50 protein-coding genes (1 of these 50 running past the window's edge) are annotated in these 57,671 nt (G+C 31.3%); 6 read left to right on the top strand and 44 right to left on the bottom strand.

Going from position 1 to position 57,671, the window contains the following annotated elements:
* From K292_RS0106810 to trhA, 7 genes are all read right to left on the bottom strand, one after another.
* Positions 1-2,339 carry the 5' portion of a hypothetical protein gene (locus K292_RS0106810; protein ID WP_027399211.1) on the bottom strand. It extends 268 nt beyond the left edge of the window, so 2,339 of the gene's 2,607 nt are visible here — the first part of the coding sequence; it begins with the start codon at positions 2,337-2,339; its stop codon lies beyond the left edge, outside the window.
* Positions 2,332-4,008: an S-layer homology domain-containing protein gene (locus K292_RS0106805; RefSeq protein WP_027399210.1), complete on the bottom strand. Its 1,677-nt coding sequence runs from the start codon at positions 4,006-4,008 to the stop codon at positions 2,332-2,334. The genes K292_RS0106810 and K292_RS0106805 overlap by 8 nt, the downstream gene beginning before the upstream one ends.
* A gap of 9 nt (positions 4,009-4,017) precedes the next feature.
* The gene (locus tag K292_RS0106800) at positions 4,018-5,130 is read right to left on the bottom strand and encodes an ABC transporter substrate-binding protein (RefSeq protein ID WP_037372730.1); all 1,113 of its coding nucleotides are present in this window, start codon (positions 5,128-5,130) and stop codon (positions 4,018-4,020) included.
* 115 nt (positions 5,131-5,245) lie between these two features.
* The gene (locus K292_RS17800; protein WP_169515439.1) at positions 5,246-10,597 is read right to left on the bottom strand and encodes an S-layer homology domain-containing protein; all 5,352 of its coding nucleotides are present in this window, start codon (positions 10,595-10,597) and stop codon (positions 5,246-5,248) included.
* Between the two features lie 104 nt (positions 10,598-10,701).
* The gene (locus tag K292_RS0106790; RefSeq protein ID WP_027399207.1) at positions 10,702-11,412 is read right to left on the bottom strand and encodes a hypothetical protein; all 711 of its coding nucleotides are present in this window, start codon (positions 11,410-11,412) and stop codon (positions 10,702-10,704) included.
* A 691-nt stretch (positions 11,413-12,103) separates the two neighbouring features.
* The gene (locus K292_RS0106785; protein WP_027399206.1) at positions 12,104-12,451 is read right to left on the bottom strand and encodes a four-helix bundle copper-binding protein; all 348 of its coding nucleotides are present in this window, start codon (positions 12,449-12,451) and stop codon (positions 12,104-12,106) included.
* A gap of 240 nt (positions 12,452-12,691) precedes the next feature.
* Complete coding sequence (trhA, locus tag K292_RS0106780) at positions 12,692-13,342, bottom strand: PAQR family membrane homeostasis protein TrhA (RefSeq protein ID WP_027399205.1); 651 nt, start codon at positions 13,340-13,342, stop codon at positions 12,692-12,694.
* A gap of 259 nt (positions 13,343-13,601) precedes the next feature.
* Between trhA and gltX the strand changes: the two genes are divergently transcribed.
* Entirely contained in the window at positions 13,602-15,245 is a 1,644-nt protein-coding gene (gene gltX / locus K292_RS0106775) for a glutamate--tRNA ligase (protein ID WP_027399204.1), read from the top strand.
* A 329-nt stretch (positions 15,246-15,574) separates the two neighbouring features.
* Here gltX and K292_RS0106770 read toward each other — a convergent pair whose 3' ends face one another.
* The 14 genes from K292_RS0106770 to K292_RS18555 form a co-directional block, all read right to left on the bottom strand.
* Positions 15,575-16,825: an adenosylhomocysteinase gene (locus tag K292_RS0106770; protein WP_330364934.1), complete on the bottom strand. Its 1,251-nt coding sequence runs from the start codon at positions 16,823-16,825 to the stop codon at positions 15,575-15,577.
* Positions 16,826-16,867: 42 nt separating this feature from the next.
* Positions 16,868-17,830, bottom strand: coding sequence for an ADP-ribosylglycohydrolase family protein (locus tag K292_RS0106765; RefSeq protein WP_027399202.1), 963 nt, complete (start codon positions 17,828-17,830; stop codon positions 16,868-16,870).
* Positions 17,830-18,384 carry a M48 family metallopeptidase gene (locus K292_RS0106760; protein WP_027399201.1) on the bottom strand — a complete coding sequence of 185 codons (555 nt, stop codon included), beginning with the start codon at positions 18,382-18,384 and terminating at the stop codon, positions 17,830-17,832. Before K292_RS0106760 ends, K292_RS0106765 begins: the two co-directional genes overlap by 1 nt.
* A gap of 11 nt (positions 18,385-18,395) precedes the next feature.
* Positions 18,396-18,929, bottom strand: coding sequence for a GerMN domain-containing protein (locus K292_RS17795; protein ID WP_027399200.1), 534 nt, complete (start codon positions 18,927-18,929; stop codon positions 18,396-18,398).
* 18 nt (positions 18,930-18,947) lie between these two features.
* The gene (locus K292_RS16280) at positions 18,948-20,258 is read right to left on the bottom strand and encodes a polysaccharide deacetylase family protein (RefSeq protein WP_051280452.1); all 1,311 of its coding nucleotides are present in this window, start codon (positions 20,256-20,258) and stop codon (positions 18,948-18,950) included.
* A 33-nt stretch (positions 20,259-20,291) separates the two neighbouring features.
* Complete coding sequence (gene glmS, locus K292_RS0106745; RefSeq protein ID WP_027399199.1) at positions 20,292-22,121, bottom strand: glutamine--fructose-6-phosphate transaminase (isomerizing); 1,830 nt, start codon at positions 22,119-22,121, stop codon at positions 20,292-20,294.
* A 37-nt stretch (positions 22,122-22,158) separates the two neighbouring features.
* Complete coding sequence (glmM, locus tag K292_RS0106740) at positions 22,159-23,508, bottom strand: phosphoglucosamine mutase (protein ID WP_027399198.1); 1,350 nt, start codon at positions 23,506-23,508, stop codon at positions 22,159-22,161.
* The gene (locus K292_RS0106735) at positions 23,508-24,719 is read right to left on the bottom strand and encodes a CdaR family protein (protein WP_084145922.1); all 1,212 of its coding nucleotides are present in this window, start codon (positions 24,717-24,719) and stop codon (positions 23,508-23,510) included. The genes glmM and K292_RS0106735 overlap by 1 nt, the downstream gene beginning before the upstream one ends.
* A complete protein-coding gene (gene cdaA / locus K292_RS0106730) occupies positions 24,700-25,548 on the bottom strand; it encodes a diadenylate cyclase CdaA (protein ID WP_027399196.1) in 849 nt (282 codons plus the stop codon). The genes K292_RS0106735 and cdaA overlap by 20 nt, the downstream gene beginning before the upstream one ends.
* 295 nt (positions 25,549-25,843) lie before the next feature.
* Positions 25,844-26,371 (bottom strand): ribosome hibernation-promoting factor, HPF/YfiA family, encoded by a 528-nt coding sequence (gene hpf / locus K292_RS0106725; RefSeq protein ID WP_027399195.1) that lies wholly within the window; start codon positions 26,369-26,371, stop codon positions 25,844-25,846.
* Between the two features lie 478 nt (positions 26,372-26,849).
* Positions 26,850-27,596 (bottom strand): ComF family protein, encoded by a 747-nt coding sequence (locus tag K292_RS0106720; protein WP_027399194.1) that lies wholly within the window; start codon positions 27,594-27,596, stop codon positions 26,850-26,852.
* Positions 27,577-29,799, bottom strand: coding sequence for an SF1B family DNA helicase RecD2 (gene recD2 / locus K292_RS0106715; RefSeq protein WP_027399193.1), 2,223 nt, complete (start codon positions 29,797-29,799; stop codon positions 27,577-27,579). The genes K292_RS0106720 and recD2 overlap by 20 nt, the downstream gene beginning before the upstream one ends.
* A gap of 17 nt (positions 29,800-29,816) precedes the next feature.
* The gene (locus tag K292_RS0106710) at positions 29,817-30,776 is read right to left on the bottom strand and encodes a 3'-5' exoribonuclease YhaM family protein (RefSeq protein WP_027399192.1); all 960 of its coding nucleotides are present in this window, start codon (positions 30,774-30,776) and stop codon (positions 29,817-29,819) included.
* Between the two features lie 447 nt (positions 30,777-31,223).
* Positions 31,224-31,388 carry a hypothetical protein gene (locus K292_RS18555; RefSeq protein WP_156900491.1) on the bottom strand — a complete coding sequence of 55 codons (165 nt, stop codon included), beginning with the start codon at positions 31,386-31,388 and terminating at the stop codon, positions 31,224-31,226.
* 554 nt (positions 31,389-31,942) lie between these two features.
* Here K292_RS18555 and K292_RS0106700 point away from each other — a divergent pair.
* Positions 31,943-33,925 (top strand): NAD(+) synthase, encoded by a 1,983-nt coding sequence (locus tag K292_RS0106700; protein ID WP_037372728.1) that lies wholly within the window; start codon positions 31,943-31,945, stop codon positions 33,923-33,925.
* Here the strand turns inward: K292_RS0106700 and K292_RS16275 are convergent.
* From K292_RS16275 to K292_RS16270, 5 genes are all read right to left on the bottom strand, one after another.
* Entirely contained in the window at positions 33,908-34,588 is a 681-nt protein-coding gene (locus K292_RS16275) for an alpha/beta hydrolase (protein ID WP_051280450.1), read from the bottom strand. The genes K292_RS0106700 and K292_RS16275 overlap by 18 nt on opposite strands.
* 191 nt (positions 34,589-34,779) lie before the next feature.
* Positions 34,780-35,220, bottom strand: a complete 441-nt coding sequence (locus K292_RS0106690) for a helix-turn-helix transcriptional regulator (RefSeq protein WP_027399190.1) — start codon at positions 35,218-35,220, stop codon at positions 34,780-34,782.
* Positions 35,221-35,382: 162 nt separating this feature from the next.
* Positions 35,383-35,868 (bottom strand): hypothetical protein, encoded by a 486-nt coding sequence (locus tag K292_RS0106685; RefSeq protein WP_027399189.1) that lies wholly within the window; start codon positions 35,866-35,868, stop codon positions 35,383-35,385.
* Positions 35,869-36,251: 383 nt separating this feature from the next.
* On the bottom strand, positions 36,252-37,214 hold the full coding sequence (locus K292_RS0106675; RefSeq protein WP_027399188.1) for a DUF1848 domain-containing protein: 963 nt from the start codon (positions 37,212-37,214) through the stop codon (positions 36,252-36,254).
* Positions 37,215-37,266: 52 nt separating this feature from the next.
* The gene (locus tag K292_RS16270) at positions 37,267-37,908 is read right to left on the bottom strand and encodes a DUF4143 domain-containing protein (RefSeq protein ID WP_330364930.1); all 642 of its coding nucleotides are present in this window, start codon (positions 37,906-37,908) and stop codon (positions 37,267-37,269) included.
* Between the two features lie 249 nt (positions 37,909-38,157).
* On the opposite strand from K292_RS16270, the gene K292_RS0106665 reads away from it, so the two are divergent.
* Positions 38,158-39,345, top strand: coding sequence for an SAM-dependent methyltransferase (locus K292_RS0106665; protein WP_037372727.1), 1,188 nt, complete (start codon positions 38,158-38,160; stop codon positions 39,343-39,345).
* 77 nt (positions 39,346-39,422) lie between these two features.
* Here the strand turns inward: K292_RS0106665 and K292_RS17790 are convergent, their stop codons facing one another.
* The 15 genes from K292_RS17790 to K292_RS0106590 form a co-directional block, all read right to left on the bottom strand.
* Positions 39,423-41,690, bottom strand: coding sequence for a HAMP domain-containing sensor histidine kinase (locus K292_RS17790; protein ID WP_027399186.1), 2,268 nt, complete (start codon positions 41,688-41,690; stop codon positions 39,423-39,425).
* Entirely contained in the window at positions 41,665-42,351 is a 687-nt protein-coding gene (locus tag K292_RS0106655) for a response regulator transcription factor (protein WP_027399185.1), read from the bottom strand. The genes K292_RS17790 and K292_RS0106655 overlap by 26 nt, the downstream gene beginning before the upstream one ends.
* Before the next feature lie 173 nt (positions 42,352-42,524).
* A complete protein-coding gene (locus tag K292_RS17785; RefSeq protein ID WP_051280446.1) occupies positions 42,525-42,956 on the bottom strand; it encodes a hypothetical protein in 432 nt (143 codons plus the stop codon).
* Positions 42,957-42,958: 2 nt separating this feature from the next.
* Positions 42,959-43,156: a helix-turn-helix transcriptional regulator gene (locus K292_RS0106645; RefSeq protein ID WP_027399184.1), complete on the bottom strand. Its 198-nt coding sequence runs from the start codon at positions 43,154-43,156 to the stop codon at positions 42,959-42,961.
* Positions 43,157-43,330: 174 nt separating this feature from the next.
* Complete coding sequence (locus tag K292_RS0106640; RefSeq protein WP_027399183.1) at positions 43,331-43,651, bottom strand: putative heavy metal-binding protein; 321 nt, start codon at positions 43,649-43,651, stop codon at positions 43,331-43,333.
* Positions 43,652-43,948: 297 nt separating this feature from the next.
* Positions 43,949-45,304: an MATE family efflux transporter gene (locus K292_RS0106635; protein ID WP_027399182.1), complete on the bottom strand. Its 1,356-nt coding sequence runs from the start codon at positions 45,302-45,304 to the stop codon at positions 43,949-43,951.
* A 174-nt stretch (positions 45,305-45,478) separates the two neighbouring features.
* Complete coding sequence (locus tag K292_RS0106630) at positions 45,479-46,063, bottom strand: TetR/AcrR family transcriptional regulator (RefSeq protein WP_027399181.1); 585 nt, start codon at positions 46,061-46,063, stop codon at positions 45,479-45,481.
* Positions 46,064-46,218: 155 nt separating this feature from the next.
* Positions 46,219-46,821: a thiamine phosphate synthase gene (locus K292_RS0106625; RefSeq protein WP_027399180.1), complete on the bottom strand. Its 603-nt coding sequence runs from the start codon at positions 46,819-46,821 to the stop codon at positions 46,219-46,221.
* Positions 46,814-47,974, bottom strand: coding sequence for a 2-iminoacetate synthase ThiH (gene thiH / locus K292_RS0106620; RefSeq protein WP_027399179.1), 1,161 nt, complete (start codon positions 47,972-47,974; stop codon positions 46,814-46,816). The genes K292_RS0106625 and thiH overlap by 8 nt, the downstream gene beginning before the upstream one ends.
* Positions 47,975-47,986: 12 nt before the next feature.
* The gene (locus K292_RS0106615) at positions 47,987-48,763 is read right to left on the bottom strand and encodes a thiazole synthase (protein ID WP_027399178.1); all 777 of its coding nucleotides are present in this window, start codon (positions 48,761-48,763) and stop codon (positions 47,987-47,989) included.
* A gap of 20 nt (positions 48,764-48,783) precedes the next feature.
* Positions 48,784-49,593 (bottom strand): sulfur carrier protein ThiS adenylyltransferase ThiF, encoded by an 810-nt coding sequence (gene thiF / locus K292_RS0106610; RefSeq protein ID WP_027399177.1) that lies wholly within the window; start codon positions 49,591-49,593, stop codon positions 48,784-48,786.
* 1 nt (position 49,594) lies between these two features.
* Positions 49,595-49,792 carry a sulfur carrier protein ThiS gene (gene thiS / locus K292_RS0106605; RefSeq protein ID WP_027399176.1) on the bottom strand — a complete coding sequence of 66 codons (198 nt, stop codon included), beginning with the start codon at positions 49,790-49,792 and terminating at the stop codon, positions 49,595-49,597.
* A 326-nt stretch (positions 49,793-50,118) separates the two neighbouring features.
* Positions 50,119-50,445, bottom strand: a complete 327-nt coding sequence (locus K292_RS0106600; RefSeq protein WP_027399175.1) for a helix-turn-helix domain-containing protein — start codon at positions 50,443-50,445, stop codon at positions 50,119-50,121.
* A 261-nt stretch (positions 50,446-50,706) separates the two neighbouring features.
* The gene (locus K292_RS18550) at positions 50,707-51,447 is read right to left on the bottom strand and encodes a hypothetical protein (protein WP_027399174.1); all 741 of its coding nucleotides are present in this window, start codon (positions 51,445-51,447) and stop codon (positions 50,707-50,709) included.
* Positions 51,448-51,612: 165 nt separating this feature from the next.
* Positions 51,613-52,158, bottom strand: coding sequence for a hypothetical protein (locus tag K292_RS0106590; RefSeq protein ID WP_027399173.1), 546 nt, complete (start codon positions 52,156-52,158; stop codon positions 51,613-51,615).
* Positions 52,159-52,978: 820 nt separating this feature from the next.
* Between K292_RS0106590 and K292_RS0106580 the strand changes: the two genes are divergently transcribed.
* Positions 52,979-53,635: a metal-dependent transcriptional regulator gene (locus tag K292_RS0106580; protein ID WP_027399172.1), complete on the top strand. Its 657-nt coding sequence runs from the start codon at positions 52,979-52,981 to the stop codon at positions 53,633-53,635.
* A 124-nt stretch (positions 53,636-53,759) separates the two neighbouring features.
* On the opposite strand, the gene K292_RS0106575 is transcribed toward K292_RS0106580, so the two are convergent.
* Positions 53,760-54,641 carry a patatin-like phospholipase family protein gene (locus K292_RS0106575; RefSeq protein WP_027399171.1) on the bottom strand — a complete coding sequence of 294 codons (882 nt, stop codon included), beginning with the start codon at positions 54,639-54,641 and terminating at the stop codon, positions 53,760-53,762.
* Between the two features lie 578 nt (positions 54,642-55,219).
* Here K292_RS0106575 and K292_RS0106570 point away from each other — a divergent pair.
* Positions 55,220-55,510 (top strand): DUF6809 family protein, encoded by a 291-nt coding sequence (locus K292_RS0106570; protein WP_027399170.1) that lies wholly within the window; start codon positions 55,220-55,222, stop codon positions 55,508-55,510.
* Between the two features lie 495 nt (positions 55,511-56,005).
* On the opposite strand, the gene K292_RS16255 is transcribed toward K292_RS0106570, so the two are convergent.
* Both K292_RS16255 and K292_RS16250 read right to left on the bottom strand, forming a co-directional pair.
* The gene (locus K292_RS16255; protein WP_037372726.1) at positions 56,006-56,302 is read right to left on the bottom strand and encodes a hypothetical protein; all 297 of its coding nucleotides are present in this window, start codon (positions 56,300-56,302) and stop codon (positions 56,006-56,008) included.
* Positions 56,303-56,447: 145 nt separating this feature from the next.
* A complete protein-coding gene (locus K292_RS16250; RefSeq protein WP_051280444.1) occupies positions 56,448-56,927 on the bottom strand; it encodes an SLOG family protein in 480 nt (159 codons plus the stop codon).
* Positions 56,928-57,043: 116 nt separating this feature from the next.
* Here K292_RS16250 and K292_RS0106555 point away from each other — a divergent pair, with 116 nt between their 5' ends.
* On the top strand, positions 57,044-57,232 hold the full coding sequence (locus tag K292_RS0106555; RefSeq protein ID WP_027399169.1) for an Arc family DNA-binding protein: 189 nt from the start codon (positions 57,044-57,046) through the stop codon (positions 57,230-57,232).
* Positions 57,233-57,671 lie beyond the last annotated feature (439 nt).

The following is a 57,671-nucleotide window of genomic DNA, read 5'->3' as shown; positions in this document are numbered from 1 at the left end:
TTACTGTCAGCAGCAAAAACTTCGGCTGTAATTTCTGCATTTTTTATCTCTTTCACATATAACAAGTCTTCATCATAAATAGAATATCCACTTCCTAAATCACAAGTTACCTTTAAATATTCTCCATCTTCCATTTTATATGAAAACCCGGATTCTTTGATTAGCTGTATTTTATAATAAGCTTTTTGACCTTCTGACTTTAAAAGCTCTTCTGCATTTAAATCAACATTGGGATTATTCAAATATCCTTCCACTGTAAGATTTCCCAATTCTTTCTTATAATTTGCTTCTTTTAGCTGTTCTTTTACCCTCATATCTGTAAGGACGCCTGTTTCAGTTTCTTTTTTATCATTTACTTCTTCGTCCATATATATTTTTTCCTCTTTAACTACAGGAGCAGAAGCCTTATTTCCATTTCCCGATGAGCCGTTACCATTTCCCGGAGCCCATCCGTCAGCAATTTCCTGAGTTTCTCCCGTCTTTGTAAAGACAAAAAATCCCCCTGTATATAAAGGAAATGTTATATATCCTTGAGAATCAACAACATAATCAGCATCATATCGTGAATAAGTGCTTTCTTGCGTGAGCAGCTCTGCATTACTTTGAGCCTTGCCATGATATAAGTCGCCATTGCACGAGCCTAGCAGATATTTGAAATGCAATATGTCTCCGGATTTATAATAATTTGACATATCAATCTTGTAATTTATTGCCCCTGCAAATTCTCTTGTTCTGCTCATAAGAAATAATACTGAATTAGGATTTTCAGAAATAGCAGTTAAAGTTTCTGCTGCTTCTTTTCTTCTGTCTGCATATTTTCCAATATACAGAGAGTGAGATTTTAAGGTTTTCTCTATTACTTCTTTTGAAGGGTTTAATTTGTAATCCAGATAATATGGTCCTTTCATATTTTCAGGGGTCATTCGCCATTGTGATCCGTCAATTGTTATTGACGCAATTAATTTCCCTGTTGAAGGGCTTCTATATTCAATGGATACATTCATTATCTTTGCAGGATCATAAGACGCCTCCGTTGCATTCATATCAGATGAATAACCTGCAACAGTATTTATAGAACGCCATGATGCCCAGAAAAAGTCATCCAGTTTTCCTAATATGGTTAAAGGTTCATCTTTAGTTCCATATGGTTTTTCCCCTTTATAATTTTGAGTGGTATACATGTTATCTCTTGAAGTGGATGAAACTAATTTTGCATCATCCACAGTTCTTCCTGACACCGTTTCTCCTGTAGGAGTGGTTTTATACGTTCCTCCCTTTTCTATGTAAAAATAAATATATCCTCTGTCCACAATGGAAGAAGTGTCTATTCCATTACCTTTAATATTTATAATCTGTGCATTATGGTATTTATCTCCCACATAAATACAAGCTTTCATCTTGCAGGGGAAATCATCTTTTTCGGCTATTTTAATATTTCCATTGTCAAATTCAGTGTCGAAATCAAACATCTTTTTATTGCTTACTTTTGAGATTCTCTTGCTTTCAACTAAATATGACCATAATATTTTGTTACTTTTATCCTTGTACAAAAATAATCTGGATTGACCATTATTCTTCAGTTCATTAAATGAAGCACCATCAACAACCGTTTCTCCTGATTTGGAAAAATCGTAGTAAAAAGGTAATATATCTGATCCGGCATGAATGTACTCATCACTTATTGCTTCACCCTGTTCATTTGGCTTATCCCAATATCCGCTGCTTTCTGTTTCCTGCGAATTGCTGTCTTCTTGGATTTGTAAAGGCTCATAGCCGTCCGCTGTAATATAATAATCGCCGCCATGTTCTAAAGGCAATTCCAATTTGCCCTCTTTAACAGGAACTCTCATACGCATACTGCCTGATACACTGACAACATTTCCGTTCTCAAAGCCTTTATATCCTGACAGTTCTAGAGTCAATGTAACAGGGACATATTCTGAATCGTTTTCCTTTATTTGAACCTGTAAAGTTCCCTCTCTGTCCTGCCATGTATTCACATCTAATGAGAATGGCGGGTTTACAGTTTGTACATTATTTGAAGAAAAACGCATTGTATAATCTAATACTCCACCCTTTTCATGCTTTACGAGCCAGATTGCCTCAGGAGCCTTTTCAAGCATTTTATTTATATCCTCTTCACGCAGCAGATTATTTTCGCCGCTTATTGTTATTATATAAGGATCTATAGCTGTTCCCGCCCCCGTTATGTTATAATCTGACAGTTTTATGTCTTGTGCTGCATATGATTTTTCTGCAGCACAAGGTACAATTGAAGATAAAGTAAAAAAAACAATGCCAATCAAAACAAATATATGTTTTAATTTTTCTTTACTCATTTAAAGTTTCCTTTACCGTATTTTTATACACTTTTTCCATTAATACAGCAGTTTCTGCTCTAGTAAGCATTTTTTTCGGTCCAAAACTTCCATCACTGTAACCTGTAAGATAGCCTTTCTCCATACATGCCTCTGCATATCCCTTAGACCATTTTGAAAAATCCGCAGTATCAGTAAAGTTATCATTTTCCTTTGGGTTAATATCTAGGGCACGAGAAATAAGCACTACAGCCATCTCTCTTGTCAATCCTTTTTCTGCTCCAAAAACCGTATCAGATATCCCTGAAGTAATTCCGTTGCTGTAAGCTGTATAAACATAGTCACGATATGGGCTTCCTTTTGGCACATCTTCAAAATTTAAATCTTTATTAGATTGAACAACTGTACCTGAAGACAAAATCAAAGTCTTAATAAAATCCGCCCTGTTGATAGTTTCATTTGGAGAAAAAATTCCTCCTTCTGCCGACATGTAATTTTTCTTCAGCTGCTCATAAATACTGCTGTATGCCCAATTATCTTCCTTTACATCCGTTAAGTTCACTATATTATAAATTTTTTCAGTAATCTTTACATCTCTGTTTTCTTTTATTGAAGTTTCGTTTCTTAATTCAAAATATCCTCCGTTATATAAATCAAAAGTTAAATAACCCTCTTCATCTACAATGCTGTAAACTCCTTTATCCTGATAGTATTTAGTATATGTAGGTTCTAATTTAACAAGGCTTTCAGGAAGAGGCTTTTCTTGATGATATAAATTACGATCACCTGCTCCTAGCAAATAACTTATACTTATTTTATCTCCTGCTTTAAATTTCCCATTGTCACCTACATAAACAGTAAAAGTAATAGGACCTGAATAATCTCTCATTCTGTAATTAAAAAATAAAGCAGACGTTTTGGAATCTCTTACGCTTTTGATTACTTTAACAGCATCAGCTTTTCTCTGCTCTACATTTTCAACGTTGTCATTATTGTACAAATAATGATTATCCAGCGCATAACCTGATGTAATAAATTCGTCAGTAGGATCTATTAAATAATTCATATAATACGGTCCTTTATATTTTCCGTTAACAAAAGTCCACAAATTTCCATTTACTACAAAAGCTCCTTTTAATCTTCCTGTATCTAAATCCCTGTCTTCACATCTTAAAACATATACCTTGCTTTTATCGTATGCATCAATATAATCAGAATCATTATAATATTCCATGCCGGGATATCCTGCCAATACATTGTAACCTTTCCAAGCTGCTTGAAGTTTAAATTTAGACATTGGAGTATCAGCAAACTTACTTAGTACAACATATGGGTCTTCCACAGTTCCTTTCCCTTTGTATGCATATTCATACATTGTTTCTGACTGTAAATTTTCTGCAAAGCAGTCCTTAATAGTTTCACCTGTTGACGTTATTTGAAAATCACCTGACTTTGGAGTATAAAATTCTACTTTTCCATTGTCCACAACGCCTTTAGTATCAACTTCTTCTCCTTTTATTGTTACAATTGAACCTCCGCTGAAATCCTCACCAAGTTCCGCGGAAACAATACCAGGTATATCTCCGTTAGATTTGTCTATAGTCACAGATACATTTTCTGCAAATACAAAAACAGTAAAAGATGCGATTAACGCACATGTAAGGGTAAATATTTTTATTATCTTTCTCATAATAACTCCTTATTTTTTCTTTGCTCCTGATAAAAGTTCAGAAAGCTGTTTCTCTGTTAAGTCGACTCTATAAAATAACTTGTAAAATTCTCTTGTTGTCTTTTCTATGTCCAACTCATAATAATCGGAATAAAGTAAATTCCCTAGCCAAGGAATTCCAATAATTCTATTGGCTGACGGAGGAATATCAAGCCAGTTATAAGGCAGACAGGGGGTTACGTAAATATCCTTATTTTTTACCGCTCTAACATTTTGCCATGCTTCTTGCCCTTTAGACATCATCTGGAAAATTTCTTCCCCCTGCATGTCCGTATGACCCATGCTGTAAGAAACAATTATGACTTCCGGATCACTTGTTAATACTTGTTCCATATTGACGCTGACTTTCCCGTAAAGGGTTTCTTTTGTATCTATTACACTTTCACCTCCCACAAGTTCAATTACTTCCATATGCGCAGATCCTTTGGCCGCTGTCTGCAATCCGTTACTTCCTTGCGCGTAATATATTTTTTTACGTTGATTTTGTGGTATTTTCTCTTTTATTTTTTTTGCTTCAGTTATAGTTTTTGTACAATAATCGCTTAATGTCTTTGCCCTATTAATCTCTCCTGTCAGCTTTCCTGTCAGCTCATAACAGTTTGGCAGGTTTTCTAATTTAATATCTCCCATAACCACAGGAATACCTAAAAGCTCTTGCAGTTCATCCGCTTGTTTGATCGTTGTTTTGTCTACGGTTGTAACTGTAAATATTACATCTGGATTTCTTTTTATTATTTCTTCTCTGCTGGCGCTGTCGTTACTTCCCTGCATGAGTCCTAAAACGGGAAGTCCTATATACTTAGGTTCAATATATTCTGCTTCAGCATCTGTAAGCTCAAGACACCATCCCAGTAACTTATCAGGAGCAGTAGTATAAAGCATAATTGCTCCCGGTTGTCCTGTGGAATAAATTTTATCTGCATTGACAGGAATAGTTACTTTTCTGCCTGCCATGTCAGTTATTTCTCTATATTGCTTATTTACTGATACTGAATTATCATTTTTACTTTTATTTTCGTTGTTACATCCCGTTAAACTAAGACAGGCTAAAGAAAATATTAAAATTATCAACAAATTTTTCATCAATACACCTATTTATCTATTAATTAATTAAAACATGGCATTAGTAGAGACATTAAATGCCTCTACTAATACTTTTATTATTTATTTTGTTTTCAATTTATTCTTTACTCTCTTTTTATATCCTTTCTATTAAAGCTGCAACTTCTGCTCTTGTAGCATTGCCCTTTGGATCTAAATTTCCATTGCCTTTACCGGTTAAAACTTCTGCTCCTAAAGCCCACTTTATACTGTCAGAAGCCCATGATGAAATTAAAGATGCATCTTTAAAATCTTTCGTATTCCCATTTGCTGACATATCTGCATTTTTCATTTTTTTATAACGATATAATACAGAAACCAACTGTTCACGAGTTATGGGGTCATTAGGTGCAAATGTACGTTGGCTGTAACCGTTAACAATATTATTTTTTACCGCCCAGCTTACTGAATCTGCATACCAAGATGAATTTGATATATCTTTAAACGCAGCATTATTATCAATATCCGGAGAATTTTCCATACGATATAAAATTGTTACAAGCATAGCTCTTGTAGTATTGTCATTTGGCTTAAATTGAGTCTTTGATACTCCGCTCATCAAGCCTTTTCTATTTATATTAGCTACAGCTTTAAAGAACCAATCCGTTTCCTTAACATCAGTAAATGGGTTATTCCATTCTAAGCTCTTATCATATCCTACTGCATAATAAGAAAAATGGTTTGTAGTAAAGGTTGCTTCTTTATTTTTAATGTCATAATCACAAGGCATATCAACTATTTCGCCCGAATCATTTATATACCATATAACAACACCTAAAGTTTGTTCTTTGTCCTTTAGTTCATATGGAAGAGTAACCGTTACTTCTCCTTCTCCAAAATTTGTAATATTTTCATTGCCTGTTTTTACTGTTAAACTGTAAATAGGTCTGTCTGATACTTTATCTCCTACAAGTTTTTTCTGTTTTTCGGAAAGATTTTCAGATTTTACTAAATCTATATTGATTTCTATATCTCCCTTATTTTTTTCTTTTAATACTTTTAATGCTTTTGTATCAAATAACACGGTTCCATTATCTGACTCAATTAACAAGGCTTTACCTTCATCAAGAATTTTTTTAATCTTATCTGTGTCTATTTTTTCTCCTGCTTTTATAATTTCCTTTTTTAAAGTTTTGCTGTCATTAGATGCTGTTGAATTCTCATCATCTTTCAACTGGTCACTTTTTATTATATATGTGCCTCCATGAGTAATATCAAATGTAAGGTAGCCATCTTCTACAGTTGCTGTAGTATTTGTAAAGTATGACTTTGGTTTATGGTGGCTTTGTACCCAGTCACCTGATTCCACATTGCTGTGCACAACTTTACCATCGCAAGAACCTGATTTATATTCAATTTCCACCTCTCCTTTTTCTATATAGCTTGATATATCTACAGAAATTTTGACTTTACCTTCAATAGCTGTACGGTTTACAAATTCAAGCTCAATAGTATCTCCATCTTTTTCTGTATCAATATATATATAATAAGGCTGTGCTACATCGCAAGAATTGAAATCATTACTATTAAAAGTCCATGAGAATAGCTCATCCCCATCATTATTCTTTTCAACATATACTTTATAGTATCCTTTAAAAGCTCCGCTTGCTAACTTATTGAAAAATTTCCATGCAATCTTTGATTGCTTTGTATCTCCCAGTTTTACTTTATATGGATTACTTTCACTGCCGCTTCCGCCGTCGGTTTTTCCATCATCTTTTAATATATATCTTTGATATTCAGGATAAAGTTTGGTACTTTTTGTAATAGGATCAGAAAATCTGAATTTATTTTTTAAATCTTCGTCTGTGTACCAATCTAAAACTAAATATCCATCTCCTCTATCATAAAATCCAAAAGGACAAATGTTAGTGTCTTCTGCAGGGTCTGTTGCTCTCTCTCCTTCCTTGACAGTTTGTGACGGTATCTTTGCAGAATCATATCCACTTTCAGTCTTTCCTGTGATAAATTCCACTGTATAAGTTCCTTCAATTGGTTTATCTGAACCACCGCCTGACGGATCATCTTCAGAAGAACCTCCCCCATTACTCCATTTTGCATAGAGAATAACGTCATCTGTGATTGGAGTATCAAAATCAAATGCTTCAGTTCGTTCTTCGTCGGTATACCAACCATCAAAAGTATTTCCTTCTTCTGTAGGATCATCAGGTTTGGTAACTATATATCCAGTTTCAGAGTCTAATATTTGAGGATAAATTGTACTTGGATAAATCTCCCCATCTTTATCCGAATTTGTTATAAATTCTACTGCATACTTTGTTCTTGGAGTATCATTTTCTGCTTTCACAAGCTCAAAATAACCGCCATTTTTTAAATCAAAGGTTATGTATCCGTCCTTTACCTCTGCTGATGTATTGTTTTTAATATATGTTGATTCAAGAGCCATCATATACTCGTCAGTAGGTTTAGGTGATAGTCCGTGATACAGATTAACATTGCCTGCACCAAGTAAGTAGTTAACATTTACTGTATCACCATTATTAAAATATTTGCTTACATCTAGTTTAAAGGTTACAGGCCCCGGAAAATCTCGCGTTTGTGTATGCATCATCAAAACTTTGTTTCCATCATCTCTTACAGCTTTTAACGTTTCAAGTGCAGCTTCATATCTTTCTGGATAGGTATCTGAAACATACAGAGTATGATAGGTTGTGTTAAGTATATCGCTAGGGGTGTCAAGGTAACCCTTTATCAGTGTATCTGATGGGTTAAGTAGTATTCCGTAGGTTCTCGGCGATCTAAACCAGCCTGCATGATAGCATGGCTTCAATCTACTGCCGTCGATAGTAAAAGAAGCTTCCAGTTTCCCTGTGGACTCATTTCTGTCTTCAACAACCATATAATAAGGTGTATGGTTGTTTGTAACCCCTTCTGTATCATATCCTGCAATTAAGCTTAACAAACGGAAGGTTAAGCTTACAGATTTAGGTTCTTCAGCGAGATTTAAAGCATCTTCTGTAAAAAATCTTGACATAATGGTAAGAGGTTCTTCTTCTGTCCCTCGGTTACTGCCTTTATACCTTAGCTCTTGTGGGGTCTGTCCAAATCCTGTAAGCTGATCTATTTTATATCCTTTGTCTGCAAGTGAAGATACCGTCTCGCCGCTGTCTGTAATAACATATTCTCCCTTAGGAATATAAAAATTAATTTTTTGACTCACTACAACAGCATATGTTGTATAACCGACAGCACTAGAAATTTTTACAACAGAAGCATTGGTAAATCCCATTTCAGATACTTCTGAAGTTTGGTTTCCTGATTCTGATGCTATATAATCAGGAGTTCCAACAATAGACCACTTTGCGTAAAGAGTTATTGTTGATGTTACCTTATCGTTTTCAAAATCCCAAGGAACGCTGCATTCTTCGTCCTTATACCACCCTTCAAAGTTAAAGCCTTCGCGTATAGGATCGCTCGGTTTATTTATCGTACTATTATTATCCGCTGCCAAATCTTCAATTTCATCTGCTCCATTAGTATCAAAGTTAACAGTATATTTAAGCACTACATTTACTTTTATAGTAGGTAAGTCTGTATTTGCTTTATAGCCCAGGGGAAGAACTGCCGTAAAGGTATATTCACCTACTTTATTTCCGTTATATTCATCTGATTTCCATGTAACATCAGGTATAGATACTGCTGTCGTTCCATCCTTTGTAGCAAACAATTTCTTGGGAAGTAGGTCAGCTACATAATTTGCCTGAGTTCCGATTGTTACTTCAGGTGTTTCTAAAATAACTTTGTCAAATGCAGTAAGCTCCCAATCTTTTTCAGAATCTGCACTTATGTAATTTGGAATGTTACCTATCTGTGTAATTTTATCAGAAAGATTTTTCAAAGTAGGAAGCTTTCCCTTTTCAAAATTCCAAACAGATTCATCCCAGTCCTTAACAGGCCAGTCTTCTGCCAAATCGTTTGCAGCTATGTCTTCTCCCTGTTTATCGCTTGCCATACATTCAGTATCAAGCAAGCCCATAAGATAAAGCGTATCTTCTCCATCATCATCTTTAGAGTATACTTTCATCCCTGTATAAGCGAAATTCTTTTTAAGTTCTCCTGTTACAAAAGTTGATTTGTCGGCAACTATACGTCCTACGTAAGTTCCATCTTCTGCCGTTACGGTGTCATTTAGCGCCACGCAGCCTCGTATATTGGTACCAGAAGCTACAGTTCCTGCAATGCCTCCAACGTGGTTCTTTCCTTTAACAGTCATTGTGGAGTAGCAATTTTCTATAGTTCCTTCGCTTTTCAGTTCACCGCAAATACCTCCAATGTTATTTTCTGTAGAATCTAAGGATCCTTCGGTATAGCAATTAGAAACCGTCCCTTTGGAAACAAGCCCACAAATTCCATATGAAGTTTCGCCAGATATTGTAGCACTCACATAGCATTGGTCTATTGTGTCACCACATTGGTCTGTTATTCCATAAGCACTATGATCAGCGGATAGATTTCCTTTAAACGAACATTTTAAAATGTTGCTTTCTTTGTCCAATATATTGGCAATTCCAGATATTTTCGGGGCCTTAAGATTTCCTCTTACATTGCAGCTTTCTACTATTGAAGATTCCATTGCTCCTACTAAAGCAGCTGCATATCTATTTGTGCCACTCTTTTTTTCTATTTCTAAATCTACATCTTTAAGATATAGGTTTTTAATGCTACCATCTCTTACCAGAGAAAACAATCCATAATACGTATATTCTGTAGGGAGATCAGCCAGCTTTAAACCAGAAATAGTACGATTGTTACCATCAAAATTGCCTTTAAAAGGAGTACTATTATCCTGATACACTGGAGGGAATGGAGGGGCTATAGTCTTTATTTCGTAACGACCAATTGGTGTCCAAAGTTTCCCTGATAAATCAACGTCTTCTGTCAATGTGACGTTTTTCCCTTCAAAGTCATCAATTTCTTGCCCATTTAGTCCTAGCACCAACACCGCCAGCCATGCCAGCCCTTCTGCTGAGCTTATTGAAACATTTCCTTCGTCGCCAACTGTAAAGCCATCTGGTTTTTCTGTTAAATTATCAGTCCAATATACAGCAGTTTCTGTAGAAGGTTCCGTCTCTTCTGCAGTTGTTTCAAGAAGTTTTATCTGCGTTTCTGTTGCTGCAGGTTTTATGGCAGAATCTGTAGTTGTTTCCTTGTCATTTGAAGAGATCTCGTTGTCATCTGCTGTTGCTGCAGCAGAATCCGTCTGTTCTTTGCCATCTGATTCCGAGCTCTCCGTTTCTATGGCAGAATCTGTAGCTGTCTGCTCGTTATCTACAATTTTATCAAGGGATTCTGTTTGTTCTTGTATATTTGTTTCTGCTGACCCAGTTTCATCTGCGTATGAAGCCGGCATCATCACACTGAACATCATAGCAAATATGAGCATAGCCGAAAGTACTCTTCGTATACTTTTACTTTTTTTGCTTTTCAAAATTTTACTCCTTTCAACATTCCATAAAACAGGGCAGAACATATAGTTCTGCCCCTTAAAATTTTATCTGGGGTTGTACTTTTTATACTACATCTATATGGTTATTACTTATAGATGTAGTATTCTCCTCCATGGTATGTTGTAAATGTAACATTGCCATCTGCATCAACAGTAGCATTGCTAGTTGTAAAAGTATTTGCAAATCCATCTAGGTAGTCAGGATCGCCGTAGTTGTTGTCTTGTACTTGGCTCCAGCTTGTTGCCTTATGTTTTGTATAACCATCACAACTACCATCTGCATATGCGATGGTAACATTTTCGCCATTTGTAAAGTTAGTGTGAACAGTTACATCCATAGCAACTGGGAATTTAGTTCTGCAACCCATATCAATAAGATCTGTAGTATTTGATAACTGATCTACTTTAATACCTAAATAATAAGGCTGGGTATTCACTAAGCTTTGATCAATATTACCAGCATCAAAGTTATAAGCATATTCCAATCTGTTAGAATCATCATTATTCACATACTGTTGTATGCTGCAATTTCCCGCAGTGGTAATATCAGGATTTTCTACATCATCAAAAAACTTCCAAGCGATCTTTTCCAAATGGTCACCACTTGTAGTCCAATCACTTGTATCGTCATAATCCATATATACTTTATTAGGATTTGAAGATTGGTAAGGTGTATCCGGTTGTAAAATTTCCACTGTAGTAAGCGATGCTGCAAAAGCCTGAGAACCCATGCACACTACTAGTGCCCCCGCTGCAAATAAAGTTGTAAGTTTTTTAGAAAAAAGTGTTTTTTTCATTTTAAATCAATCCTCTCTTTTTAAAATTCTTTCTTTTTAAAATTTATTATATTTTCATCAATATTCCTAAGCATACTGTAATAAGTTTTCAAAAACTACTTTCTCTAACCCCCCAGATAATATGCAGTTTTTGCTTTCTTGTATGACCTGTGTAATCCCACTAACCCAAGTTTTTAAGTACACCAAAAATTAATGATGAAAAAATAAGCGAAAAGTTTTATGAAAAGGAGTACAAACTTGAACGGCTCCTTTTTTAGACACACACAAAGTTTTATGAAATAAGATGGATTATAAGAAAACATCCCTCCCTTTTTTACCTTATATAATCTATTATTTTTTAATTAGTCCTTTATAAATACTTTTTACTGTTTTAGAGGTTAGTTTTCCTAACCTATTTTTTTATTTATGGTTAGCATTGGCTAACCATTGTCCATTTTTTTAAGTTAGCTTTCGCTAACCTTTGCATATTTTTTATGGGTTAGCTTTGACTAACCCGTTGACAAATTTATTATATATACATTAGCAATTATTGTCAATAATAAAAGTTAATTTTTTAAAAAATTTTTCATTTAACTTTCACCAGTTTTTCACAATAGCAAAAATATAACAGAGAAAGACATATAACATTTTTATATATCAATCTCTGCTATTGTAATCTTTAACTGTTTATTTTTAATTCATCTTAATTATGCTACATCATTGACATTTTTCTACATTCTTGTGCGCATCCATTACATATTTCCGAACACTTTTTACAGTGATTTTCACTAAACATTGCACATTCTTGTGCGCACTTTTCACAAACATTAGCACATAAAGCACAATATTCTTTTGAAAATTGCCCACTCATCGACATATTTTCTATTGAAAGTTGACAAAGGCTTGCACATTCAATTAAAGTCTTGATGCAATTTATCCTTACCTTAACATCTTCTTCATTTAAACAAGCATCAAAACATTCATAGCATGCTTGTGCGCATATTACACATACATCTATACATGACTGCATATTATCTGTTTTATTTGTTACTCTACCCATAAATAATAACCTCCTGTTTTATAAAAAATAAACTAGTATAAATATTATTTACAAGTTATTATTTTTTATACTTTAATAAGCTACAGCATAAAAATAAATAATCTATCCTTATTAAAGATTCCTCTTCACGAAAGCAAATGCAAATTCTGTTATTTTATACTTATTAAAATGTTTAGTTTTATGCTGCCACTCATTTTATATATTTTTAAATGATTTTGGAGTAAGGTAAAATAGTTTAGATTATAAAATAAAAAAGTAAATAAAGAAATAATGAAATATGCTTCCTGCAAGTACAAATAAATGCCATACCCCATGCATATATGGTGGTTTTGCAGCTCTGTAAAAAAGAACTCCTATAGAATATAAAATTCCTCCTAAAAGTAATAGCATAAAACCTTGGAAATTAATCACACTCAGAAGTGGTTTAATTGCAGCAATAATAGACCATCCCATAGCTAAATAACATATGAGCGAAAGTTTATGCCATTTACTTACACTAATAGCGTTAAGAGTAATTCCAAGTATAGTAAAAAAAGCATTTACCAAAAATAATATCCATCCGATTTTTCCACCTAGCAAAGACAGACATATAGGCGTATAAGTACCTAATATTAAAATAAAAACAGAACAGTGATCCATTACCTGCATTACTTTCTTGGCTCTTATATTTGTTATAGCATGATAGACGCATGACATGGTATAAAGTTCAATTAAACTGAATCCATATATGGAAAAGCTTACTATATCAATTGCGCTACCCATGTAACAAGCCCTTATAATAAGTAAAACCGTACCTGCAACTGCAAATAGTACCCCTAAGCCGTGGCTAATAGAATTAAAAATTTCTTCCCCTTTACTTTGATCATTAAAGGTCTCAATCTTTAAAGTCATTTTTTATCCCCCCTAATTTTAAAAAATCATTAATTACAGCAACGCTGTTTCAATCATAGAAACCATTATAACATGACACAAGCTTCCAAGCATGTTTCAATAGTTTCCACTTTACAGCAACGCTGTCTCAATCATAGAAACTATTATAACATTTTTTTCATAAGAATCATCATTTTTCATTTATAATTAGTAAACAATATATTGAACCAATACAAATGACGTTATATAATAAAAAGAATGAAAACAAATGGAGGATAATATGGACTATAATAAATTGGCAGATATGCTTTTTCCTAATATAAATAAACAACCTGAGGAATACGAAGAAAGGTACCCTGAAAGAAACCTTCCCGATGGTGCAAAAGTTACAAGACTAGGACCAAGTCCTACAGGGTTTATACACCTTGGTAATCTTTATGGTGCTTTTGTAGATGAAAGGCTTGCACATCTAAGCGATGGCATCTTTTATCTTAGAATTGAAGATACTGATGACAAAAGAGAAGTGGAAGGCGCTGTGGAAGCTGTAATTTCTTCATTAGATTACTTTGGTTTGAAATTTGATGAAGGTGCTACTATATCTGGCGAAAAGGGCTCTTATGGTCCTTATCATCAAAGTAAGCGTGGTGAAATCTATCAATGTTTTGTAAAGCTAATGATACAAAAGGGACAAGCTTACCCATGTTTTCTTACAGAAGATGAAATCACAAAGATACGTGAAGAACAAGAAAGCCAAAAACTAACTCCCGGAATTTACGGTAAATGGGCAAAACACAGAAATCTTTCCTTAGAAGAAGTGGAAAAAAGAATTAATGCTAAAGAACAATACGTAATACGTTTTCGCTCTGAAGGAAGCTTAGAAAATTATTTTTCAATAGAGGACGGTGTAAGAGGTACTCTTTCTATGCCTGAAAATAATTTAGATGTTGTTATTTTAAAGAAAACAGGTATACCAACCTACCACTTTGCCCATGTTGTTGATGATCACCTTATGAGAACAACTCATGTAATTCGCGGAGAAGAATGGCTTTCATCTCTGCCGATACATGTTGCATTGTTTAACGCAATGAATTGGGAATTACCTACTTATTGTCATAGTACAGTATTAATGAAAATGGAAGGCGAAACAAAACGCAAGCTTTCAAAAAGAAAAGATCCTGAATTATCTTTAAATTACTATAAAAGCGAAGGATATCATCCAGCGGCAGTTAGAGAATATCTTTTGACTATTTTAAATTCTAACTTTGAAGAATGGAGAATCGAAAATCCAGAAAGCTCAATTGATGAATTTAATTTTACAACTGATAAAATGAGTAATTCAGGTACATTATTTGATCTTGACAAGTTAAATGATATAAGTAAAGAAGTTTTAGTAAAAATTCCTGCCTCTGAGCTTTGCCAATTTTTAATCAAGTGGGCTTCAGAACATGAACCAGAATTAGAAAACTTATTTAAAGGGAACGAAGATTATTTAACTAAAATTTTGGATTTAGGCAGATCAGGCAAAAAACCTAGAAAAGATTTAATTTATGCAAAACAAATCTTTGAATTTATCAGCTACTTCTATGATGATTATTTTAAAAGAGAAGATAAAGATCCTGAGAACATTACTTTAGAAGATCATAATGCAATACTCTCTGCATATTTAGAGAGTTACGACCATAATGATGATCAAAATGAATGGTTTAATAAAATCAGAGAAATAGCAAAATCTAACGGATATGCGGAAAAGCCTAAAGATTTTAAGAAAAATCCTGATATGTATAAAGGTCATGTCGGTGATGTAAGTACGGTAATACGTATTGCACTTATGGGAAGATCCATGTCTCCTGACATTTGGGAAATTCAGCAGATTCTTGGAGAAGAACGTACAAGAGAAAGAATTAAAAGCTGTATAAATAACTAATATTTTAAAATTATGCTTGCTTTCTTATATTTAATTTAAAATTTATTTTTATATTAATAGCACCTTTTTAGCTCTAACTTCATACTTTATAATACAAACAAAATTTTTAAGAAGCAGGTGATTAATAATGTCAGACAGATGTGGACTCCTTTCCGGAGGTTGTGGAGGAATTGATACCAGCTTATTATTCTTCTTTCTACTACTGGTTATCATTTTCTGTAACTGCAACAGCTATTCATGTTGCTAAAACTACTACACAATGTAAAAACCTAAAAAGCCCCTCTGGCATTTGCCAGCGGGGACTTTTTTTATAATATTTTTTTATTCTTTTATAAATTCCAACTGTTTAAATATTTTACTTGCTCTTCTGTAAGTTTATCTATGTCTATTCCCCATGCAGCTAATTTTCTTGTTGCTACAATTTCATCAATTTCTTCCGAAACATCTATAACTTTGTTTTCTAATTTATCTTTATTATTCTTAATATATAAAGCTGATAAGCATTGTACCGCAAAACTCATATCCATAATTTCTGCCGGATGACCATCTGCTGCTGCAATGTTAACAAGCTTCCCTTCAGCTATAATATTTATCCACTTACCGTTTGACAATTTATAGCCCATTATATTTTTACGTGTTTCTTTCTTCTCGATTGCTTCTTTTTCTACTGATTCCATATCAATTTCAACATTGAAGTGTCCTGCATTTGTTAATATAGCTCTTTCCTTCATAGTAAGCATATGCTCCATAGTAATAACTTTATTACAACCTGTGGCAGCTACGAATATATCTCCATGAGGTGCTGCTTCTTTCATTGTCATAACAGCATAGCCATCCATCCTTGCTTCAATAGCCCTAACAGGATTGATTTCAGTTACAATAACACTTGCACCTAAAGCAGCCGCTCTCATTGCAATACCTCTACTGCACCAGCCATATCCTGCAACAACTACAGTTTTTCCTGCAACAATTAAATTTGTATTTCTCATTATACTGTCCCAAACAGATTGACCTGTTCCATACCTATTATCAAACATATGCTTGCACTGCGCATCATTTACAGCTACCATTGGGAATTTTAAAATCCCTTCATTTTCCATGGCTTTTAATCTGATTACTCCTGTTGTGGTTTCCTCACAGCCACCCCAAACTTCTTCTCCTAAGTCAGGTCTTTTATTATGAATCAGCCCTACTAGATCTCCGCCATCGTCTATTATTATATTTGGTTTATGCTCAAGTGTCATTTCAATGTGTCTGTCATATTCTTCCTGAGTTGCGCCATGATAAGCATATACCTTCATGCCTTCTTTTGCTAAAGCTGCCGCAACATCATCTTGTGTGGAAAGAACATTGCTTCCTGTAACTGACATATCAGCTCCACCGGATGCAAGAACTTCACATAAATAAGCCGTCTTCGCCTCAAGATGTACAGATAAAGAGATTTTTATTCCCTCAAAAGGCTTTGTCTTTAAAAATTCATCTTCTAAACCTCTTAAAATAGGCATATTATTTCTAACCCACTCAATCTTTTGTCTCCCAGAAGGTGCTAAATTAATATCTCTGATTTCATTTTGTATCATAATTTTTTCTCCTTTTCTGTGAAATAATAAAATAGTTTTTGTTTATTTTACTGTATTTAGTAATTTATCGGCTCCTGTTACCGCAAAATATGTAAGTTCTGTTTCATGTACCCATTTATATGGAATTTCCAAACTTCCAAGATGTGCTCCCAAAAGATTCCCACAAATTGATGATATAGTATCCTTGTTTCCTGAATAATGTGATGCTACGTTTATTGCCATTTCAAAATCATTTTCAAATTTTAAAGAACAATATAATGCTAAAGCCATGGCTTCACTTCCAATCCAGCCTGTCCCAAGTTGCTCCATTGCCGTTTGACAATCTGTATCACTTTTTGCTAATAAGATTGCTTTCTTTAAGATAGCATATATCTCACCTTTTTCATCGTCCTTTTTTAATTCAGCTAAAGCCCCCATAGCTGATGATTCAATATCCTCACCTTTTAATATATCTGAAATTATATAAGCTAAAAAGCCTGCTGGTAGAAATCCTTTTGGATTACCGTGTGTAATGGCACCGCCTTGACAACCCATGTTGTAAGCTTCCTTTGAATCTTTACAAAAATACATGCCAATAGGTGCTGCTCTCATGACTGCTCCACAGCTTTTACTGTTATTTATTCTATTTTTAATAGTTCCATATTTTCCATTTATACTGCCCGCAAGGGATTCTAGACTTGTATTTCCTACTCCTCTTCTTGCGAACAATTCCTCACACTCAAGGATTTCACTTGGAAATAAAAAATCATAATTTTTGTCAGCAAAACTTCCTGTCTGCGTGTATAGCCACTTTTGATAAGAATAAAACAGGCAAGGGATATAAGCATACACCCCTCTTTTATTTGCTTTATGATCTGCCCAAATAAGTCCATCCACTGTAAAAAAAGTGAGCTGAGAATTATCTGAAATTAATTTTTTTTCACCTTCATAAACACCATAACCTTCTGCATCTCCTACTACTCCGCCTAACAAACAGCCTCTGTAATAATCCTTGCTAATTTTCATTATTTACCCTCCACAATTTCAACTTTCATTTGAAAATCTTTTAAAACTTTGCATCTTTCCTTATAGTCAGGCATAATCTCATTAACAACATGCCAAAACCTTTTTGAATGATTCATTTCTTTCAAATGAGCTAATTCGTGTACAACAATATAATCAATTACTTCCTTCGGAGCAAATATTAATCGGTATGTAAAATTAATATTACCTTTTTCGCTGCAAGATCCCCATCTAGATTTAGCTTTATTTACTCTAATCCTATTATAATTAACTCCCATCCTCATTGAATAGTATTCACAACGGGTTCTTAAATAAGATTCTGCTTTATTTTTATATTGCAACACTTCTTCCTGCGAAAGTTTAATTATCTGTCTGTTCTCCCTTTTAATCTCTAATCGTTTTTTACTGTTTATAATCCAAGCTGATTTTTTGTTTACAAAATTATTAATATAATCTATGCTAACGCTGTACGGTGCTCTAACTTCAACATTTCCATTTGATTTCACATAAAGAGATAATGTTTTTCTTCTAGATCTAATCAATTGGTATTCTATCATTTTAGTTCCTTCTACTCATTAATTGTGCTTTTAAACGGTTTAGTAGTATCCATATGTCCCATAAGGCTTTCTACCACTTCTCCGTCTACTAAAAATTGAACTTGATCGATTTCATCAAAACTATTAGTTAGTGTTTCTACTATTTGATTTATCAATAACATTTCTTCTAAAGAGCCACCGTTTAAGCCTTCATTCTTTAAATCCACATATGCAGTTCCTTCTTTTACTTTGATATCATTAAATTGAATATTATCACTAATCATTGTTTCATATCCTTCGCCGTCTGGTACACTGCGAAGATAAGTATCAATTGTATCCAAATACTGCTCACCTTCATAAGCTTTAAATTCAGAGACGTCAACTTTTACAAGTTTGTCTAAACTCTCATCTCCATTGAGAAGATATTCCTCATTTATGAAATACAGCTGAGCACTATAGCTCTTTTTTTCTGTGGCATCAGCTTCCTTTCCTTTAAGCGAACATGCCATAAAACTAAAAGCTACTATGAAACATAATAAAATTAATAAGATTTTTTTGTTTTTCATTACCCTTTTCCCCCTCGTTTAATTTAACTTATCATTAATTAATGGTCTTGATGTATCAATCACATCATCCACATTAAAATAATGCTGATTAACTTCTTCTTTTCTGTTTGTCATTGTAAATCCATCTAAATTTACTCTTGGCATTATAATATTATCTGAGTTCACAATAATTTTTCTTTCATTTCCTACATTACAAAAAATATTAAATCCTGACTCAATTATATATCTATATCTTGGGTCATTGTTATTAAGACAATAACCAAAAGGAGATATATAAATATTTGTTTTACCAACCCAAGGTTCTATTTTTTGTTTCCATTCATCAATATCTGATCTCATCTGCGCCATTGTCACTTTACCAGTCCTAAAATAGCCGTTATGAGTATAGCTATGGCAAGCAAAAAGCCAGCCGTTTTCTTTCATTTTATCAGCAATTTTCTTTACCATTTGCTGATCCTCTTTTTCAGAAGGTAAATTATCTGTAATTCTATATCCCAAGGCACCTTCATAGCCGGTTAATGCAATTGTTCCTTTTGCTCCTCGCCACGAAAATTCAGGATGCTTAGCAACATAATCGTCTAATATAGGTATAACATCACCGTCTCTTGTAATCTTCGTTTCTCCACCAGGTGTAACTACTTGTGTAGAAACTCTTCCCTTGTCATCCAATACTAATTTTTCGGCAAATCCGTCAAGTTTCATATATTCATAATAATTTACATCATCCACAGATATTACGAGGGGAATTTTGCCCGGCGGCAGATATATATCCTTTAACTTAATCTTGTTTTGTGAATCCATTTCGATATAGTCTGATAATTTATAAAGTACATATCCTCGTTTTAATAACTCCGGCAGCATTTTTTTAAATTCACTCACCGTAGTCATCCACATATTATACCCTTCTGCCGGATGACCCTTGTCGTCAAAAGCCAGCTCGGGATAAATTATAAGACTGTGAAAAAATACATGCTCTACAGAACCTTCATATTTAACTAAAGATGATTTTGCATTTTCTATTTTAGCTATTTCGGCTTTAATTCTGTCATCATCCTTACTTTCCAATTTTATGTTTTCATTTAATAATGCTAAAGCTTCATCATAATAATAACCTTTGTAAAGTTTTTCTGCTTTGGTAATTAGTTCTGTTTGGAGTTTTTCATTTCTTGCCTTGATTTCTGCTTTTTCCCTTGCATCTGCTACAGAGTTTATCACTTGTTCTGCTATAAAAAATCCAAGTGCAATTACAATAACTAAACTACCTAAAATTATACATAGTTTTTTTATATTTCTATCTTTATCTTCTTTTGTTTTGACTTCACAAGTCATAACATGTCTCCACCTTTACAAATTAGATAATTACTATTCTACTGTAACAGATTTAGCTAAATTCTTTGGTTTATCAATGTCACAGCCTCTCAGCTTAGAAATATAATAAGCTAGAATCTGTAATGGTACTACGGAAAGTAAAGGTGAAACTTCATCCATACACTGAGGAATATAAATTACTCTGTCAGACTGAGTTTCAATATCCTTATTGTTTTCCTTTGCAAGACCAATTACATAAGCCCCTCTTGCTTTTACTTCTTGAATATTGGAAAGCATCTTCTCAAAAAGCTTATCTTGTGTAGCTAGTGCAATTACCAATGTACCCTGCTCTATTAAAGCAATTGTTCCGTGCTTTAATTCTCCGGCTGCAATAGCAAATGAATTTATATATGATATTTCTTTTAACTTTAATGATCCTTCGTATGAAACTCCAGCATCAGGTCCTCTGCCTATAAAGAAAACTTGTTCTCTTTTATATAGATCCTTTGCCATTTCATATATATCCTGCTCTTTATTTAAAATGGTATTTAACTTTTCTGGAATTTCCTTTAGTTCTTCTATATATTTATCATAAAGCTCTTTTTCTATAATTTCCTTTGTCTTTGCCATATATAATGCTATTAAATACATGCACACAAGCTGTGTAGTATATGCCTTTGTGGATGCCACTGCAATCTCAGGTCCTGCCCAAGTATAAAAGACATCGTCTGATTCTCTTGCAACTGAACTTCCAACCACATTTACAACAGATAGAATTCTTGCCCCTTTGCTCTTTGCCTCTCTTAACGCTGCTAAAGTATCAAGGGTTTCTCCTGACTGACTTATTGCAATAAATAAAGTATTTTCATCCACAAAAGGATCCCTGTATCTGAACTCTGATGCAACATCAACCTCCACAGGAATTTTCGCTAATTTCTCTATTATAAATTTGCCTACAAGCCCTGCATGATATGCAGTACCACAAGCTACTATATACACCTTATTGAATTTTTCCAGATCATTTTTAGAAAGTTTAATTCCATCTAATTTAATCATACCATCTTCATCAAGACGTCTATTTAAAGTTTCTGAAATTCCTTTAGGCTGTTCATGTATCTCTTTAAGCATGAAATGGTCATAGCCTTCTTTTTCAGCCGCATCTGCATCCCAAGTTACATTAAAAACATCTCTTTTAACTTCTTCTCTGTCAGCATTATAAATCTTTACATCATTTTTAGTTAAAACAACGGTTTCATTATTTTCAATTAAATAGATTTTTCTTACATGTTTTAATAAAGCAGGAATATCAGATGCAATAAAGTTACACCCATCTCCGAGGCCTGCAATAAGAGGAGCATCTCTTCTCACCGCCACAATTTTATCAGGTTCATTTGCTGATACTACACCAATAGCATATGCACCTCGCATTTTTTCTACTGCCTTATAAACTGCATCTGTCAAATCATCTTCATAAAAAACACTTATAAGATGTGCTATAACTTCTGTGTCTGTTTCTGAACGAAAAACAATATTATGATTTTTTATTAACCACTCTTTAAGTTCTATGTAGTTTTCAATAATACCATTATGAACTACGGCAATTGAATTATCCATATTACTGTGTGGATGTGAATTAACATCAGAAGGAGCCCCATGAGTAGCCCATCTTGTATGTCCTATTCCAACATGACTTGTAAATTTTTTGTCCTTTATTTTTTCTTCTAAATTTGCAATTCTTCCTTTTACTTTTTCTACTAGAATTTTATGATCTTCATACACTGCGATTCCCGAAGAATCGTATCCTCTGTATTCTAATTTTTTTAATCCATCAATAATAATTTCTGTAGCATTCCCATCACCAATATATCCTACTATACCGCACATAATTCATATCCTCCTATCTACCCTTTATTTTGCTGTATTAACCAAAGCGTTTTTCCAAAAGGTCTGCAAGCTTCTCTGCCAGCCCAGTAATAATCTCTATGTTTTTTCCTTCAATCATAACCCTAACAAGAGGCTCTGTGCCGGAAGGTCTTATTAAAACTCTTCCTTCTTCAGCCATCATTTCTTCTACCTTTTTAATTTCTTTACTGATTTCAGGATCATCTATATATTTTTTCTTATTTTCATTTTTAATTTTTGCATTTTTTAAAATTTGAGGATAAATTACAATTTCATCTGACAGCTCTGAAGGTTTTTTGTTTAACATTTTTATAGCCTTAATTAATTGCAATGCTGACAAGATACCATCCCCTGTTGTTGTATGATTTAAAAAGATAATATGACCAGATTGTTCACCGCCAATTTGGCTTCCTGTTTTAAGCATACTTTCAAGTACATACCTGTCACCAACTTGAGTAGTCTCAACATTGCATCCTATTTCTTTTGCCGCTAAATGAAATCCTATATTGCTCATAACTGTAACTGTAACTTTATTTTTAGCTAATTGATTCATTGATTTTAACATTTTAGTACAAATCAAAATTACTTTATCACCATCAATGATTCTTCCTTTTTCATCTATAGCAATCAGTCTGTCTGCATCTCCATCAAAAGCCAATCCTAAATCTGCATTGTGCTTCAAGACAGTTTTTTGCAGCATCTCAGGATGGGTAGAACCACATCCGCAATTAATATTTATGCCATCAGGTTTATTGAATATTGTAACAACCTCTGCACCAAGCTCTTTGAAAACTTTTTCTCCAACTTTATAAGCTGCTCCATTTGCGCAATCAATAACAAGCTTCATTCCTTTAAGGGACATTCCCATTGTTCCCTTTAAAAAGTCAGCATATAAAGAAAGGGCATTATCTTCAGCTTCAAGGCATCTGCCAAGCTTATCTCCTGTTATATGACTGTTCACATCTATATTTCTTATAATTATATCTTCTATTTCATCTTCAATCTCATCATCAAGCTTAAACCCTTCACTGTTAAAGAATTTAATTCCATTATATTCAAAAGGATTATGAGAGGCTGAAATCACCACGCCGGCATCTGCTTTATAATATTTTACTAAATATGCAATTGCAGGAGTTGGAAGCACTCCTACTTTTATTACATTTCCACCCATTGCAAGTATTCCGGCACTGATAGCATCCTCCAACATATCTCCCGAAACTCTTGTATCCTTTGCAATCAAAACAATCGGCCTTTGTTGATTTTTACTTAGTACATATGCACCAGCCTTTCCTAAATTAAACGCTAATTCCGGAGTTAATTCAGAATTAGCAATACCTCTAACTCCATCTGTCCCAAAAAGTCTACTCATTATTGTTCTACCTCACTTAAAAGAATCTGTACATTTGCAGGACTTATTTCAATATTATTAACCTGCTTATTATAATTTACCAATACTGCAGTACTTGTTGTCTCTTTAGCAGCATTTGCTAAATTAATATAAGGTTTAAAATCTCCCTTAGAAAGATTCGCGATAACGGCTTCACTTGCCGATACTTTTATAGTTATTTTATCTGTTTGAATATCTGCACTGAGATTTTCAGGTAAATTTTCAATACCTATCTCACTAGCACTATAGTCAAAATATCTTGTTGTTATGCCTTTAATTTGTATATTTACCACTAAGTTTTTAGAATCACTGGCAATTTCAATATCTTTTGGCAATATAGGTTTAATCTTAATATTTGCAGTGGTTTTTGTTCCGGTAATATCGATAGGTTCTGCACTTATTTCGGTTATATCTTTCAAATCATCTTTTGATCCTTTAATCTTTATTGTAGATGGTTTATTAATTCCTTTAATTTCATAAAATGATGCTGCCTCACCGCTAACTTCAACGTTGAGTTTGACCTCTTTTATATTATACAGTTTAGCGCTGACATCCACATAATCTGACGATAAACTCACATTATTTACCGGATCTCCATCTGAATTAAGAGGAATGGCTTCCGCTTGAATTTTATTTCCGGATTTTGTAAATTTTGATGAATCTACTTCTACCAGTATATTGGATACTTGACTCACATATGATTTTGCCCCTGATACTTCAATCTCTTCTGGCTGTGTTGAAATATCTCCTATTTCAGTATTTTCCTTTGTTGTTCCTGTAAAGCTTACTTTAACAGGTTTGCTGGCTGCAACTAAATCTTCTATATTTACAACTATTTTTGAAGATTTTATTTCCACAACTTCTAAAGAATCCGGAACTGTAACGGTAACAGGGATATAATTTTTACCAATTGTAAACCCAAATAAATCCGCATTGGCAATAATTTCATCAGGTTTTATTTTTGCAATGTCTCCTCTTTTACCTTCAACTGTAACGTCTACTTTGTAGTCTGTATCTCCATATATAGCCAATTCTCTTGCTGTAAGATTTTCTTCATTTATCAATTGAACAGGAACATCCTTTATCGTCTGTTTACTTGTTGGATTAACTTCGACAATTACATACGACCAAAGAATCACTGCAATAATAACAGATATAATTTTATAAAAGGTATTACTCCTTGGCATCTTCATTATTCCTCCTAAACAGATTTAAAAACGATGGTTTCTCTTTTTCTTCTTTTGGATTAGAAAGATATAGATTTAAAAGAGTCTTTTCTACTGTTTTTAAATCAAGAAATCTGGATAAATTTCCATCAATAGCTATAGAAATAATACCCGTTTCTTCAGAAACTATTAAAGCAATAGCATCAGAGTTTTCAGTAATTCCAATTCCTGCTCTATGCCTTGTTCCTAATTCCTTGCTCAAAGTTTTATTTTGAGTAAGTGGTAATACACATCCTGCGGCTAAAATTATGTCCCCTCTTAAAATAGCCGCTCCGTCATGAAGGGGTGCCCCTTCATAAAATATATTTCCAAGTAACTCCTTTGATATAGAGGCATTTAAAGTAGTTCCGTTTTCAGCTATATCATTTAAAGAAATTTCTCTTTCCAATATCATTAATGCACCAACTTTATTTGTAGAAAAACAATCTACTGCTTTTATGATTTCACTAGTTATAAACTTTGCATGTTCTTTATCTAAATTATTAAACTGAGGTTTTACAAATTTGCTTCGTCCCACATATTCAAGCCCTCGTCTAAGTTCAGGCTGAAACACTACTACTAATGCCAATACACCTAACGTCATCGTCTTATTTAAAATATAGTTTAAAGCATTCATGTGAAACAAATCCGAAACAAAAAATGCAATTACTAAAATTAGCAGCCCTTTTACAAGCTGCTCTGCTCTGGTTTCTCTTATAAATCCTAAAATTTTATAAACAATAAAAGACACAATAGCTATATCTATAACATCGAATATTCCCACTGTTGAAACAATATTATTTAATATATCTGACACAGGTTTCTCCCCCTTGGCTATGATATTTATATTGTACCTAAAATTAATAATATTTACAATAGGAATCCAAGCTTTCAAACAGAAAAAACATTAAATTTACAAAACTTATAATCATAAAATTAAAAAAACTTCTCTATTTAACATTTTTGTTTTTTAGAGAAAAAATACCATGCATAAAATAATCTATCTGTCTAATGTGAAGTCCTGCAAGCACAAATAATCATTCACTCTTATAACGTATTGTTTTTTTGCGTATAATAAAAGGGATAGTATAAAACCATCCCTTTTATTTATTTTAATAATATGTTTTTAATAATCCATAATTATTATCTTTTCTTTTATAAACTATATTTACACTGTTGGTTTCCATATTAAGAAATGCAAAGAAATCATGTTCCAAAAGTTCCATCTGCATAACTGCTTCATCAACGGACATTGGCAATAATTCAAAGCTCTTTGTTTTTACTGGCTTAATTTCTTCAAGGTCATCATCTGTATCAGGTAATTCAGTAAAAATAAATTCTTTTTGTCCTCTGTGTTTACGCTGAAGTTTCGTTTTAAATCTTGACATTTGAGTAGATAGTTTATCTACAACTTTGTCTACAGCTGTATAAGCATCGCTACTTTCTTCTTCAGCTCTAAAGATTGTACCCTTCGCATTAATTGTAGCTTCAACCTTTTCTCTACCTCTTTCAGTAGTTAACATAATATTCACTACTATATTATCAGAAAAGTACTTACCTAATTTCTCAAACTTGTTTTCAATTAACTGTTTAAGATGATCACTTGCGTTAAAATTTTTACTGGTAATTATAACTTTCATATAATGCACCTCCTAGCTTGTTTCATAATTGAATTAGTCTTAGTTTATTATACCATATTTTTTGCAAAATTCCTTATTTTTTTTAATTTATTTATGCAAAATTATCCATAGCTATATATTTAAAGTTAACAGCCAAATCCCTAAAAATCAATGTATATTAAAACTATTTCTATAGGTATATTTTTTTTATTCTATTCAAACTTTTTGCTATAATATTATATAAGCGCTGATTTTCCTTGTAAGCTTTCATGTATAAATATTCAAAAAATAATTAAAATCAGATATTGAAATTGCCTAGCTGACCTGGTTTTTGCCCCCACACCTGCCTGACTGACTTTTGTCAGAGGACTTACATCTAAACTACGCCATGATCACTGCCGCCTTGCGGTCCAGCTTACGTGGATCCCTTTGCCCGTAACTAGCTTGGATTTTCAACCACAGACCTAAGCAATTTCAATATCTGATTTCTGAACTAAATTTATACTTTCTTTAATATATCTGCACCTGCTGCAAAAGCAAATACATATATTTTATCTGCACCGTTGTTTAATAACATTCGACTACATTCATCTACAGTACTTCCGGTTGTATAAATATCATCTATTAAAAGAATTTTTTTGTTCTGAATTATTTTAACCCACTTATCTTTAACAGTAAAGGCTTTTTTTATATTTTCTTTCCTCTCTTCTACCCCTAAACTATTCATTGGTTTTGTATCATGTTTTCTCACTAAAACTTTTTTATAATAGGGCAGCTGCATATATATTGACAAATATTTAGTTAAAAGTTCAGCTTGGTTATACCCCCTTATTCGCTGTTTTCTAATATACATAGGTACTGGAATTAGCATATCAACATTTAAATTTTCTAAATTTATTCTGTCGTACATTATTTCTGATAATTTACGACATAGATATGCTTTATCTTTATATTTAAAATTGTGAAGAATTTTTCTTTCTGCCAATCCATACTCTACACAAGAATATCCTTTTTCAAAGAAATGTTGTGACTCCATACAGTCAGAACATAAATTTTGACTGAAACTTTCATTTAATTTTTTACCACATTTTTCACAGGAGCTTTTATTATTCCATTTTAAAGTACGAACGCAACTATCACAAAGACTGTATGGTCTTGTTTTATCAATTAAATTGCCGCAAGCAATACAATAAATATTAGAAGGATAAATTAATTCCATTAAATCTTCAAAAATTTTCTTCAACATTTAAAAACCCTCTAAGCCTTGTTCCCAGACCCGAATATCTCTCTGTTATACTATTATTATCCACCATTGCATGCATTTTGTTTTCTGATCCTACTAATATAACTACTCTTTTTCCTCTTGTTACGGCAGTATACAAAAGATTCCTTGTGGCAAGCATTGGTGGGAACCACGAAATGGGCATGACTACAAGTGGAAACTCACTCCCCTGACTTTTATGCACTGTAACAGCATATGCTAATTCTATTTCATCAAGCTGAGAAAATTGATATTTCACATATTTATTATCTTCGTAGACTATTGTCATTTCATTAAACTCTAGGTCTATATCATAAATAAATCCCACATCTCCATTGAAAACACCTTGTCCCTCTGTAAAATCATCACTCTTTTTCCACTCTAACTGATAGTTGTTTTTTATCTGCATTACTTTATCATTTTTTCTGAATATACGGTCTCCGAAAATTTTTTCTTCAAGACTCGGTGTAGGCGGGTTTAATATTTTTTGTAATTCTTTATTTAAATTAATACTTCCAAGCAGACCTTTTCTAACAGGAGTAATAACCTGCACATCTCTAACCGGATTGCAGTTTTCATAATAATTTGGAAGCCTTTTTAAACACAGCCCTTTAATAGTTTCGATTATTTCTTTTTCTCTGCTTTTTCTAAGCAGGAAAAAATCTTTGTCCTTCTCGTTACAATATGGATATTCACCCTTATTTATCTTGTGCGCATTTACTACAATGAGACTTTCTTTTGCCTGTCTAAAAATCTCTGTGAGCTTAACACAATTAATAATTTCACTCTCAATAATATCTCTTAAAACGTTCCCTGCCCCCACTGATGGAAGCTGATCGGCATCTCCTACAATAATAAGCCTCGTTCCCTTTGGTATAGCATTTAAAAGATTGTTCATTAACAGAATATCTATCATAGATGCTTCGTCAATAATGATAGCATCAAAATCCAATTGATCTTCTGAATTTTTACCAAACTGCATGGAGTCAGCACCCTCTGAATAGTAATATTCTAAAAGTCTATGAATTGTAGAAGCAGAAAATCCTGAAGTTTCAGTAATTCTTTTAGCAGCTCTTCCCGTGGGAGCTGCTATAGCTGTAGATAAGCCACTATGATTAAGTATATTTATTATTGTATTTATAATAGTGGTTTTTCCTGTCCCCGGCCCTCCTGTAATAACCGATACGCCGTTTTGCAATGATGCTTTAACTGCGTATTTTTGATTATCCGAAAGGTTTATAGATGTTTCATTTTCTGTTATAGATATCAATTGCTCAACATCTTTGCTTATAGGTTTCAAATTTGAATCATTTAATGCAATTAATAATTTACATACATTCTGCTCTGCTGCAAAATAAGGCATAGGGAACACTACTGTTCTCTCTTCCAAGTTTTCTAAATGAATATCTCCTTCAAATGCCATTTGAATTAAATTTTCATATACAAGTTCTGCACTTACATCAAGCATATTTCCTGTTTTTTCGCAGAATAATTTTTGCGGAACATAGGTATGTCCTTCATTTACAAAAATCCACAGAGCATATTTAATACCGCTTTTAATTCTGTATTCCGACTGTTTGCCAACGCCCATACTTTCTGCTATTTTATCTGCTTTTTTGAATCCTATGCCAAAAATATCATCTACCAATTGATAAGGATTATCTTCCACAGCTTTTATAGTCTCTTTACCATAAGCCTTATATAATTTCATAGCATAAGAAGCTGCAATTCCATACTGCTGAAAATAGAGAGTTATTTTAGCAAATTCTCTGTGTTCACAAAATGCTTTAGAAATTGAATAGGCTTTTTTTTCACCGATACCATCTACTTGTGTCAATAAATCGGGGGATTTTTCGATAATCTCCAAAGCACCCTCTCCAAATTTTTGAACTATGGATTTAGCTGTTTTTTTACCTATTCCCTTAAGTACTCCGGAAGAGAGAAAACTTTCTATGCCTTCATATGTTTTAGGCATCTGCTCCTCATATTCTGTAAAAGCAAATTGTTCTCCATAATTTGAGTGAATTTTCCAATTTCCTGTAAATGAAAAGGTTCTGCCGCAATCAACTCCAGGCAAACAGCCTATAGCTGTAAATTCTTCTTCTTCATTCTCTGCTATAGCTACAGTATAATAATTTTCCTTATTATGATAAATGATTTCTACAATTGTACCTTGTTTAACTTCCATCTTAAACCTTATTTCTATTAAAATTTAGCTTTATAAATCTTTCTGTTGTCCAATGTCCAAACTTTATCTGAGAATTCTCCTTCTTCTGTGGCTTCAAGCACTTCAAACATATCATACATTCTGGCATCTATTATATCTAGATAGTGCAGAATTTCAGCTTCCGGAAATAATGGTTTTTTTGGGCTTCCAAATTCAGGCTCATAATGATGAGATATTAACATATGTTCAAGCATAATAGTCTTTTCTTTGTTTATTCCCAATTCACCTGCAAGTCTGTCAATAACTTTTACACCTTGAACCAAATGTCCAAGCATTTGCCCTTCAAAGGAATATCCTGAAGAAATCCCCATTTCATTTGCTTCTATCTCAGTCAATTTTTCAATATCATGAATAATAACTCCGGTCATAACCAGATCAACATTCAGATTTGTATATACCTGACACACTCTTTCTGCCATCATGAGCATTCTCTTAACATGATATAAAAGTCCTGCAAACTCAGCATGATGATTTTTTGTAGCCGCGGGATAGTACATAAGTTTTTCCTTGTTATTATCTAAAATAGCAAGTGTTAATTTTTTTAAATCTTCATCTTTTATTGACTGAGCCTTACCCATTATATAATTAAACATATCTTCTGCCTTTTCAGGTGCAGCTTTTATGAAATCTGTAAAATCAACTTCATCACTTGGAGAAGCTTTACGAATCTTTGTCACTCTCAGTTGCTTCATACCATTCCATTCTGTCACATTTGCTTTTATCTTTACAAGATCACCTTCTTTAATATCATTTAAATTAGGTAATTCTGTGTCCATAACGTCCCATTTCTTTGCTGTAATATCTCCACTTGAATCTGCTAGCATTAAATCAAGAAATTGTTTTTTATTTGATCCTGTTTTTATAGAAATAGCTTTAACCATAAAAAAATCTATTACTTCATCATCTGTTCTAAACTGCTTAATATAACTCGTCTTCATATATAAAACCTCCTAATATGGGACAACTTTGTTTATTTTATTTTGCAATTTATTATATACTAATTTATATGTATATCGCAACATATGACCTATTTAATAATTTGAGCTAATAACAAAATGATATTCAATTATATATTAATTGTCAATATTTTCCTTGTATTTTTTTACATTTATTTTATAAATTGAAACTAATTTTACATTAAAAAAAGGCTGATTTTTTATCCAGCCTTTATAATAAAAATTTTTTATTGTTAAGACACGTCTTTACTCTTATAAAATCAAATGAAAAATTTATTATTTTTGCTAAGCATTTTGATTTTATTTTTTTAATATATGTACATACATAAAGCTATTATCTTAAAAATCATGTAATTACAATTTTAACCAACTTATATTTTTGTAGCAAAACCAAAATTAAAGTTGTATTAATTTATATCAGTATATTTTTTAAGAAGCTTCATGTAAATTTCTAAGTAATATAATAATTACCATTGTAATTATTATATTTATACTAAGTATAATTAGTCCTATTATACTTGGTATTCCTGGCATTATTATAAATAATAATGCCATTAAAATCATTATACTATTAATAAATAATATTATCTTCATATCCTTACTCCTTGTATCTGTAATTTTATTAAAACCTTTGAGTGTCAAAATTAAATTTCAAATAAGAATATCTCTTTTTCACTTTTTACAATACATTGTATAAATCAACCAATTTTCTTCAGATATTCTTTTTATTAGTTTGATTTTTTATTATAAAGAAATGTAATCTATTATGTTAATAATCTAATCAAAATTTAAGATATCATATTATTGATAGCAAGTCCATAGTAAAAATATATAGCTTTATTTGATTTTAAAATTGTGAATTATAATATCCCCTACTAGAACGATACAGTCAATTAAGCAATTTACTAGTTCCTCTTTTAACTAACTTATTGTTAATCTTTTTATTGTATTGTCTTATCATTTTTTTAGCAAGACATGTAGCATACAAATTAGGTTTTTCATTATTTTCATTGTATTTATAACCATTATTATCTTTACTTTTATATTTTTCTTACAATTTCGGCTTATTTCATTTTATTAAATCTTTCCTTTTAACTTTTATTTCTTTTGTATATAATAAATAATAGTAAATATATGGAGGAATTATTATGGAAAAATTTGGTATAATTCGTAGCGCTGCTGTAACACCAAAATTAAAAGTAGCCAATACGGAATATAATACAGAAGAAATTATAAAATGTGCTATGGAAGCGGACAAGCATGGCGCTGGAATAATACTGTTTCCCGAGCTTTGTATTACTGGATATACTTGCGGTGATTTGTTTTATCAGGAATTTTTATATCAAAAATCTTTACAAGGGTTAAAGAAAATTAAAGATGCTACACAAAAATTAAAAGCTGCTGTTATTGTAGGTTTCTATCTGCATCTTGAAAATAACAATTATAATTGTGCTGCTCTTATTCAAAAAGGACAGATTATGGGTATAGTTCCAAAAATGTTTATGCCTAATTCAAGAGAATTTTATGAAGCAAGATGGTTTGCTTCCGGTATAAGAATTTCGGAAGATATTACGTCTGTTAATCTATTTGGTGATGACATACCTTTTGGTAACCTAATTTTTACAGACAGTGAAAACAGTTTAAATTTAGGTATAGAAATATGTGAAGATCTCTGGGTTCCTATTTCTCCCGGTGCCCGCCTTGCATTAAACGGTGCGCACATAATATGCAACCCCTCTGCAAGTAATGAAACTGTAGCAAAATCAGAATACCGCAATACTCTTGTTTGTCAGGAAAGTGCAAAAAACATGTGCGGTTATGTATATACATCTTCAGGTGTTCACGAATCAAGTACTGATTTAGTATTTGGAGGGCACAGTATTATTGCAGAAAACGGCAGTTTACTTGCTGAAAGCCCACTTTTTGAAAGAGAAAATTCCATCATTTACGGTGAGATTGATTACGAAAGAATTAAGTTTGAGAGAACTTACGGTCAGCATTTTGAAGAATGTGCTTCTGCTTATACAGAAAGATTCTCATTTACATCTATTGATATTCTTCCTCTTCCAGTACTTAAAATGGGAAATGATCAGCTTACAAGAAAATATCCTAAGAATCCTTTTGTTCCAAACGACCCAAAAACTTTTGATGAAAGATGTAAAAGTATATTTAGCATACAATCATCAGGATTAGCAAAAAGAATGGAACATACACATTCAAAAAAAGCTATTGTGGGAATATCAGGAGGTCTTGATTCTACATTATCTTTACTTGTATGTGCTGAAACATTTAAGCTGTTAAACAAGGATCCAAAGGATATAGTTGCTATTACAATGCCTGGCTTTGGAACCACAGATAAAACGTATAATAATGCTCTTACTATTATGAGGTTATTAGGTGCTACAATAATTGAAATTCCTATAAGAGATGCTGTTTTACAGCATTTTAAAGATATTGAACATGATAAAGACAAACATGATGTTACCTATGAAAATTCCCAAGCGAGAGAGAGAACTCAAATACTCATGGACGTTGCAAATAAAGAAAGCGGCTTAGTTATAGGAACAGGCGACCTTTCTGAAGTAGCACTAGGGTGGAGTACCTATAACGGTGATCATATGTCAATGTATGGTGTTAATGCCAGTGTTCCAAAAACTTTAGTACGTTTTGTAATAAAATGGGTTATGGAAAATAAATTGAGTGGAACAAATGAAGACAAAAGCTTCAGTTCAGATAATGTACTTTTAAAATCAACCCTTCAAGATATTATGGATACACCTATATCTCCTGAACTTCTTCCTCCTGATAAAGAAGGGAAAATTGCTCAAAAAACCGAAGATACAGTGGGACCATATATATTACATGACTTTTTTATGTTTTATACAATTCGTTATGGAATGTCTCCAAAGAAGCTTTATTATATTGCTAAAACAGTATTCCAAGATGATTATGACGAATTATTTATTAAAAAATGGCTTACTGTTTTTTACAGGAGATTCTTTGCTCAACAGTTTAAACGAAGCTGTATGCCTGACGGCCCTAAAATTGGATCTGTAAGTCTTTCCCCTAGAGGTGACTGGCGTATGCCTAGTGACGCAGATTCTTATGAATGGCTAAAGGAATTGGAGTAAATAATTATCTATTATACTGCAAACACGAAAACAGCTATCACTGTTAAATACTATATGACCGCCTTTTGAAAGTTTTAGAAGCTCTTTGCTTCCTTTGAGGCGGTCATAAATATAATCTGCACTTTTAAAATGAACTGTATCATCATCAACTGTTTGTATAACAAGTACATTACAATATATGATCTTAAAAAGAGGTTTTGTCTTTGTTAATAATCTTTGAAACTGCAATAATGCTGACACAGGTTTAGAGTTACATGCATTTATATACTTTACCAAATATGTACTTGGGGAATAAATGAAATTTTCAAGGATAATTTTAATATTCCAATAATATATAGGGGTATTTACTGTTATTAACGCAATTGGTTTATATTTATATAGATTAACTGCAAGTAATCCTCCCATAGAAAAGCCTATTACAACTATTTTTTCACATCTCTTTGAAAGCTTAATATAAGACTCTTCCACATCTAACAGCCAATCCTTAAAATGTGCCTTTGCTAAATTTTCCTTCGTTGCCTCATGCCCTGTAAGTAAAGGCATTTCTATATCATATTTTTCCTTAGATAAATATTCATGCAAAGTTCTAATCTCATCTCTGCTTCCTGCAAATCCATGAATAATTAAAATACCTATTCTTTTATTCTTTTCGGTATTATTCATGACATTTTTTCTCCATTATATTTTTATATATTTTATATAAAGTAAAACAAATAAATATAGTAGTCATTTAAAATCCCCTTTTTAGCTATTTAAAGCAATCTTAATTAATTTTTTCCCCAAAACAAAAACGCTTCTATTTTAGTGTAATTTTACACTAAAATAGAAGCGAGGTCAACTATTTTTTTCTTTCTTTAAGCTTCTAAATATTCTTTAACTTCATCTAAATTAAAAGAGGCACAAATCCGCCTGTCTTCAGCGTCGATAGCTCTATAATGCTGAGAAATAATATTTTGCTGAATTTTTAAACCATCAATTTCTTCTATTGTTCGCCACCAAATCTTACCTCCCATTGTTTTGGGATATTTGGGCTCCCCTTTTTCAAAAGCTAATGCCATAATAATATCTGTAGTTTCTCCTCCAAATGCCGCACTTAACACTTCACTCTTAAAAAAAATGGAACAAAATGCAACAGCTCCTGTCCATCCTAAAGAAGATCTCCCCTTCTCAATTTCAACCAGCGTCTTTTTTGAAATTCCTAATACTGTAGCCATTTTTTCTTGATTATAACCATATTCAGTTCGTACTAGCTTTAACTTACTATTAGCTTTATTAATAAATTCTATTCTATTCATGAAATCTCCCTCCCACAGTGTAAGTTTACAATGTAAAAAAGATTTGGTCAAATACATTTTATATATTTATAAATATATTATAAAAATTTAGTTTAAAAAAGTTCAATTCCAATCTTAGGCTTCTGCAAGCAAGTACATATTTTTTAAGAAATAAAAAATATATTAATTTTCACTTTTTTCGTCTTCTAACTTTTCCTGTCCTCTCACATTATCCATTTTTTTATATTTTATCATTCTTATTATAAAAATAAAAATTTCATACCCCGATAATACACTTCCTATATAATATGGGAATGGTCTTATTGCAATCCATGAAATAAATGGGTAATAAGTACTTATATTGAAATAATTTAAAAGAATAATCGATATAAATACATTTGCTGCAAGATAAAAAGAAGGAACTCCTATAATAATAAGTTCTAATACTGCAGATTTTATAGTAAGCTTATGTCTATTACTCACATGCACTAAACAAGCAATCAGACCTCCTATTAATAAAGTAAATATTAAGTTTACACAGATAGGCGAAAATACTGTTCCCCCTTTATAATACGCTTCATTAAAATAAACAGATAATTTGCAGTGTACATATAATAGTGCAATAAATACAATATCCCAACCAATAAAAAATGTTGTCTGCTTTTTCATAATAAACCCCTTTCAAAGATACCATAACATGTATAATTACATATATTACATTAATGATACCTTAATATATTAAAAGAATCAAATTGGTACAAATCAAAAACAACAGATTTATATTTAAACAATTAAAATTTGAATTTAATTAAAAAGTGAGCTTTAAACTTAATTATAACAGTTACTAATATACATGTTAGAATATTAAGCTATTGTTCCATAAGCATGAATTAACGCATCAATAACAACGCTTTTCGCATCCTCTTTTGATATCTTTTCCTTTACTTCAAAGGAATTAAACGGAAGATCCATAGTCCACCATGATATTGATTCTATAATAAATCAGTAACTAAGTCCAAATTGTCTATCTCTCTGATATCCTATATAACATTCTAATTACTGCCCCGCCCTGTAAACATATCTAGCTGATTAAGTTGATTACTTTTCAAAGATTTCATATTTCGTTCTGTTATTTTATCTTGATCATTTAATTCACTGCATAATAAGGGGGCTTTTGAATTATAATTCCGCATATTATTTATAACTGATTCTGTGCTGTGATTAGCATAGCAATATTTACAATCATTTTTACATGTATTATATAAACCTATATCTATACTTTTTACACAACCACATTGGAGACGCTGATTTTTATCTTTATCAACTGATATAGGACTTTTTATTATTCTTGAAATAAGTTTGTCATCAATACATTTTGCATGAGTAATACCTAAATCCTCAAATGCCATATCTTCTGCACAAGTATCCATCTTTAAGCCATACTCAAAGGCAATTTTTGAAAGATTTTCAGCAATAACCCATTTATCAATTTCAGAAGGTTTGTGTATATCAAGTTTTTTTATATTTCTCATAATCTTTGAATAATAGTCTATGAAACTTATCGTACATTTTTCTGTATAGCCCCTAAGCTGCCTTGCAAGTTTTTCAAAATATTTTATATGATACTCAATAGAGTATTTTGCATTTATAAAAATAGGATCATATCTCCAAATTATTTTTTCTGCACCGATTTTATCTGATAATCTTTTAAATGTATCAATTACTTCTGCTTTTTTAGAGGGAACACTAGCTTCAATATCTTTACCATAGGAATTTAAAGTAAACTGAAAGTAATAATTATATTCATGAAGATTATTCAACTGCTCTATCATAGCTTTTGGATTTTTTGTCCAGAAAACAATGCAATCCACCACATCCGGAGATAAATTTATCTTACTTACTTGATGTATATTCATTGGATTTCTTACTAAAACATATTCTTCTTTAATACGATTCATAAACCATTCAGTATAATATGCAGGGATATCTGTTCTTCTGCTGGCACTTATTATCATTTATTCACACCTTCCCTAACAGATCATAATAATATAAAATCAAGTTAATATATTAATTTATATTTCTCTTTATTTCATTTTCTAAAACTTCAATTGCCCAAAGGGGTATATTTAAAAGCCACTTTTCTTTTTTATAATCTGTCATGGCAGTCCTTACAGAAATTGACGGATTAAATTTTTCATAATAACTTTTTAAACTTTTAGCTTTAAGATTTGTTTCAGCCTTTACTTCAACAGGAACAACCATTTCACCTAAATCTAACAAAAAATCTATTTCCGCATTGCCTCTGTTATTCGTCCAATAATAAGATTCTATTTGTCGTGATGTCTTAAGCTGCTGAAGTACATATTGTTCTGTTAATGCTCCTTTAAATTCTTTAAACAATTCATTCCCACTTAACAAAACAGATTGATTTAACCTTACCATACAAGATAACAATCCAACATCTAACATAAATAATTTAAAAGCCTTTAAATCCTCATACGCTCTAAGTGGTACATTAGGTACAGTAGCTCGGTGTACTTTATGAACAAGCCCACAATCAGTTAACCACAGCATAGCAATTTCATATTCTTTAGCTCTTGCCCCTTCTTTAATTATTCCATATATGAATTTTTTATTTTCTTTAGCCAATTGAGAGGGAATACTGTTCCACAACATTCTAATTCTTGGAATAACTTCTTTACAAAGCAAAAAAATTACTTATCTAATAATTTTAAATATCTCACGACTTACATTTTTTATAATTATTATACCGTTTAATAACCATAATATAAAGAAGCTTAGTTATAACTTTTTATGAAATTTCATGGCAAAGTGATATTTACTATATTATAAAAGGATTTTTAATTATATTTAAATAATCCCTTGAATTCCAAGATATGGAGTAATAAAATAGAATTATATATACAATTATGATAATTCATAAGAGAGGAAGTGGTGATGGTGATTTTTGATTTAGACAAAAAGATGTTAAAAAAATTTTTAGAAAAATTTGATGATGTACCCTTTGCTGTAGATTTTAAAGGAAAAGACAGCTTTACAATTGGCTCAGGAGAACCAGTATTTACGGTTCATGTAAACAAAGAAATAAGCAAAGCAGAGATAATGCGAAGCACATCTCTTGCTTTAGGAGAAGCTTATATGAACAAAGATTTAGAGCTTGATGGGGATTTATTTGCTGCATTAAATATTGCAATGAGCCAGCTTGATAAATTTGCAGTAGATAAGAAAGCTTTGGACAAGTTAATCCATACCTCCACAAAGAAAAGCAATCAGAAAAAAGAGGTATCTTCCCACTATGATATAGGGAATGATTTTTACAAACTTTGGTTAGATGAAACTTTAAGTTATTCTTGCGGCTATTTCAAAAATGAATCCGATTCTCTTTATGATGCTCAAGTAAATAAAGTTCATCATATTTTATCTAAGCTAAATCTTAAAGAAGGTATGAGTCTTTTAGATATAGGCTGTGGATGGGGTTATCTTTTAATTGAAGCCGCAAAAAAATATAAAATTCATGGTCTTGGTATTACATTAAGTGAAGAGCAAGCTAAAGAATTTCAGCATAGAATTGAAGCTGAAGGATTACAAGATTATCTAGAAGTCAAATTAATGGACTACAGAGATTTAAAATCATCAAAATTAACTTTTGATCGTGTAGTCAGTGTCGGTATGTTAGAACATGTTGGAAGAGCAAATTATAATTTATTTATGGAATGTGTAAATAAAGTGTTAAAACAAGAAGGCTTATTCCTTTTACATTTTATTGGATGCAGAAAAGAAACAGCTGGGGATCCTTGGATTAAAAAATATATCTTCCCTGGTGGAACTCTGCCAAGTCTTCGTGAAATTATAGATATATCATATGACTATAATAATTATACTTTAGATGTTGAAAGTCTGCGCTGTCACTATGCTAAAACGTTGCTTTGCTGGTATAATAATTTTCAAAATAAGAAAGATGAAGTACGAAAAATGTTCGACGAACCTTTTGTCCGTATGTGGGAACTGTATCTTTGCTCCTGTGCGGCTTCCTTTAACGTGGGTATGATTGATCTTCATCAAATTTTATTTTCAAAGGGAGCAACAAACTGTTTGCCTTTAACAAGAGAATATATGTATAAATAATATAATTTTAATACAATAAAAAATCAGAACCACATCATAAAATATGTTACAAGTTCTGATTTTTTATTTGAGCAATATTAATCTTCTTTTATATTTTCTTGCGGATATCCTTCAAGCATAGTTATAGTTTTGAACAAGTCTCCATCTATCTTAATTTCAAACCAGCCGTTTTGAAGTTTTACTAAATCTTTTGCAATTGCAAGACCAAGTCCGCTTCCTTCTGTAGTTCTTGATTCATCACCACGCTTAAAGCGCTCCATCAGTTCATCTGCTCCAATATTTAATTCATTTTTAGAAATATTTTTTATCTCCATAACTACCATTAATGAATTTTGAGCAACTGTTTTCTTATCCTTTATATCTATATATACCCTTGAACCTTCCTGCGCATACTTTAATACATTTCCAAGTAAGTTTTCTAGTACTCTCCAAAGTAATTGCCCATCTGCACGAACATAATATTTTTCCTTCTCAGAATTTACTTTAATCTCTAAATTGGAAGCTTGAATCTTATCAGACATCTCTCCCAATCCTTGATTTATAAGCGACAGTATTTCAATTTTTTCAAAATTTACAGGAATAGCACCGCTTGAAGCCTTTGCCGCATCAAACAAGTCCTCTGTTAATTTTTTTAATCTCTGACTTTTTTGATCTAATATATCTAAGTATTTGGGTGCATCCTCACAAGTCAAACCTTCTTTTTTAAGTAAATCCACATAAGTAATAATTGACGTTAAAGGAGTCTTTAAATCGTGAGAGACATTAGAAATAAGGTCTGTTTTTAATCTTTGATTTTTAAGTTCATTTTGAATTGCTAAATTTGAGGCAGCCGATATTTCATTAATCCCTTTTGCAAGCTCAGAAAGTTCATCATTGCCATCTATAGGTATTTTATAAGTTAAATTTCCATTCTTAACTTCATCCACACCTTTTTTAATCTCTTCATACTTCTTAACCCATTTCGGAGCAAAGATCAATACAAGAACAATCATAAGAGGTGCAAAGAATACAGTCGCCGACAGTATGCAAAGAGCTAATGTAATAATTACAACTTTACGCATAAGACTTCCGCCATTATATATCTCCTTAATCCCTCTCCAAATTCCTTTAACGCATTTATATATAATAGAATTTTTTAAGAAATTCCCAGCCTTTATTGTTCTTACACAAGATAGAATAAACCATAAACCTACAAGAGAAATAACAAAGCCCATAATGCCTGCTAAAATAGTAGGAAACATAATTCCATCATGCCAGGTAATTGAGTTAAATGGATAATAATCATCATTATAAAAAGTGTCGTAAACGTAATTTAAAAAGGCATCTCCACCGAAGCCCAAGGAAATTCCTATTATAACTATTTGAATTTCTGTAAACAAACCATCAATTTTATATAAACTGCGTTTTCCTGTTTCATCTTTTCGTCCTGTAATTGCTATTAAATATATAAACAGAAGCAATGTTAAAATACTGCAAATTGCAATAATTGGGATTACTTTAGTAATTTCATGTTTAGCATTATCAAATTGAATCTGCTTTTCAGCGATAAATTTATCATCATAAGATAAATAAACAATAAGTTTATCATTTAATTCACTATCTAAAATATTTTTAAGTTGAATATCACTACTTATTCCCAACTTGTTATTTACTTTAGGTGTTTTTTTAAACTCACCATTTACATAACTTAAATAACCTTCTTTACCATTAAATACATTTGCATCAAAATCATTAGAAACATTGGATATATTATAAGTTCCATCTGATACATAATAAGTAAATCCATTTAAATAGTTTAAGTCATTTTTCAACCTTTTAAAAGATTGAAGATCTTTTTTTATTATCACTTCTTTAATTTTATTTATTTCTTCACTATGTTCTTCTTTAAAGGCATTTGCAATGCTAGGGTCATCATAATCTCTACTATAGTTATCATGGTAATCATTTCCTTCTATATATATAGTATCTATATCATAGTAATCGTCATCATAGTTTAACTCATAATCATATTGTCCCTCATAAAACAAACTTCTAGTAGCTTGTTCCAGTTCATTTTTTCCAATGGTTTTACCGCTTTTTATATATTCTTCACTTTTATAATGATGTATTAAATTTAAAATTTTATTTAATTTTTCATTAAAATCATTTTGGAAACTCATGCTTTCTTTATAATTATCAGATAAAAGTATGTCTTCAACGTCTGCAACAGAATTACCAACCAAGAAAGTAGACCTTCCCATAAAAGCCATACCTATAATTGTAGTTATAAATAAGGCTGCACAAAGAATAAACGCTGTTATTCTAACTGCTATATTATTATTAAATTTTTTCAATTTTATATCCAATTCCCCATACCACCTTTAAATATCTAGGATCCTTTGGGTTGATTTCAATCTTTTCCCTAATCCTTCTTACATGAACAGCAACAGTATTTTCAGGATTATACGAAGGTTCATTCCAAACCGCTTCATATATTTGATCCATAGAAAACACTTTGCCTACGTTTTCTGTTAATAATTTTAAAATTCCGTACTCAATTGGTGTGACAACTACTTGCTCACCATCTAAAGTTATGGTTTTAGCTTCGTCATCTACCTCAAGTCCCCCTGTTCTGAAAACCCCTGTTTTTTTCTCTAAACTCCCAAGATTAACATATCTTCTCAGCTGCGATTTAACTCTTGCAATCAGTTCCAGCGGATTAAAAGGCTTTGTAATATAATCATCTGCACCAACATTAAGACCTGTAATTTTATCGTAGTCTTCAGATTTTGCAGAAAGAATTATAATTGGAATGTTTTTATCTTCACGAATTTTCATAGTAGTCCTCATTCCATCTAAATTAGGCATCATAATATCTATCAATATTAAATGTATATTTTCTTTTTTCAAAACATCAAGAGCCTGAATTCCGTCATATGCCTTATATATGTCATACCCTTCATTTTTTAAGTATACTTCTATTGCATCAACAATTTCTTTATCATCATCGCATACTAAGATATTCATAAAGTAAATCTCCTTCCATATAATGCTACCCTCCCTTGCTTTTATAATACACTTACTAAAGTTATCACTTTACAAGTAAGATAATACATTACAATTCTTAATAATTTATTAATATAATTCTTAACAAATTATTACAAATTCTTTTTATATTAAACACACTTTCATCTATTTGCTTACATCTTTTTTTCATAATAGTTATAGAAAAATATAGATAAGCCTCCATGAGCTGCCATTGCAGCTGCCATCAATAACATAATGTATAATTCAACATCCATAATCAAAAGAGTGAATATAATAAAGGAATATACAAGTAACATTGCATAATTAGTTTTTTCTGCGGCTTTTTGTCTAATTATCATATTCCTTTCATCTCTCATTTCTCTATTCTTTTTTTCATTTACCTCCGGGTATTTTGATTTTAATAATACCTCTGATGTATTAGTTACAGAAAGTTGTAATAATATAATTCCTAATGCTCCAATAACAGCTCCTAACAAATCCGGTGTATTCATATATTTCTCCATATATAATCCTAAAATTAACATTAATAATCCAATTAAGCAACCTAATATAGAACCTGTTAATCCAACGCTTTTTTTATTCATAATTATTCCTCCTCATAGATAAAAATTTCTTCAACAGGAACTCGAAACATAGCGGCTAATTTAAAAGCTAGTATAAGAGATGGATTATATCTCTCCTTCTCAATAGAAATTATAGTTTGCCTTGAAACCTCCATCTTTTCTGCGAGCTCTTCTTGAGTAATTCCATAATTTTTTCTTAATTCTTCTAATTTGTTTTTCAAACTAGATTCCTCCATTTACTAAGAACCTATTCCTTATTATTGTTTTAAGCAATACAATTCTGTTATTATTCATGTAAAGTTAACTTTACATGAATAATAACACATAAAAAAAAGGATGTAAAGCTAACTTTACATCCTTTTTTAAATATACTGATTTAAAATTCTAAATTTATACTAAGAGCAAATCACTGCTGTACCCGACACTGTAACCATTAGCATACCATTATTAGAACCTAAAACTTCGTAGTCAACATCAACACCAACTACAGCATTAGCGCCAAGTGCCACAGCACGTTTTTCCATTTCTCTTAAAGCGCCCTCTCTTGCGTTTATTAATTCAGATTCATAAGTATTGGACCTTCCTCCAAAGAAATTTGATAAGCCTGCAACCATATCCTTAACAAAATCTACCCCTGAAATAACTTCACCGAAAACGATTCCCTTATATTCTTCTATTTCTTTTCCTTCTATTTTGGGTGTTGTAGTAATAATCATTTTAATCTCCTTTTCCTTAATTAATTGTATTTGTTATTTGTTACTATTAATAATGTCACATTTGTAATTAACTGTAAAGTCATATATTGCGTATTTCAATTTTTTTCAATTAAACATTAGGTTTTTACCAGTAGGCAGAACTCAGAACTAGCAGTCATATAACTAATAAACAAGAAAGTAGTAAGCACAAAAGATTCAATAAAAAACAAACAAATAGACGTATGATCCTTAATCGAGAAAAAATTATATACGGCTATATTAAAATTTAATACTTTTTATTATTTAATATTTTAATTTTTATACTACTTTAGCTTCTTCTTCCATATTATTTAATTCTCTATTGATTTTTATTCCTAAAACCAATGTTACAATTGTTGACAACAAGTCTGCTATTGCTTGAGCAAATAATATTCCATCTAAACCTATTATACTTGGTAATATAAGAATGATAGGTATTAAAAATATACCTTGCCTACCAAGACTTAATAAAGTACCTTCTCTTGCCTTTCCCAACGATAAGAATAATGCCATATATATCATTTGAATTCCAAAAGTAGGAAACATAATACTATAAGCTGTTAAAGCTCTTGCGCCTATATCAAGTACTCTTGAATCATTACTAAAAATATCTATAATCGGTTTTGCGAATACAATTTGAGAAGCTGCTACAACTAAACAAAAAATGGTGCTCCATTTAAGTGAAATAGATACAGACTCTTTTAGCCTAATATAGTTTTTAGCGCCATAATTATATCCTGCAATTGGCTGGAATCCTTTTGAAAATCCAAAAATAACATAACTGCCTATTGCAAAAGTTCTATTTACAATTCCCATAGCAGCAACTTCCGCATCTCCATAAGAAGCAGCACCTGAATTAATTAAACTCATAGACACACTAGAAAGTATTTGAAAAATAAGATTTGGAATACCTATTTTTAATACTTCAAATAAAATTTCTTTTGAGAAATTAACATGTAAAAACGAAATTTTAACAATACTGTTTTTACTCGAAAAATATATAATAATAATAGTCGTTGTTACGATTTGTGATATAACTGTAGCTATTGCCGCACCTCTTATTCCAAATTCAAAACCATATATAAAAATAGGGTCTAAAACTATATTTAATCCTGCACCTATAAGAAGTGAGTACATACTAAAAGCAGCTGAACCTTCAGCTCTTAAAATATTTACCATTGTAATATTTATAATATTGAATATAGATCCTGATATAAAGATTATCGAATATGCCTTAGCATAAGGCATTATAGTCTCTGTTGCTCCAAGAGCTCTTAAAAGTGGATCTATAAAATATAATGATGGAATAATAACCAATATCCCTAAAATCAAAGTTCCCACTACTGATATTGAAGCTGTATTGTTTGCCTTTTCTAAATTGCCCTCTCCTAAAAGTCTCGAAATATATGATGCTGCCCCATTTCCCATAGTTAAGCCAAGTCCCGCAATCATCATCAATATGGGAAAGGCTACAGAAGCAGCACCCATAGCACTCGTTCCTAAACCGCCAACGAAAATACTATCTACAAAATTATATATTGCTGTTATTACCATTCCAATAATAGCAGGTATACCAAATTTCAATAAAGCCTTTGATATTTTTTCTTCACTCATAATTTTAATTTTATCGTCCATATATATCTCTCCTCATCTATTTAATTTAACTTTCAAGTGGATTTTCTAAATCTTTATTTTTTATTATCATTAAAAACTATAATTTGTTAAAAATTTTCAATTAAATAATTCCTCCTTTTTAAAATTGAACTATTGTTCAATTTTGTTTAAAAAAAATATTATTAAAAAAACTAGTCAAATAAAACTAGTTGTTCCATAAAAATATTGTTTATATAATAAATTCATAATCTTTACTGACCAATCATCATTTTTATAATGTCTCGCGATTTCAAATATCCCTTCCATAAAATTGCTCGCTAAAATATGATAGAATAAATCATCCATTTCATCTATTCTTTTTTCTTTTTTTCCCTCTAATTGTTTCTTTATATGATTTTGTGTCATATTTATAATTTCTTCTTTTGCTTTTTCATATTTTGTACCATTGCTTTTATCTATCAGTATAACTAATTCTTCTCTATAATTTTTTAATAAATATAATAACATTTTTAATTCTTCATCTATAAAATCATTAAACGAAATATCATTTTCTTCTCGACTTTTATTTAATAATATTTTCATTTTTAGAAATACAGGCGATAAAATTGCATTAAATAATTCTTCCTTATTTTTAAAATAACTGTATATTAAACCTAAAGATATATCTGCATTTTTAGCAATATCTCTAAGCTTTGCAGAATTATAATCTCTTTTATAAAATTCTTCTTTAGCACTTAATATTATTTTTTCTTTAATATCTTCTTTTAATACTTGACTCATAGTAACCCTCTTTATAATATTGAACTATCGTTCATTATATGCGTCTTATAATTTTTTGTCAAGTATTTAATTGATTAGATGTAATCCTTTATATTAAAAATTAGGAATAGCCACAAAATTAATGTAGGATATTCCTATAGTCTGTATTTTCTTTTTTAAGTTTTAATATTTTTTATTTTTTGTACAATATCATACGGATTATTGGTTTCCATAAATTGTGACATAAGACAAACTCCAAAAACACCTTTTTCAAATGTCAAATATGCATTATCTGCATTAATACCACCGATAGCATAAACGGGAATATTTGAAAATTTGCATATCGAAGATAAAAATTCTAAACCTCTGGGAGGTAAATCCTTTTTACAATCTGTTTCAAAAATATGTCCGGCTATAATATATTCAGTGCTATATTTTTCTGCTTTTTCAGCTTCTTTTATATTATGAATTGATGTACCTATAACTTCATAATTTTTAATAATATTATGATTGTTTATCAAAATATGCAGCGGCAAATGTATCTTTTTATGATTTAGTTTCTCTGCAACATTGATAAAAGAATGAAGAATACATTCTGTATTATTCTTTTGACAAATATGGATAACTTTTTCAGCAACAATAAAATATTCTCTCTCTGATAAATCTTTCTCTCTTAAAACTATTTTATCTACACCTGATGATGCAACCATTTCGATTTGCTTAAAAAAATCGCCCCTGCATAATTTACGATTTGTTACACAGATTACTTCTTTATACATAAATATAATCACTCATAACCGGTTGAAGACCACTTTTAAGAATTGCATTATATACTTCATCAACACCTCTCCCATCAGAGATCTCAAACTGTCCATCACCTTTTACTTTATTGTTTTCTACATTATGACTGCCTATGTCTACTTTTACACCGGCGGATATCTTTGTTGCTGCAATTTTTATAATATTATTTCTAAAACCCTCTCGTTCACGGGTGGAAATCGTAATACTTGCAAAAGGCATAAAAATTCTGTAAGCACAAATAACCTGTAAAAGCTGACGTTCATGTACATCTCTTGGATTAATTCTCTCATTATTTATAATAGGGCGCAAACGTGGACAGGAAAAAGATATTTCTGCGTGAGGATATTTTTTTTGTAGAAGATAACCATGCATGCCTGTTGCAAATGCGTCCTTTCTAAAATCATCAAGTCCCAAAAGTGCTGCAAGACCTACACCTCGCATACCACCCATAAGTGCTCTCTCTTGAGTATTAAAACGATAAGGAAAAATCCTTTTGTGCCCTTTTAGGTGTAATGTCTCATATTTCTCCGAATTATACGTCTCCTGGAATACCGTAACATAGTCAACTCCGCACTGATGAAGATATGCATATTCATCAGTGTTCATAGGATACACTTCAATTCCTACGACTTTAAAATATTTCCGTGCAATTTTACAAGCTTCTCCTATATATTTAACATCAGATTTATGACGGCTTTCACCCGTTAGAATTAATATTTCCTGCAAGCCCGTTTTCGCTATGGCTTTCATTTCATTTTCAATTTCTTCAGCATTTAAACAAGAACGGCTAATTTTATTTTTACAGTTGAAACCACAGTATACACAATAATTTTCACAGTAATTTGAAATATAAAGTGGTGTAAACATACTAATTGAATTTCCAAAATGTTTATTTGTTTCAGCTTTAGCACGCTTAGCTATTTCTTCAAGATAATTCAATGCTACAGGTGAAAGTAAAGCTGCAAAATCTTCAGAAGCTAGTACATCTTTTTGCAATGCATATTTTACATCTGCATCAGTATATTTATTTTCATCATAATTATCTCTGCAATTTATGACATTATCCATAATTTCAGATTGTATGATTTCCATATCTGAAAGATACGTCATATGATCAATTTTTTCTTCCATTATAATTCCTCCTTAATCACGTAAAAATCCTGTAATAGGAGATGATGCTGCACTACCCTCGTTAAGAATTCTTCCAAGACCTGATAAGTATGCAGTTCGCCCTGATTCTATGGCTTTCTTAAAAGCTTCAGCCATTTTAGGAACATTTCCTGCTGTAGCTATAGCAGTATTTGCCATAACTGCTGCGGCACCCATTTCCATAGCTTCACAAGCTTGTGAAGGTCTTCCTATTCCTGCATCTACGATAACAGGTAAATCTACTTCATCAATAATAATTTTAATAAATTCTTTTGTGCAAAGTCCCTTGTTAGTTCCAATAGGCGCTCCAAGAGGCATTATAGCAGCAGCTCCTGCATTTTTTAAATCACGGGCAACATTGAGATCAGGATACATATAAGGCATTACAACAAATCCTTCTTTTGCAAGTATTTCTGTGGCTTTAATTGTCTGTTCATTATCAGGAAGAAGATATTTTGTATCTCTTATTATTTCAATCTTAACAAAGTCTCCACATCCAAGCTCTCTTGAAATACGTGCTATTCTAACAGCCTCTTCTGAATTACGGGCACCTGAGGTATTTGGAAGCAGGGTTATATTTTTAGGTATGTAATCCAAAATATTTGCTACCTTTCCTCCTGCTGCACGTCTTAAGGCTAGTGTAATCATTTCAGCACCGGCATTTTCAATAGCGGCTTTAATTAAATCCAGCGAGTATTTCCCTGATCCAAGAATAAAACGTGATTTAAATTCATGTCCACCTATTATAAGTTTATCTTTGTCATTATTCATTATATTTTCTCCTTAAAAATTTATATATTATCGTATCCCAAAATAAGTCTTAATATCATATTTGCCTGATGCCCTGCACAAATGGATACCCTTGGTGCCATAAGGCCCCTTCCTTCTTTTGCTTCTGTTTTTCCATCTCCGCAAATATAAAAATTTCCATTTATTTTTTTCGTAATTATAGAATTTGAACTGTCAAAACCTGCCATACCTGAAGAAGCTACAATTTTTTTGTTTGTAAACTGAGTAAGAATCCCATTTACAAGTGTTGCCTTTGCTTTAGGGTCATCAAAAGCTTCACATATAATAAAATCTTCTTTAAAAAGCTCATAAATATTACTTTTATTTACTTGTACATTATGAGTAATTATTTTTACAAATGGATTAATTTGTAATATTTCTTCCTTTAACGCATCAGTTTTATACATTCCCAAATGATTTATCATATATTGCTGACGGTTTAAATTGCTAGGTTCCACCACATCAAAATCTATAAGATGAAGTATCCCAACTCCCGTCCTAGCAAGGGAGACGGCAATATGTGAACCAAGACCTCCAAGACCTGCAACAGCAACTCTTGAATTTTGTATCTTTTCATGTATTTTAGGTGTATGTCTAGCAAAAAGCATAGCAGAAAGTTCTTCTTTTTCAGGCATTTTATTTTTGTCTATAAGAAAAATTTCATCATTTTCCTTTATGCTTCTGTCAGACTTTAATTGAAAGCTATTAATTATCACTGTTGTATTTTCAAATTTTTTAAACAAGCTATCACATAACTGATAAACAGAATTACATTCTGTTTCTGTTAATTTACCATTTAACTTGATCTTCATATCAACCACCACCTACAAAATTAACAATTTCAATAATATCTTCTGACTCTATAACTTTTTCATTGTATTGCGATTTTGGAATAATATCTCCATTACATTCAACAGCTATATAGTCCAAATTAAATTTATGAGTGTCAAGATACTGTAATATTGTAGTTCCCTGTAAAAGCTCAATTACTATACCATTAATTTTAGCCATAAAAACACCCCCTTTTTAAGCATAAAATAAATTATAAAATCAAATAACTAATTACATTTAATAATCTAAATTTTATGGTTTATTAATTTGCTTTAGCTATATGATGTTACTAATTAATACCATAAAGAGATTTTTGAAAAACAAAAAAGGTCACACGAAATCACGCACCGATGGTGGTACGCCCCTTCGTGTGACCTTGAATAATCAACACTCTAAAAAAATATTATCAAATATAAAGTATTTTGTCAATGATTGTGGATTGAAAAATTAAAGCGATAATAAAACTATCTTAAATCTCTCATTAATGTTCAACTAAAAACTTATCCTTATTTTAGGATTTTAACTATTATTTCTAAAATGTCTTTCTGTTTTTCAACATCCTGTTCTATAATAAGGTCATAGCATTTTAAAGCTATTTCATTCTTACTTTTATCACTTTGGATTATATTTGCAAATAGTTCCTCTAAAGGCAGTTCTAATGCTCTTGATATTTTTTCAATACTTTCAATAGTAGGATTTTTTTCACCACGCTCAAGTTGTCCAATATACGTTGGATGAACCCCTGCTAATTCAGCTAGAATTTCTTGACTCATCTTCGCTTTTCGTCTATAACTTCTTAATCTTTCACCAATTATTTTTGAAATGTTGTCCATCTTTATATCTCCTCATAGCATCTATACTACAAGTATCTAAAATAATTTAAGGTTTAACTAAATATTATCAGTAATTATTATTGTCTTATTAGAATAATCAATGAAAGAAGAATATATCAAATTTACCAAATGGAAAAATTGGATTAGAAGGTGAGTATTATGGATGCTTATACAAAACTACTATTTCATCGTAAGATACCAGCATTAATATTATATTAGTAAGATGACTTTTTTGAGATGTAATTCAATAATCCAGCTTTACTATGGATTACAAACACTACAAGGAGTATAACCTTGATTTATTGCCTCCGATTTGGATATTGATATTTTACTTTGCCTTAGATATCGGCAACCATCTCTATGATATTTGCTGCCAGTTTTAGTAATATAAACAGTAAGTTCATTATTTTGACTTTGAGTTGACCCTTCTTTAACTATATCTTCCGTTTTCTGCGATTCTGCAGGCGCTTCCTGAACTGTTGACTGTGGTACTGCTTCCTTAGCCACTGCCGAATCCTTTTCAGCATCCGCTTCCTTAGAAACTTGTAAACTTTTTTCAACGTCCGCCGATGTTTTAAGTCCATTAATTTTATTTTCAGCTTCTGTTAAAAGTGATAACTTAGTTACTAATATCTTTTGTTCTGAAGTTAAATTTTCGTACTCACCTCTTAATTCTTTAATATCTTCCGACTTATCTAAAGATATAAGGTTAATATCTCCTAATGCCGCTATCTTTTTATCTAAGGTTACGGCTATTTCTTCATTATTTGAAAATGTGTGCTTTGTATCCGTTGATGTTTTATATTTTTCTACTTCAGGATTGTCAATAGTTGCAGAAAATAATATAAGAAATACTATGAATCCTATTCCAAAATATTTTAATACTCTCTTTCTTGTCCTTTTTTCTTCTAACCCCCATCTAATAACAAACGAGGGTTTAATTATCCCTAAAATTAAACATCCTAATGATAAAACTAATAGTAAGAAAAAAAATGTATTCATACAAAGCCCTCCTTAATTATCTTATAGAACTCAGATTATTTATTTTTTATGTTTACAATTTAGTAGTATAACTTAAAAAGCAGCTTCAATTAGCTTTATTAATTGTTTATAGAAATAAGTATTTTTTCATTATAAAAGCACCATTTTTGAGGCTTTTTATTTTTTCTATCTCATAGTATATTCATACTTTGTTCCATCTAAATCAAATGTAAGCTTTGCTGGATTTTCAGATTCTGCCACTTCTTGAGGACAATCTATTAAAAAATGAACTCCCAATGCAGTTAATGGTGCAATATCCGTAATATTTGCATATGTAAATCCAGTGCTTGAATTTTCCGGCACTATTTGCCCGCTATATTTATAGCCATTATTATAATCTAATTCTACAGACATAATATTATCACAAGACAGATTTTGTTTTTGAACGTTCTTAACATCTGTGTCAATATCAACATATACTTTACCTGATTCTGCCGCATAATGTGTATAAAAACTTGATGTATCATCTGGTAGTACGTCATATGAAAATTGTATATTATTAATAGTTATTTCACACTTTTCATTACTGATAACATCACCAATTGCCAGCTTTTTTACTTCATCTTTTTTTACACCCGAATTTCCATCAGATGAACCGCTATTTGAGTCACATCCAGTAATTGAGAATAACATAGCTGCAACAATTAAACATATAAATATTTTTCTTTTCATAACAACCCTTCCTACTTATATTTATTATTTTACTTATTACATAATTTTGTTGATATAATTCAACGTTTTTTAACTACAACAATGATATAACAATTAATATAATTATTATATATTATATTTTATATGTATTTTCAAACCGATTTAAACAAGTTTCGACAAAATATCCTACAATTCTGCATTTTATTACTTTTGAACTCTTTAAACCATATAACTTATATTGTGTGTAATTAATAGTAACATTCTATCCTTATAATCCATAATTTATTTTTAGGTATACTTTCGTATATTTCTAACAAGTTCAGTTATTAATTTTATAAAATTATAACAATCCATTGCATTTTATTATATTTAGGTATACAATATAATAAAGTTTAGGTTCGCCTAAATACTATCTATCATTATTATTGTCTTATTAGAATAATTACTGAAAAGAAGAAGATATCAAATTTACCAAATGGAAAAATTGGATTAGAAGGTGAGTATTATGGATGCTTATACAAAACAACTCTTTCGTCGTAAGATACCAACATTAATATTAATTGCAATTGTTCTACTAGTCAGTTGGCTTGCAAAGTCCATTACTGCATAATATTTTTGTATTAGATATATTGTTGTAAATTTTGATGGAGACTTATAAAAAATATAATAAGATAATCGATTTTGTAACCTTTAAAGCAATACGCATAAATTAGTTTAGATAGACTTTATTTCCCACCCTTAACTAAAATAGATATTTACAAAACTTTAACTGCTTTATATTTATAAATATAGGCATATAATACACCAAATTTAGGTATTCCTAATATCAGGAGGATATATCATGACACCAAATAAAGAAGATTATTTAAAAATCATCTATAAATTAGGAGGTTTTGAAAAGCTTGTTAATAATAAAAAAATTGCAGAAGCATTACAAATTGCCCCTGCTTCTGTTACAGAAATGCTTGGGAAACTAAAACGTGAAAATTTGATTCATTACGAAGCATACAAAGGATCATGCTTGACACAAAAAGGGATGAATATTGCTATAACAATGATACGCGGTCACCGCCTTTGGGAAGTATTTCTTATTCGTCATCTGGGCTATTCGTGGAGTGAAGCCCATGAAGATGCAGAGCTTCTAGAGCATATAACACCATCGCGTTTAACGGTAAGACTTGATAAATTTCTTAATTATCCAGCTTACTGTCCTCACGGCAGTGCAATTCCTAACCCTGATGGGGAAATATATCAAACACCCTTGTATCCTCTTACGATGCTGCCTTTAAACAAAACATCTTACATAAGACGTGTAACTGAAGAAAAAGAGCTATTAGATTATTTGCAAGAAACAGGAATCGCCATTGGCAGCTTGGTTCAAGTTACTGAAATAGGCGCCTACGAAGGTCCTCTAACCCTTAATCTTGAAGGTAAACTTATTCAAATAAGTTATAAAGCTGCCTGTCATATTTATGTAGATGAAACTCCTCAAACCTAATTTTAATATTTTTAGAGAGTTTTTCAGAAATCAAGAATTCTCTAATTGTTATAGAATATCACTTTTAATAAAGTGATATTTTTGTATTTATTAGTATTTAAACTAAAGATATTCACACCTTATATTATTCAATACACAAAAATTCTTTCCATCGCCGTAAATCTCTTTTCCCTTGCTCATATCCCTGTTTATAGCTTTCAGACAATTTCTTAAAATTAATTTCACGATTTGATATAGGCATATAATCAGGATAAACAAGAAAGGCTTTTCCTTCTCTTTCCAATTCCTCAAGTTCTTCAAGAGTTTGATTATACACAATGTAACGTTTAAAAATGGCTTCCGCTACAAAAGGATATTTTCTGTAATATGCCTTGAATGGACCCTTAAACTTAACCGGCTTTTTTCTATACCCTTTAGGACGGGTTAAAACAACAAAGAACTTTTTCATTCCATCCTTTTTCGCAATATCAAGGGCAATACCGCCACCAAGCCCACCATCAATAAAAAAGTGGTTTTTATAAGAAGTAGGAGGCATAAAAATGGGCATAGACGATGAAGAACGAACAATTTTCATCAAGTCTTCTATGTTATCCATGTCTTCCTTTTTATAATATATAATCTCTCCCGTATCTCGATCGAAAGCCCCTACACGAAGCTTTGCAGGATTTGCATGAAACGTTTGAAAATCAAAAGGCAACGGTGCATCTGGATATGGTGTTTCTTCATAAAGATACTTTGAACGAAAAAAACCCTCTCCTCTGAAAAAAGATTTCCATCCGCCAAAATTAGGATCTAAAACCAAGTCCACAAAAGATCGCCTTGAACGTTCTATATCTCTGGACAAATAATTGACACTATGACTGGAACCTGCTGAAATTCCTGCTACATAATCAAAATATATCTCACTTTCCAAAAGATTATTTAAAAATCCTGCCGTATAGCTGGCTCTCATACCACCACCCTCAAAAATAAGGGCTGTATCTTTGATGTTGTTAGTAATCTCCAATTTATCATCTCCCTATTATATTAGCAGCAGTTTTAAAATCTGATATATCAAATCACATTATTTTAATAATGACCATATGATTTAATTCCTTATCGTAATTCTAGTTTAATTATGAAAATCACTACTTTTTTGTCGGAATCATCATATCCTTTTTAGTTTTTCTCGCTGTTTTAATATATAATCATTAGAAATTTCCCACATATATCCATTATATGGCTGTCTTAAAACTAAATCAATTAATTTCTGTATTTTAAATTTAAATAATCGAACATTTAAATTTAATCTATTTAGCAATTTCTAACTGAAAATTATTATTTTTATACTTTTGTTAAAATATTATTTTTGTCGACGTCTAACCCTTCCACCTGAAGCAAATCCGCCAGTCTTATTTTTGCTCTATCAGATTCTCACGGTTCTCTTTTTTCCTTACATAAAATTATTACATCCATATTCTTATTTTTCTAAAATGAATTTATATCTTTGACATTCCTGAAATGTCATCTTGTCCACCATAACATGATACACTAAAAAGAGAATCTATATTTATTAAATTAAAAATTGTAAAGGAGTACATTATTATGGAAAGTATACTATTACAGCTTTATAATGGAGAAATTTTTCCTGCTGAACAATTCCGTCCCAAAATGGAAGAATACGTAAAAATGAGAAAGGAACATTATCATAATTATGAAGATTTTACTAAAAAATTGAAGGAACTGGATCCAGCATTGTATGGACAGTTTATCAAGATAATGGATGAACAATTTTGTGAAATTCCACTTGAAATATCAGAAATGTTCATTGATGGCTTTAAATTAGGAGCAAAGATGATGATTGAAGTCTTACAAAACAAAACTGAGGATAAGTAGAATTTTGAAAATCTATGCCAATCTAATGTAAAATAATTTGTAAGAATAACAAAATAGCTTTTTATGACAAAATTAAAATTCATAAAAAGCTCTTTAATAATAATATAATAATGGTTATTCTTTTCTAAGCGTATAAATAGACTACTTAAAAATAAAAGAATATAAAACAATTTATATCACTACAAACTCAAATATAGTAACTTTCATGAATCTGCCGCATATCCTATTCCCTAAATCATCAACATAAATTACAGCTATAATAAAGATTATATCAGTATACGTTTACTACTGTTATAAAAATTATTAATTCTCAAAGTTTCATATTTAGACTCCATTATGTAAGAATTGTGGGACTTTTGGTTACTATTCTCACTGACACCTAAAAAGTATTTTCTAAACAACTTTGTGCGTAAATCAGATTATGGTGTTTTTATACTACATCAACTATTAAACTTTATAAAAAAAATTTTAAATATGTATATTTGATTCTATCATTTAATCCTTTTTCCCATAGATCTGTACAGAACCCATTGAAAGTTTTGCCATACCAGAAAATATATTATCCTTTACCTCTCCTGTAACAAAAGCTCTGAAATTACCTATAGGTGTTTTAATTTTTGTAACAAATTCAATTGTGTTTCCCTTTACTTTACCATTTGCTATTTTAGATACTCCTGTAGGATATTCCAGCGTTCCTTTTAATAATTCACCTTCAACAACCAGTATCATTTTACCTTTCCCTACTCCTCTAGGAGTTTTAACCTGAACCTTGTACGTCCCTGCTACTGACATAACCAGCTCTCCTTTCTTGTTTGGAATAACACTTAAATTTCGATTTATGTAGTGATTCCAGATGTAATTAAGTCTTATGTAGTATACCGTTCTTACATATTATTATTTTTTGATGGATTCTATGAGTTTATATAATTATAATTTCTTAACTACTAATATCTATAACATTAATACCCTTTTCCTTTGCATACCTAACTGTTTGCACAACACCACCCATCTGGTATATCTGCTCACAAATGCAATAAATTGATCTATCAATCATAAAACGATCACATTTTTTCATACAGTCGATGCTATATTCTTCAGAAACGTAAATAACCTCATCTGCTTCCAAAAGTAAACTATTATAAAGCCTTTTTTGCTCTGTATTCCAAATCTCTTCTTGATTTTCATACGGCAAAGCAAATATCAATCGAACATTGTTTCCCATTTCTCTTTTTGCAATAATTAACGATACAGCTATCTGATCAAATCCCAAAGTGCCACTTGATATAAAATCTGTTACGCCTTGTCTTATAAGTTTGTCAATCTCTTGATTTAGTCGTTTCACTATGTATTTAATTTTTTCTTTTGGTAATCTACGATGTCCTACGAAACAACATGTTTGATTTTTGTTTGTTATCATTTAAATGCACCTCCAAATTCAGGAGTTATTATAACTCTACTTTAACTCTATTTCTGCATTATATCAAAAAATAAGTCTAAAATAAAGTTATTATGAATTCTTTGGAGGTTTATAACATGAATAAAAATAACATTAAACATTTTGGACTTAGGGTAGATGGTGAAATATTGGCTAAATTTAGATATGTTTGTGATTATGTTGGACGTTCTGCAAACAGCCAAATTATTCAATTAATGCTAAAATTTATTGCAGACTATGAAAAAGAACACGGCAAAATTGAACTCCCAGATAAAAAAGAAAAATAAATTTTTCAATTATTGTAAAAATCCTTATCCTTTAATAAAAAATATCTTTTCATATTATGTTACATAATACTCTATACATAATTTTGACTCCGCCCTCTTGTCAATACTATTTTTAATATAAATAACTCAACTTTCCCACTAGGGAAATGTTAATGCACCTTGAAAAATGAATATGAATCTGCTTTAGGATATATAAAAAAGTCCTAATTTTTGATATAATGGAAATAACGACAAACCCATAAATATCAAAGAAAGTAGGACTTTTTATGAATTCCATTATAGCAGAAAATTTACGCACTGAACAGACTGTAAACTCTAGAATCGACTTGTTTTTTTCTAAGATAGGAATATCTGAACTTTTAAAACAGTCAAATTTTTATAAGGAATCAGGAATTCCATGTGTTATTGTATTGAAAACAATATTTACTTTAGTTTTTAC

The sequence above is a fragment of the Anaerovorax odorimutans DSM 5092 genome (assembly GCF_000426305.1).
GTDB lineage: Bacteria > Bacillota > Clostridia > Peptostreptococcales > Anaerovoracaceae > Anaerovorax > Anaerovorax odorimutans.
The sequence above is the reverse complement of the archived record's forward strand: the minus strand, read 5'-3'. Positions and strand labels throughout refer to the sequence as shown.

Bases quoted from the DNA above. Each gene is read 5' to 3' on its own strand.
- K292_RS0106630 (WP_027399181.1), bottom strand. From the start codon at position 46,063: ATGAGTCAAGTATTAAAAGAAGATATTAAAGAAAAAATAATATTAAGT.
- K292_RS16280 (WP_051280452.1), bottom strand. From the start codon at position 20,258: ATGACTTGTGAAGTCAAAACAAAAGAAGATAAAGATAGAAATATAAAA.
- K292_RS0106555 (WP_027399169.1), top strand. From the start codon at position 57,044: ATGAATAAAAATAACATTAAACATTTTGGACTTAGGGTAGATGGTGAA.
- K292_RS16255 (WP_037372726.1), bottom strand. From the start codon at position 56,302: ATGTCAGTAGCAGGGACGTACAAGGTTCAGGTTAAAACTCCTAGAGGA.
- hpf (WP_027399195.1), bottom strand. From the start codon at position 26,371: ATGAAAGTTATAATTACCAGTAAAAATTTTAACGCAAGTGATCATCTT.
- K292_RS0106625 (WP_027399180.1), bottom strand. From the start codon at position 46,821: ATGTATAAAGAAGTAATCTGTGTAACAAATCGTAAATTATGCAGGGGC.
- K292_RS0106600 (WP_027399175.1), bottom strand. From the start codon at position 50,445: ATGGACAACATTTCAAAAATAATTGGTGAAAGATTAAGAAGTTATAGA.
- K292_RS16275 (WP_051280450.1), bottom strand. From the start codon at position 34,588: ATGAATAATACCGAAAAGAATAAAAGAATAGGTATTTTAATTATTCAT.
- trhA (WP_027399205.1), bottom strand. From the start codon at position 13,342: ATGACTTTAAAGATTGAGACCTTTAATGATCAAAGTAAAGGGGAAGAA.
- K292_RS0106735 (WP_084145922.1), bottom strand. From the start codon at position 24,719: ATGAAGATGCCAAGGAGTAATACCTTTTATAAAATTATATCTGTTATT.
- K292_RS0106710 (WP_027399192.1), bottom strand. From the start codon at position 30,776: ATGAAGACGAGTTATATTAAGCAGTTTAGAACAGATGATGAAGTAATA.
- K292_RS0106765 (WP_027399202.1), bottom strand. From the start codon at position 17,830: ATGAAAATTAGCAAGGATTATTACAGAGGCTGTTTGTTAGGCGGAGTA.
- K292_RS18555 (WP_156900491.1), bottom strand. From the start codon at position 31,388: ATGAAGATAATATTATTTATTAATAGTATAATGATTTTAATGGCATTA.
- K292_RS0106590 (WP_027399173.1), bottom strand. From the start codon at position 52,158: ATGAAAAGAAAAATATTTATATGTTTAATTGTTGCAGCTATGTTATTC.
- thiF (WP_027399177.1), bottom strand. From the start codon at position 49,593: ATGAAGATCAAGTTAAATGGTAAATTAACAGAAACAGAATGTAATTCT.
- thiS (WP_027399176.1), bottom strand. From the start codon at position 49,792: ATGGCTAAAATTAATGGTATAGTAATTGAGCTTTTACAGGGAACTACA.
- K292_RS0106800 (WP_037372730.1), bottom strand. From the start codon at position 5,130: ATGAAAAATTTGTTGATAATTTTAATATTTTCTTTAGCCTGTCTTAGT.
- K292_RS0106635 (WP_027399182.1), bottom strand. From the start codon at position 45,304: ATGGACGATAAAATTAAAATTATGAGTGAAGAAAAAATATCAAAGGCT.
- K292_RS0106580 (WP_027399172.1), top strand. From the start codon at position 52,979: ATGACACCAAATAAAGAAGATTATTTAAAAATCATCTATAAATTAGGA.
- K292_RS0106570 (WP_027399170.1), top strand. From the start codon at position 55,220: ATGGAAAGTATACTATTACAGCTTTATAATGGAGAAATTTTTCCTGCT.
- K292_RS0106675 (WP_027399188.1), bottom strand. From the start codon at position 37,214: ATGATAATAAGTGCCAGCAGAAGAACAGATATCCCTGCATATTATACT.
- K292_RS16250 (WP_051280444.1), bottom strand. From the start codon at position 56,927: ATGATAACAAACAAAAATCAAACATGTTGTTTCGTAGGACATCGTAGA.
- K292_RS0106690 (WP_027399190.1), bottom strand. From the start codon at position 35,220: ATGAATAGAATAGAATTTATTAATAAAGCTAATAGTAAGTTAAAGCTA.
- K292_RS0106760 (WP_027399201.1), bottom strand. From the start codon at position 18,384: ATGATAGAATACCAATTGATTAGATCTAGAAGAAAAACATTATCTCTT.
- K292_RS18550 (WP_027399174.1), bottom strand. From the start codon at position 51,447: ATGAATACATTTTTTTTCTTACTATTAGTTTTATCATTAGGATGTTTA.
- gltX (WP_027399204.1), top strand. From the start codon at position 13,602: ATGGACTATAATAAATTGGCAGATATGCTTTTTCCTAATATAAATAAA.
- K292_RS0106615 (WP_027399178.1), bottom strand. From the start codon at position 48,763: ATGAATAATGACAAAGATAAACTTATAATAGGTGGACATGAATTTAAA.
- recD2 (WP_027399193.1), bottom strand. From the start codon at position 29,799: ATGGAAGTTAAACAAGGTACAATTGTAGAAATCATTTATCATAATAAG.
- K292_RS0106790 (WP_027399207.1), bottom strand. From the start codon at position 11,412: ATGAAAAAAACACTTTTTTCTAAAAAACTTACAACTTTATTTGCAGCG.
- K292_RS0106720 (WP_027399194.1), bottom strand. From the start codon at position 27,596: ATGTTGAAGAAAATTTTTGAAGATTTAATGGAATTAATTTATCCTTCT.
- K292_RS0106770 (WP_330364934.1), bottom strand. From the start codon at position 16,825: ATGATACAAAATGAAATCAGAGATATTAATTTAGCACCTTCTGGGAGA.
- K292_RS0106685 (WP_027399189.1), bottom strand. From the start codon at position 35,868: ATGAAAAAGCAGACAACATTTTTTATTGGTTGGGATATTGTATTTATT.
- thiH (WP_027399179.1), bottom strand. From the start codon at position 47,974: ATGGAAGAAAAAATTGATCATATGACGTATCTTTCAGATATGGAAATC.
- glmS (WP_027399199.1), bottom strand. From the start codon at position 22,121: ATGTGCGGTATAGTAGGATATATTGGTGATGGGAATGCTACAGAAATT.
- K292_RS0106655 (WP_027399185.1), bottom strand. From the start codon at position 42,351: ATGAATATCTTAGTATGCGATGATGATAAAGAAATTGTTGATGCAATA.
- K292_RS0106665 (WP_037372727.1), top strand. From the start codon at position 38,158: ATGGTGATTTTTGATTTAGACAAAAAGATGTTAAAAAAATTTTTAGAA.
- K292_RS17795 (WP_027399200.1), bottom strand. From the start codon at position 18,929: ATGAAAAACAAAAAAATCTTATTAATTTTATTATGTTTCATAGTAGCT.
- glmM (WP_027399198.1), bottom strand. From the start codon at position 23,508: ATGAGTAGACTTTTTGGGACAGATGGAGTTAGAGGTATTGCTAATTCT.
- K292_RS0106640 (WP_027399183.1), bottom strand. From the start codon at position 43,651: ATGATTATTACTACAACACCCAAAATAGAAGGAAAAGAAATAGAAGAA.
- K292_RS0106785 (WP_027399206.1), bottom strand. From the start codon at position 12,451: ATGGGTAGAGTAACAAATAAAACAGATAATATGCAGTCATGTATAGAT.
- K292_RS0106700 (WP_037372728.1), top strand. From the start codon at position 31,943: ATGGAAAAATTTGGTATAATTCGTAGCGCTGCTGTAACACCAAAATTA.
- K292_RS0106805 (WP_027399210.1), bottom strand. From the start codon at position 4,008: ATGAGAAAGATAATAAAAATATTTACCCTTACATGTGCGTTAATCGCA.
- K292_RS17785 (WP_051280446.1), bottom strand. From the start codon at position 42,956: ATGAATAAAAAAAGCGTTGGATTAACAGGTTCTATATTAGGTTGCTTA.